The following is a 57,671-nucleotide window of genomic DNA, read 5'->3' on the forward strand; positions in this document are numbered from 1 at the left end:
GAACCCGATAGAACACAAATGGGGCGGAGCAAAAGCGATAAGGAGGCAAAAAAGATGTTCAGTTGATGAGTTGTTTACGGAGCATATTGAATATGTCAGATTATGTTGATTTTGCTATATATTAAAATCAAAGGACAATGGCGTTACCTCTACCGGGCTGTAGACTCAGACGGTAATACGGTTGAATTTTTGCTGACAGCTCATCGGGATAAAAAAGCGGCATTGCGTTTCTTCAAAAAGGCGATGCGTCAACATGGACAACCTGACGTGGTAACTCTTGATAAAAGCGGTGCCAATAAAGCCGCAGTAGATGAAATAAACAAGGAAAAACCGAAAAATAAGCCGATTAATATCAGGCAGAATAAGTACCTTAATAACCTGATTGAACAGGATCACCGCAACATCAAACGGCGAACACGTCCTATGCTGGGATTCAAAAACTTCAGACGAGCCCAGACCGTGTTGGCAGGGATTGAACGGGTCAGTATGTTGCGTAAAGGACAATACCCACAAGAACCGGAATACCCCATTTCACCCGCCGCTTTTTTCTATCAACTGACTGCATAAAAATCACTCAAGATGATTTCGCTCGCGATCTCTCTGTTAATGCGACAGAACCCAATTGAAGATATTCCCAAAAGTCATGCATTGTAAAGAAAGCGAAGATGATAAAAAACAGGTCAAACCGACGCCCCGAAAACCTGTTGAGCTTTTAGGCGATAAAAGCCGTTTAAGCGTTAAGGACGGAGCGTGCGAATGCCTCATCAAGGCCAGAAGTCATGCCACTTCACCAGTAGGATATACGTAAGCTACCTTGTTCTTTTGTCTGGAAAGCTCTCTTGCAATACTGGGGAAGACCATATACGAAGCTCAGGTTAAGTAAGATCATTTTCAGGAGTATCTTTATAAACCTCGGCTACAAGTGAATGATAAACTTCTTGATTAATATCACATGCTAACGAAATCAGATCATGTAATTCGGTTGAACAATTGTTGCTGGTTTTGTCGAGAATTACTTCAAATAAAGAGGTTCCTAAACCTGCTCGATACATCGCCTGATCTAGTGAGATAGGTCGCCTATGCTTTACGTAACTCAGTAATTTTAATGTTAATGGTTGTGGTGAATGTTTCAAAAGGGAATCGTGAACATCCTGATTGATATTACTCACCAGTGCAATCAGGTTATTTAAATCTATTGAGCACTCATTTTTCGCTTTTTCGAAAATGAATTTGAATAGAGACGTTGCCAAACCTGCGCGGTACACGGCTTGTTTTATTGGGATAGGATTACTACACACAACTTACCTCTACAATTGCTGCGCTTGGGTAACAATTTGCTAATTATTCCTGAGAATTGTTGCGAGGGTTTCGCTCAATGAGTTGACCGTTTGCATCAAAATATCGACTAGGCCAAATTTCTGAGGGATGTAGTTTAAGGTAGTTAGCTATAATCCATTCGCCTTTAGGCCAAGGGCGTGTCAGAGCATTTGCTAATGTTGATGAGCTGAGTCCTGCTTCACGGGAGAGAGCTGCTAAGGTTGTACCACGCTTACGCAATGCCGCGATGACATCGGCTTGATGCCAGTCATTTTTGATATTGAACATTCCTGCTACCCCTTCCATTAATGAATATTGATGGTGGTGATTCAAAGCAGGGTTAGCAGACCGGGATCAACTTCCGGCGAGACGTAAGTCTCCCCTACCTGAATCACCATTGAACGGGCGAATGCAGGCACACTGGCAGAAAATTCCTACCAGTGGTTGATCTTCAAGGCTGCTAAACCTTGACCATTAGATTTTGCTAATGGCAGGCTTACTTTAACTGATTGGTTTATCAGATTCAATAAGCGAATCAGTATAATGACATTTCATCCATAAGTTAAGCAAACTCAGGACGTAAGCCAGATATCAACGGGCGATTTCTCAATTTTTAGAAACCATATTTCACCTGATATTCCGTTAATGCGACAGAACCACACTATGCACCAATGCTTCTTAGCTGTACCAGAATTTTTGATCCCACCATATTGACATATAATCCATAACTTATATTATTGTATATAAGTTATGGATTATATGAAGTGTGTTGTGTGGACAGTAATATTGACGGACTGTTTTTATTTTTGGTTAGCAGAACAGGATGGTGATACTCAGGAAAAAGTTTTAGCTTCCCTCGGAAATTTAGAGAGGTATGGTCCGAGATTATCCAGACCCTATGCTGACACAATAAAAGGTTCTAAATATCCAAATATGAAAGAGTTAAGAGTTCAACATACAGGAAAACCGATCCGTGCCCGATCCGTGCATTTTTTGCTTTTGATCCAAAAAGACAAGCTATTGTTTTATGTGCTGGAGATAAAAGTAATGATAAAAAATTCTATCAAAAAATGATTCGTATTGCTGATGATGAGTTCACTACGTACCTTGCATTAATGGAGAATAAATCATGAAAACGTTAAAAGATGCAATTGCTGAACGTTCCCTAGATAGCCAGTTAAGAATTAAAGATCTTACTGATGAGATGACTTTAGAAATAGGCTTACAACTTTTAAGAGAAGAGTTGAATATTTCACAGAAAAATTTGGCGAATAGCCTTGGCATATCTCAGCCTGCTATCACTCAAATAGAGCAAAGAGGAAATGATGTAAAACTTGCCACGCTAAAGCGCTACATCGAAGCTATGGGGGGAAAACTTAGCTTAACAGTACAGTTACCAACAGGTGATGGGCGAGTTTTTCATATCTGATTTTTAGCAAATTCCCTCCGTAAACCTTTGTATCTTGAAATTCGACTACAATAAAAATGATTAAATTTGGCACGGTGTGTGCAGCCCGCTAAACTCCCTGTCTCTTGATCACATCTATAGCTTAAGAGACTGTGCAAGCAAGTAACTCTCAAGGATGGTTTGTAATATGAACCATCCTTCCCATAGTCTTTCCCATCCTACTCGACCATTACGTTTTGAATCGTACCAACCCGCAAGCTTTCCGAGGTTAATATAGGCCCAGTAGAGGCTTGGGGCTTTCTTCGGTGGCTTCGATTTATTTTGCTTTGACCACAGTAAGTTTCACGCTAGCGGACTCAGGATCATTTCACAGCTCTGCTTTTCTGCTTCCTCTTTATTGAACCCCAGGTAACGCAATTGATGCAATGAACGCGAGTCTCACCACCATGCGTTCTAAGTTCTCTTTGCTCTGCATGCGTAAGTCTTCAACTTGGGTTCCGCCGCTTTTCCACGCTTTGTGAAATTCTTCAATCAGCCAACGTTTTTCGTAGTACGGGTTTTGCGCCCATTCCCTCGATAAGTTCACTGAACAAAATCAAACCATCTTTTTCAGTCTAAAGTAGGTTGCTCTGGATATTCCCGTCTTTTCCATGACGTCTTTCATCGATGCTTCCTGAATTATCATATTTTTGGCCTGAGCTGCACCTTTATGCGGTTTTCTGCCAAATCTAACGCCGGATTCCTTCGCAAATTGGCGACCTTCATTAGTACGCTCAAGAATACGTTCGCGCTCTGCTTCAGCCACCGCCGCCAGAATCTGAACCATCATTTTACCCATCGTGCCTTCAGTACTGAGACTGTTGTCCAAAAACCGAATAGCTATGTCTTTTTTGTAGCAGCTATCGACAATTTTGATCATGTCCGAGGTATTGCGGCCTAAACGATCCATTTTGGTACATATAATGGTGTCGTCTCTTTCAGCTCTGGCCAGTAACTTTTTCAACCCTTCTCTGTTGTCAGTTTTTCCTGTCATCTTATCCGTGAAAATTCGATCTTCACGAACCCCCGCCTGTTTCAGAACCGCAATCTGAATATCCAGTTTTTGTTGGGGTTCTAAGCCGGAACCGCCGAAAATTCCGTCAGCCGAAATTCAGCCCTGCGATAAGCGCATCAAGAAGCGCATCAAGGTCAATAATTTTACCTTCGTTTTGGAAGGTATAATGCCCATTCAGCAAAATATGCTGCCAGGCGACAGGGGACATTTGGGTTATCAATGCTCGTGTCTTGATGCTGTCTGATACCTCTGGTTTATTCAGTAACCGGGATAAAATCGCGGAGTTATAGTAGATGATTACGTTAACAACCAATCGCCCACACTGATTACTGATTTCCGTTTCAATGTCGCTTCGTCCGGTGAGTTCCTTTTTGCCGCCAACCTGTGCGATGGCTGAACGGAGTTGATGATAAGATTCAAGCCGGTTCTGTGAGCGGTGTACGTTCCGTTCTAACTGCGGATCACGCAGGTAACGCAATGTGTAGAGGCTGCGTACCAACCGATCATACTCAAAGATAGCGCGTCGCGTTGGATTGGGTGCCGTATAAGTACACAGCTTACGAATAAGCAGACCTTGGGTCATTTCTTTCAACCCTAACGTGGCAACAATCTGGTCAATATTGGCTTTTTCGCGGATAATAAGTTGTCGGTCAATTTGGCCAATGGGTTGAATCAGGCATTTTTTGTACATTCCCGGATCGTCAGCACAATACAACATCTGGAGTTGCGCATTCAGACTGGTGAAACGAGGTTCAAAACGCAGGCCGAACCAGTGAAGGATCGCGAAGTTAGCCTTATTAACACTGTGCATATCACCGGTGATAGCGGTTGGCACGATATTCGAGGTGTTGCGATACCAGATATCAAAGACATGGTAAGCCTCATATTCGTTTGTGCCTATCAGATAGCCGTTGAGAGGGATATGGTTACACAACAGGGTGTAAGCGACCACACCTTTGCCTCGTCCAAAATATTTACGTGAGTGGCGAGCTTTCACAGTCGGATGATCAACCCCGAATTTCTGTCCATCGACCGCACCGTACCGTACAAGACGTCAAGATCAAACGAATAATGCGGAAAGATCGGCAGTGTGGCAATCGCATTACTGATACAGTCATTGGCGGCCTGTATGTCGCCTGACGCAGATACTGCTGATAAGTATTTTCCAGAATGTGGTAGGGAATATCACTGGTTCGTGCCATCACCTGATTACCGTGGTTCATGGCCTGAGCAATGATGACCGCCATCAAACTGTCAGTTTCGGCCTGTTTTTTCGCATAACGTGGCTGTAAAGGTTTCATTACCGACAGAAAATGACACTGTTCATTCACGAAGCTGAGTACATCGGCAATATCGCAGAACGGCAGCCGAGCATAAAATATTTGCTCCTGGGGTTTTCGATTATCCGCCTTGGGTTTGCGCCAATGTAATTTCTGTGTGTCCTTGTCGTATTCCAGATGTTTAAGCTGGCCTTGTTTCAGTTCGCGATTGAAAACCTGCCATTGCTGATGTAATTCAGATGACAGGGTATCCAGCAAAACATCAACAGGTTGCTGTAGGAAAGGGATCTCCATTTGCGCCAGAACATCGCGCTTTTCTTCATTTGCAACCAGCTCGTCGGAAAGATGGCGGTGTTGCAGGCTGTCATCAAGGTAAAATTCGCCTGACTGAAACCGTTTTCTTATCTGACGGTATAGCCAGAATTCATAGCGGTCGCTGTGAAAAACGCTGTTTTTTGTTGAAGATATCTTTAGCCCAGATGAGCGCTTTAAGCCATGGACTGGCAGAATCAATACAGGCAAAATCCAGACCGGTATACAGCGGACGCAAATGGCGGCGAACACGCACAGCCAATTTGTCTACTGATTGCCAGTGCAGTGCCAGTTTTTTCAGTGGCTTATTGCGCATACTCCGTGCCGTAATTTGCTCACGTTGAGTGTAACGTTCATGTTTAGTGATCAGTTCGCTCCCGAAAGATTCATCATGGAAGTAGCGGTTCATCACGAAAGCGTAATCGTCACTGACCTCATGCCACTCAAAACGGAAAAAAGCCTGTTTGGCTTTGAAATAACCAATCTGAAGAATGCAATAGAGTTGAGCATGAAGGCTTGGCCGATTATTGGCGAGAGCCAGTTCGGATTCAGTCAATGCCAGGAATTGCAGCCTCTGCGCATCGTTAAAATCAGGCAAACCATACAAGGCTTCTTGCTCAGCATCAGTTAATACAGACAGCCTTTCACTTTTACCGGTTATTTTGTTTGTATGATGAGCCATCACGTTGACTCCGGGAAATTATGTCCGTAAGAGGATCGCTCTGCGGACAGTTAAAATGAATTTTTTGTATCAGATAAAATCCTGGCTGACGTTGTCTCATATAGCTGGTACGATATCAATCTCTTTCATGGCTCCTTAAACGTACACGTTATGACTGAAATATGGATTGGTTACGCTCGCTGCTCGACTGATAAGCAGGATTTAACCGCCCAACAGGAAGCATTGTTAAAACTCGGCGTTGCCCCGGATCGGATTTATCTTGATAAAGGGCTGACCGGGACAAATAGACAACGGCCCGGGCTAAATCAGGCACTGGCCGCAGTGCGACATGGCGATACATTGGTCGTCCCGAAACTGGATCGGCTGGCACGCTCTGTACCGGATGCACGGGACATTGCCGACTCACTGCAAGCGAGAGGGGTCAAACTGGCACTGGGCCAGAGTATTTATGATCCGACCGACCCGATGGGCAAAATGTTTTTCAACGTGGTGGCCACATTTGCGGAATTCGAAGGCGATTTGATACGGCTGAGAACGAAAGAAGGTATGGCAATTGCCCGTGCTAAAGGAAAACTGCGCGGTAAACAGCCCAAACTCTCCCATAAGCAACAGAAAGAACTGTGCCGGATGCACGGCACAGGTGAGTATTCGATCAGTGATTTGGCTGAACTGTTTTCAGTATCAAGACCGACGGTTTACCGGACGTTGACCCGCCACAGAATAGCAAATGATAACTAACGGACATTGATGATGAAAAATAAACAACTCAAAAAACTCCGACAAGAATTTGATACATTGGGGCTCATTGAAAAAGATCCGGATGTGGTGGGTTATGTATTATTGAATACGCGTAACAGCCGATTTGCGACGATGGATGAAAACGAGTTTGGTATGGCGATATACGCTGATGATATTGAAGCCGCCTATTTAGCCCCGTCACGGCTTGATGCGTTAATGAATATTGATTTTTTACCGGAAACAGACCAGACCGATATTGCCGTCATTCCGGTTATTGAGAACCCATTATTTGGGTTAGTGCTTAAAAAGCAGGATGAATTTTAACGTGACGAAATTTTCGGCGGTTCCGGCTTAGAACCCCAAGCTGGGGTCCGGGAAATATCGGCCATTACGCACAGTAGATACCGAATTGTACAAAAGCGTGGGATAATTAATGAGATGGCCGCCCTCACCCTGTTAGCGATATATTGACAGCGTGTGATTTATTTTTTAAGAGGCTACCATCATGAACACTATCGCACTGATTGGCATCGATCTCGGCAAACATTCCTTTCATGTCCATTGTCAGGATCAATCGGGGAAAGCTTTACTGCGTAAAAAATTCACCCGAACTAAATTGATGGAATTCTTAGCTGACTGCTTTCCAGCAACGGTGGTGATGGAAGCCTGTGCTGGCCTGTCTCTTATACACAACTTTGTATCCTGCTGTTTTTTATATGAATTATTTTAAACTTATCGAGACAACGTTGGGGAATATTTCCTTTAAAATCAGTTGAGTATATTTATCAAATTACAGTCATTTACTCGTGATTTGAGATGTGACTAAAAGACAGGTGCTGGCGCCCATTTCATGGCAAGGCGGATCGCTGATTTGGGGCATGAGGCCAGGCTGATTTCACCGCAGTTTGTTCGTTCCTTCGTCAAAAGTAACAAGAATGATTTTATTGATGCTGAAGCTATCTGTGAAGCCGCTTCACGTCCTTCAATGCGGTTTGTTCAGCCCAGAGCGGAAGCCCAACAAGCCATGCGAGCGTTGCATCGTGTCCGGGAATCACTGTTCCGGGATAAAGTGAAAGCCACCAACCAGATGCAGGCTTTCCTGCTTGAGTTTGGTATCGGTATGCCTAAGGGGATTGCGTGATAAAACAGCTCGCCACTGTGCTGGCTGAACATGAATTTCCCCCATATCTGGTACAGGTATTGCTGCGGTTACAGGCGCATTATCACTATCTGGTTGAACAAATCACCGAGATTGAAACCGCCCCGTCACAGGCGATTGCCCAGGATGATACCGGACAACGGCTGATGACGATCCCCGGCATTGGCCCCATCACGGCGAGTGTGCTTTCCTCACAGCTGGGTGATGGGAAACAATACGCACACAGCCGGGATTTTGCAGCCTCGACGGGATTAGTTCCCCGCCAGTACAGTACTGGGGGCAAGACGACCTTATTGGGGATCAGTAAACGGGGTAACAAGACACTCCGGCAACTGTTGGTGCTATGTGCCCGAACGTTCATAATGCATATTGAGCATAGAAAGGGCAAACTGGCTGACTGGGTTAAACTGCAACTTGAACGAAAGCATTCTAATATTGTGGCCTGTGCGTTAGCGAATAAACTCGCCAGGATAGCGTGGGCTATAACGACACAACACACGATATTTGAAGCCTAAATCAAGCCTGTTGTGAACAAATTTGAAACGAGACTCCACTGGTTTTGCGAAGACTGATAATTGATGACATGAACGGCCTACCGGCCTGATGAGAAATCTAGCATAAAAATAGGCTCCTTGAAGCCGGCACAGTTTTACGGTTCATCAGGCGCGGAACTCATTGAGGCGCAGGCTCCTTGCCTATAGTAACGTCGGATAGATTTAAGCAAGCCCAAAATTCATCAAAATGAGTGTTGCAAAAACGAGGGCGGCCATAGAATTTTTATGGTCTCCTTTGAATCCGGATCAAGCCAAAAATTCATCAAAAATAAATATTGCAAAGAGGAGGGGAACCATAGATTCTTTGATTCCCCTACCATTTTTAAAAACTATTTAGACCTGAAATTAAATAATCACAGCTTAATTCCTTATACTTTTTATCTCCCCCATAAACCAACGGATCAGAGGCGTTGTAATAAACGTACTCAAAATAGCCATAATAACGAGCATGGTAAAAATATTAGGCGGTAAAATTCCCAAATCATAACCAATATTGAGAACAATAAGTTCCATAAGCGCTCTTGTATTCATTGAAACACCAATAGTTGCCGCAATACGACGATTTTCACCTAATAATCTACTTGCAATGTAGGTTCCGCCAAACTTTGTCGCAAATGCCACTAAACAGACCAATAGACATATTATCCACTCATCGGAACCGTTCAGGCTACCAATGTCTGTACGAAGTCCTGTGTACGTAAAAAATATAGGGAGAAAAAATACATGTACCAAGCTACCAATGCTTTCTTTCCAACGTACAACAAACTCTCTATTGTCATGTAATATGATACCAATAACAAAGCTACCGATTAGAGCAAAGATCCCAAGGTAACTTGTTACAGAGGCAGATAAAAACAGAATAATGATCATGTAAGCCATAGCGGGATGACTGAGCCGCTTTTCTTTTTTTAACCTCGAAGAAAGCCAACGACGCAGAAGTGGTCTGACAATGAAAAATATCAGTATGATATAAATAACTATGCCAAACATGTTAAACATAAATTGATCAAACTGATAATTGGAGACAAAGAGCGTCAGTATAGCGCCCAACAATATCCAGCCGATGATATCATCAATTGCGGCGGCTCCGATGATTAAAGCGGCTGTTCGCGTGTGAGCCAATCCCAACTCCATAAAAATCCTTCCCAGCACGGGAATAGCCGTAATCGATAGTGCTAACGCAAAAAATAATTGGAAAGCTGTTTTATCGGGACGAGACGCTGCAATCGAGTTCCATATCCATTCAGCAGAAAAGAAACCCACCGTAAAAGGCAAAACAATACCCGAAATGCTTATTACAGCGACCGAAAATCGACTCTTCTTTAGTTTCTCTCCGAATTCAAATTCAAGCCCTATTTCAAACATCAATAAAATGAGTCCAATCTGGGCAATACCGATAAAAATCGTTGAACTTTCTTTTGGAAAAATACTTCCCATCAGTTCCGGAAAGAATGCGCCCGCCACACTTGGTCCTAAAACCAGACCTGCTAATATTTCTCCTGCAACGGCGGTTTGCCCTAAAAAAGAGCGGCTAATCCAAACAAAGAGTCGTGTAACAATAAAAATAATAATTAACTGATAGAGCAATCTAAATAAAATATCTTCAGCTGAAGAAGGAACAACCGACGCCCCCTCATTGACCAATGTGTCAATGAGCGTATTACTTTTTTCATTCATATCAATAAATTCCATTTAATGTTAAATGGAATGAAAGACCCAAGGCCATTCATTCATAAATAAACCATTATTGAAGACATATAGAAACCCAGCCAGCGCTTGTAACTGTAATTATTCGCCTCTCTTTTTTAATAAACAGAGCCACACCCAATAAATAAAATTAATTTGGCATTAAAAATGCGTACCACATTTAGATCATTTATATCGTCATCACTATTTATCTATACAATTATCTCTGATATTTATTAAAGATTTCTTTCTTCCTAATAAACTTAACTTAGCCATTAAAAAAGTATATTGGGGGAGCACCTTAATATATTTCAATTATGATGACTAAGGATAAATAATAATTGATTATTTTTAAGTTAATTATCTCAGGCAACTTTATTATAGTTGCCTGTGTGCATCTTAGTAAGAGAGATTATCCCTGTAACATACAGAAGACATTCAATTTATTACCGTCGAGATCTCTAAAATAGGCGGCATAAAAACCATGCTCGCCACGAGGTCCCGGTTTTCCTTCATCCGTTGCTCCAAGAGCAATTGCTTTGTTATACACTTTATCGACCTTCTCCTGACTGTCAATATTGAGCGCGATCATTCCCCCATTACTCACCGTTGCCGGATTGCCATCAAAGGGCTTAATAATGCACAAATTCGTCATGTTAAAATTCGGGCCCCAGGCGATAAAAGCCGGTGTTTCCATGACACGCTGGGCACCGAATTCGGCAAGCAGCTCATCGTAGAATGCGGCTGCACGGGAAAAATCATTCGTACCCAATGTGATATAACCAATCATTTTTACTCCCCCATGTTCTATTTTTACAGATATCAAAATTTATTTTATTAGAGGCCAGCAAAAACCGCAATTAATTACTCCACTCTATAAATTGATGATGAAATTAGAACAGGGATAATTTTAATGTAATATCTGATTGATATAATCACTATAAGTTTAAATTACACTATTGTCATTTATGTCATCTTTACCCCATCCAATCTGATTTAAGTCCAACTTTCCGTTTTTATTCATCGGAAATTCCACAACGTTTGCTGTAAAATCAGGCAACATATAATCAGGAAGGTATTTTTTTAATAACTGCCTGATCTCTTTATGCTGAATATTATCAGCGGTGTTAGATTGATATAATACAACAATTTTTAAGTCATTAGAGTCCTGTCGATAGGTTGTAGCAATAGCATCTTTTACAAAACTTAATTTTCGCATTGCAGATTCGATGTCACCCAATTCAACCCGAAAACCTCTAATTTGAATCTGATTATCGATACGCCCCAGATAATATAACTCCCCATTTTCCTTATATCGAGCAAGGTCACCAGTACGATATAAATTTAAAGATGATTTATCAAAGGTATTAGGAATGAATCTCTGGCGACTTAACTTTGGCCGATTTAAATAGCCATTGGCAACACCTAAACCTGCAATATACATTTCTCCAGCTTGATTTTCTTGTACTGGTTGACCGGCTTCATTTAATAAATGGATGATCACACCTGGTAAAGGCAAACCAATCGGACTTATATTACTGACCAAATCTTCGGGTTTAATCTGATGAAAAGTCACATGCACTGTAGTTTCGGTAATACCATACATATTAATTAATGCAGGTTGTTCATACCCATACTTATCTGTCCATTGACGGAGGCTCGATACATTCAACATTTCTCCACCAAAAATAACGTATCGCAAGCTAAGAGGTTCTGTTCTGTTTGACATATAATCATCAGTTTGAATCAGTAACCTAAATGCCGTTGGTGTTTGATTTAATACCGTGACTTTTTCACGTACCAATAACTCATAAAATTTTGGCGGATTCCGACTGATATTATAAGGCACCAATACCAGCGTTCCTCCTTTCAAAAGTGCACCCCAAATTTCCCAAACGGAAAAATCAAATGCTATCGAGTGAAAACAGCTCCAGACATCTTTATCCGAAAAATCAAACCGTTCTTCTGCCGCACGAAATAGATGAATTACATTGTAATGTGCGATTGGCACGCCTTTGGGTTCTCCCGTTGAACCTGAGGTATAAATAACATAAGCCCATTGTGTACTTTTAACTTCTTTCTTTGGATTTACTGCCCATGAAGGTAAAAGTGCCGGATAATCACTATCAAAACAAAAAGTCTCAACTGAAAAGCCGGATAACGTTTTCAGATATAAACATTTTGTGATGACAATATCCGGTTTTGCATCATTAAGAATGGATTTTATTCTTTCACCGGCATTATTAATATCCACTGGCAAATAGGCATAATCCGCTTTTAATATCCCTATAATACTGATCACCATTTCAAAGGAGGGTTCTAAAAAGATACCTATACATTTGCTTTCCGGTGCTTTTTTAATTAAATAATGGGCAACTTGATTTGCTCTCCTATTCAGCTCACCGTAACTCATTCTCTCCTGATTTAATACCAATGCTGTTTTTTCATCATGGTGTTCAACGATTGATTCAAACCATGAAATCAGTGAAATATTATCCAAATCATGCTGGGTTAATCGCTTATCCAGATCCTCAGGATCATTCTGGGAAGAACTTAAACCAAGTAATTGCGATAATACTTTCTGTTGATGTCTTTCAGATATATTCAGAAAATTTTCTTTATCCATTTTTAACCTTTTAATGAATGCTAGATACCAAAGAAATAGATGAATTTCATTCCAATATAACTTTCATTACGGAAGCCATATAACAGCTCTTCGGAATTTAAATTTTCAAAAATAGCGCCATTCAATGACAATTTGAAATTATCTCCCAATCGGCGACTGCCATTAAATATCCATGCCCTGGAACCGTAGCGCATATCCTGAGTTACACCTAAAAACAGAACTGAGTCCTGTTCATCATTGGCAGAAAATTGAACACCGGCAAAAACATCATTTTCAAAAGGAGTATCTGAAAATTTATTACGGGTGTCTTTCATATACTCCAGAAAAAAAGTCAAATTAGCACTGCTTCCAAAAACTCCATAATGGGTACATTCCAAACCACCCGAATAAACTAAAAATGATGTTTTAGGGCTTCTCGAAAAATGAGGATCTTTTTGCCGATAAGCTCCTTCCCATTTAACAATCAAATTATTAATGTTCCATTGGTATTCCAATCCAATCTGCTGAATTTGCCCATAATAGGGAACCAATTGATGATGGTTATTTAAAACAAACTCCGGTGTACGTTCAGTGCCATTAAAGTAGGATAATCCTAAATCAACATTACCGAATGTATGATGGCTGCGTACAGCAAAGTCCAACTTTGATTTTTTATTCGCATACTGATAAACGGTATTGCGCGTGTCAACATCTAATTCGGCACGTAACCTTGCTTTGTGACCGGGAAACGTTCTCTCTCTGAATCCGGTAAGCAGAAACAGATCAAAAATACCCCAGTCATTTACTTTGGTTAAATTAATCATTGGCTGACCAAGTTTTTCATTTCCAAAAGGATCATCGACCAAATCTGACTGATTAATGATATCTACCGGGTGACTAAATTCTGTCACGCCCCAAAATACTTTTCTGAAACCCGCATAAAGTTCCCACGAATTATGGATATACCCCCAATATAAATCTCGTGGCTCAAAAGGTTCTCGGTTATTGCTGCTGGAGTCTTTTCGATACAGTGCATCCATAACGACGTGCTGTTTACCGTCATCCCACTCTGTAAAGTATTTGCCTCCGGCCTGAAAGGAATGGCTTTCCCTTTCCTGCTTATCTGATAAACCCTTCTCAAAGAAAACCCGCTGTTCCCATCCGACAGAGACATCGAGTTTTCCGGCGGATACATTCCAACAAATGAACACGGCCAACGCGCTGCTCAGCTGTGAAATAACGCGCCCCTTTGTCCTTATTATTGACCGCATCAAAATATACCTCCGGGCACTATCTCGTTCTCTTCAAGGCCGCAATATCAAAATCCCGATCGGTTAAGCCAGCCTGAAATTGGATATTTCTCACAGATAATTTCGTTATTTTGTTCGATTGATGATTCTTCATCGTAATGTTTAAAGAACGCCAGTACTTATCCATATAAAGTTGATAGTCGTCGAATGTTCTTGTTTTCAATAGCGCATTACGGCGGTCGTAATAATCAATTCTGATAAACCGGTAGAACTCTTTATCTATCCACACGATTTGCCGGACATAGCCTGATTCTTTATCAACGGGTTTTCTCTCAACAATAAAGCAGGATTGTTGTCCACACGGTTTTTCCCCCAGATAGTTGTACATTTTGTATTTCTCTATCTCTTCAGAAGCCAAATCTTCATAGGCAAATTCGCTTCCCATAAAAGATCCCGATTTATTGCTGGAAGAAATACGTTTTACCCGTCGTGACGCCGGCAAATATATCCATTGCTCATCATCCCGATCTAAATGTGTAAAGGCCAATAAAGCGGTTCCTTTTATATCTCTGGGCTGCTCAAAAAAAGTTAATAATTTGTCACCATCCCCTGTCACTTCCAGCGTATTAATCTTTAAATAACGATAACTTTCCTGGCCTTCTGCATTCAGTAACGTCATTTTAAGATCAGTGATCGTATCACCGAAACCGTTATCTCTGGCGATAGCCTCTTGAAGAATTTTTTCCCCCCGTTCTTCCGAAGCTAATGTAGGTAAACTGAATAAACCTAAAATAAATAGAGAGACCAACGATAATCCTTTTATTCCGACAACGCATTTTTTCATTATATGTTCTCCTAAAAACATTCTAATTATTCGTTTAATACCAACAACGCCATATCGTTATATTTTTATCATCAGGGGTTCATCAGGAACGGAAGGTCTATTTTTCTTACTGTCTATTGCTATTAACAACGTTGGCAATAAAAAGAAATCAAGCAAGAGGGCAAAAATCACCGTCATCACGGTAAAAATCCCCATTTGGGCATTCATCAAGAAATCTGAGTGCACCATCGAGCCGAAACCACAGATAAAAATGATGCTGGTTGATAGCAGAGCAGTACCCACCGTTGAGAAGGCATAGCGTACGGCGTCCTCTGGCGACATATTGTGTTCACGACGTGCGCGAAGGTATTTGTAAACAAAGTAAACCGTGTCATCGACAACAATACCTAACGTCATGGTTGCGATGGTTGCCGCTGCAAGCCCCACCACCCCGTCAATAATGCTCCATAAGCCGAAGGCCATAAAAATGGGCAATATATTCGGCAGCATGCTAATCAATGCATATTTCGCACTACGAAAAACAATGCCTAAACAGAGCGTAATAATCAGAAACGAGATCACGGTACCCACTAATAGCCCTTTAATATTGGTGTTCATCAGGTAGGTGTACATTAAAGATGCGCTGGCAGCATGAGTATGCATGGATGAAGGCGCATTATTGATCAGCCATTTTTCATGAGCCTCTTTTGTCCTTTGCATTTCAAAGGTACTTAAATCAGAGAAAGTTACCGTCATTTTGGTTGCGGAACGTCTGACATCAATCTGGTCGTTAAGATCCAGCCCCAAAGGAAGAGACATTTCATAAAGCAAGAGGTACTGAGCAATGGCCTCTCTGTCTGTCGGTAACTTATAGTAAGCGGCATTATCCCCATTCATACTTCGGTTGATGCGTTTCACGGTGTCAGTGATCACATTGACATTCATAACGCCCGGTTGAGCACGTGACCAATTCGCAAACTCATCCACTTTTGCCATATATTCAGGCTCATTGATTCCACCTTCTTTCCCTGCTCCTAACGAAAACTCCATATTGAAAAGTCCCGTTAAATGATCTTGGGTAAAGTCAGAGTCATCCCTGATTTCAAGTCCTTTGGCAAAGTTTTTAACAAAGTTTTCATCAACCGTCAGTCTAGGTATAAAGGCCAGCATGACAAGCCCGAACGCCACTGTACCAAACTGTAGTTTTCGCCTGTTATCGATAATCCAATTCGCCAGAAATGCAATGGAGAACTGCGTTTTCTGGATACCAGGTTTCACTCTGACAGGTAAAACAGCAATCAGTGAAGGCAGTAAAAATAAGGCATAAAACAGTGCGGCTCCCATACCTATTGCCGTCATATTACCCAAATCATGAAAAGGTGGCGCATCACTCAAGTTCAGACCTAAAAATCCAACAGCAGTGGTCACACTGGTAATCACAACCGGAGAGAGATTAACCCGCAAACTTTCCCTGATTGCGTCATGTTTGCTATCCCCCTGCTTCATACGGTGAATCACAGTCACTAAAATGTGAATACTGTCAACAACCGCCAGCGTCATGACAATGATCGGCACATTGGCGGAAACCTGAGTCAGTTTTATGCCTATGTATCCGGCTGCACCCAATGCCGCAATGATGGAAAAAATAATCACCAAACATACAACAAAAGTTGCACTAAACGATCTCAGCACCATAAAAGTCAGAATAAGTACAATCAGAAATACAATAGGTATTGTTGTTGACATTTCCTTAATGCTGATTTCAGGAAAGGCATTTGACATCATTGCCACACCCGTTAGGTGGATATCAATATCCGGATACATTTGTGTGTACTGGTTTTTCAGTTGACGCACATACCCTGCGACTTCAGCAACAATTTTGTCGTCTCCATCGGGCAAGCGCACTGACACATTTACTGCGGTCACATCACCATTTTCAGAAATGATACGTTTGACTAACAAAGGCTCATCCAACGCTGTCTTTTTGATCTCCACCAAGTCATGTTTTGTTAACTTTGCCGCATCAGGAACCAGTTTCCTGATTTCCAGATTGTCATCATCTGCTTTAGTGACCTGAAAATTAGTTATAGAGTCAACACGATACGCATTTGGAACTTGCCAGGCATCTTCTGTTAACTTTTCAACTATAGAAAGAAACTGTTTACTGAAAACATTGCCATCCTTTGGTGCCAGTACAATCAACGCACTATCACCATTACTATAAGTCTTCTGCATTGACTCATACGCATTCAAAAATGGGTTTTCCCGGCTAAAAAAAACTTTATAACTACTGGTAAATGCCAAGTTTTCCATTCCCTTGAAGGTAAAAAACACAGCAATACAGACCAAAATAAGATTGAGATAACGCCTTCTTACCACCCAACGTGCATAACCTGATGCAACGTTATCTACCCAGTTAGAAGATTTCATGCGCTGTCCTTATATAAACGCAAAGGTTAATAAATCGCCACACAAAAATATCTTGCTTTCCCTGTAAGCCAATCTGCCCACAGTGATAGCAATCACCTAATAACACCAACCTAAAGTGTAATTTCGTATCTTTCCTGAGATGTCGGGGTTGGAATGGCAGCCGCAGCCTTCTGTTTTTTCGATTCGGCAGATTGCCCCTTTTCTGGCGGCCGTGAGTTGTGGATCCAAACCTCAGCCAAAATGAGATGGATCGTGAATCCAATCCACAGCGACAACGACAGCGCTTCACCAATGCCTTTTCCACCGATCTGTATAAACAGCGGAATAAGGGCATGCATTGTGGCGGGGCCTAGTGAAATCATATAACTGCGGATCATCCACTGGCGATGAAGCTCGACCCTCCTCTTTAAAATCATTGCGATAGATCTTAAGACACAGAAGATCATAACCAGAGAAAATAAAATCGATGAAGACGTTTCTGATGTCCCACCGACGGGAAACAGAATTCCCATTAAAATCCCGGTTATTCCCACCACCATAATGGTGGTGAAGAAGCAATATCCTGACCATTTATGGACTTTTGGCCATTTTCGTCTGATGTGATCAACAAACTGAAGAGGCCCTAAGATATAGAGCACAATGCCGGTAACCAGATGCATATAGGACATAAGGTGATGTTTTATATACCCCATATCATTCGTCTGATTCGGATTTAACAGGTTGGGCTGTAGATTGCCGCTTACCCCTTCTGCAATCCACCAGGTTCGATAGATGCCATGGATGATCGTTCCCACACACACCAGCACGATCCATGACCAGCAAAATCGAACCAGTATTTTGTTCTGTAATTTCATATCGATTCCTTCTTACGTTTTGCCAATGATCCGCAGCTACAAGACGTTGGCGTTGAGTGTGAGCTGCTCAATCACATCGGCTACCCGTTCTGGATAGGTAGTAATGAAATAGTGATGACCCTCGTCTAATGTGATCAAACTGACGTCATGAGCACACTGTTTCCATTTCAGATACTGAGAAGCGTATTTTTTAGTTAAAGGATCTTGTTTACTCACTAAATTCACCAACGGCGTTGTTATCCGCCAATTGCCCCGTTGTTTCTCGTATTGATAGGCCAACTTTGCATCTTTCCTGAAACGAAAAACTAAAAAGCGGGCAACAGAATCCTCCAACTTCCCATCAGCGGGAATGCCCCATTTTTTGAGTAGCTGTAATAAGGATCCATCGCTTTTATGTTTCCATCGGTCATTGAAAGGCAGATAGCGAACAATTCGGGGTAACGGGAATGCCGCCGCCGCCACTAAAAATTCGGCAGGTTTTCCCTTTAATTCCAGTCTTCGGGTAATTTCCAGTGCCAGATAACTGCCAACACAATGACCATAAATGGCGACTTTCCCTGAAACGTGTTCCACTATCTCTCTGGCACATAATTCAGCGAGCATGTTGTAGTCCATGCCAGTTTCTTCATACCTGCTGCCAAATGCATTACCGGGGACAGTGACGCCATAGACTGAATAGCTGGCGTTCTTTTTCGCTAATGCCTGTGCCAATGGCTGATAGACCGTAGCGGCAGCGCCCGCATAAGGCACACAAACCAGCGTTATCTGATTCTCTTCCTGACTGCGATGCAGCAACGACAGAAACCCCTTTTCGGCGTTTTCAGCTTCTGCGCTTCCCGTACCGGATAAATAGGGGATCATGCCTGTGATCGTGGGTGCCTGATAAAACGGGATTAAAGACAGTTTATTTTCAGGAAAGAGATCCTGAATGCGGGACAAGAGTGTGATTGCGGTTAACGAGTGCCCTCCTATTTCAAAGAAATTGTCGTTAATACCAATTTGTTTCCGATTGAGCACCTCTTTCCAGATATCCGCCAGTTGTTGCTCAATGGCAGAAGAGGGTTCCACAAACGCTTTATCGGATAGTGGGGTTGTCTCTAATGCAGACAGTGCTTTTCTGTCGAGTTTTCCATTAGTTGTGACTGGCAATTCATCCAATATATTCATTTGCGCGGGAACCATAAAATCAGGTACGCGCTGTTTCAGAAAAGCATTCAGTTCCTTGATAGAGAGCGTCATGTTTTGGTGCAACACCACATAAGCGCTAATGAAATTACCGACGTACGCATCTTCCTTTAAAAGAACGGCGCAAGCTTTAACACCATCACAGCTTTTCAGGCATTCTTCAATCTCACCTAATTCAATACGGAATCCTCTGACCTTGACCTGAGTGTCAATCCTGCCCAAAAATTCAATATTGCCATCCACTGACCATCTGGCAAGGTCGCCTGTGCGGTAGACTTTCTCTGTCGGATCACAGGAGAACGGGTGAGGAATGAAACACTTCTCCGTCAGTTCCGGTAAATTTAAATACCCTTTTGCCAGACCAGCACCGCCAATTAATAACTCTCCCGGCGCGCCAATCGGTAAAAGATTCATGCGATCATCGACGATATAAAGTTGCGTATTGGCAATGGGTTTGCCTATCAGCGTTTTTTTATCTTCCCGTTTTTCGGCTTCCCAATAACTGACATCAATGGCGGCTTCGGTTGGTCCATAGAGATTATGGAGTTTGACCTGCAATTTTTGGTTGACGCGCTCCAGGACGCTATACGGCAATGCTTCTCCACTGGTAAAAATACGCGCTAATGAAACACATTTCTCGCTGCCACGCGTGTTGATGAAAACATTCAGCATGGAAGGAACAAAATGGCAGGTGGTGATCTGCTGTTCACCAATCAACCGGATAAGATAATCAGGATCTTTATGGCCTTCCGGAATGGCAAAGACTAATGTTGCTCCTGCCATCAATGGCCAGAAAAACTCCCATACCGAGACATCAAAGCTATAGGGTGTTTTTTGCAGGACGTTATCCGTGACATTCAGCCGATATTTATCCTGCATCCAGCGAAGCCGATTGACGATAGCGGAATGCGGTAACATGCATCCTTTAGGCGTGCCTGTCGAACCTGATGTATACAAGACATAACAAAGGTTATCCGGCGTGTTCCCCACAGGATTCGGCAAAACATGGTGAGAATGCAACTCGGTGCGCTGGGCATTTAAAAACAACAGCTTCCCGTCGAAATGGGTAAAAATCGATTGGTGATGCTTCTGCGTTAATACAACGGGAACTCCCGAATCTTTCAGGATATAAGCCAGCCGCTGGGCAGGATAGTTAGGTTCAAGGGGCACATAAGCCCCACCGGCTTTTAAGATGCCCAATAAACCCACAATCATTTCCACAGAACGCTCCAGGCAGATACCGACCCGTGTTCCCGCTTGAACGCCAAGTTCCTGCAAGCAGTACGCCAGTTGGTTTGCTTTCGCATTAAGTGCCTGATAGGTTAGGGTGATATCTTCAAATACCACGGCCACGGCTTCCGGCGTTTTTGCAGCCTGTTGTTCAAACAGTTCATGAACGCAGCAAACCTCCCCAAGATTGACAGCGGTACGGTTCCATTCCTCAAGGATTTGAACAGACTCTCTTTGATCCACCAGTGGAAAATCAATCAGCTTCCGTTCAGGCTGTTCAACGACTTCCTGCAATAACCGTGTTAAGTGTTCAATCACACTCAGCGCGGTGGATTGGTGATATAAAGAAGGGTTGTATTTGATGTTTAATGTGAAGGTTTCTGCCGCTTCAACGATTTCCAACATAAACTCATATTCCCCGGTCTGAGAATATTGGGTTAAATGTTCTGCCGATATCAGCTTGCCTAAAGCCTGATATTCCTCTTGCAGCATGGCCTGTTGATAGGCAAAAGCCATCTGAAACAGAGGGGAATCATCCATGCTCTGAGACAGATTTAAGGTTCTTACCACGACAGGAAAAGGTAAAGCATGGGCTAAACCATCTAATACTGTCTGTTGTAACGTTCTCAGATATTCCGGATAGCCGATATCCTGCGAGAGCTGGCTGCGAACAGGGATAGGATAAACATAGTAGCCCACCTTTTCCCGCTGATGTTCTTCCGTTCTGGCATCCGTCGGCATACCAATGACGATATCATCCTGTCGGGTAAAACGATGGATCACTAACTGAAACAGGCTTAAAAAAACGGATGACAGGTAAACAGAATGCGTGTCGGCGAAGACTTTTAATTTTGCGGAGAAATGGGTGGATAACGTCCGTGTCAGTGTTTCACCTTTATATTTCTCAACATTCAGGTATGAGCTGTCCGCCAGTAATTTGGTGGAAACAGGCGCGCCCGCCAGTGTCTTCTTCCAATAATCTAACCGACGTTTTCCTTCGTCACTTTGCAAAAGCACCTGCTCGTGCATCACAAAGTCATACCAATTGTCTTTTCCTGCTTCCACAACAGGTGGCTGATTCACTGATAATTGGTGATAAAAGCTGAATAATACAGAAACCATTGGATTAACAGACATGGCATCCACAACAATATGGTGTGCACACAATAAAATGATGATTTCTTTTTCAGACAGATACAGCAAATTGACCCGTAATAAGGCATCGTTATCAAAATCAAAAGGCTGGTTTATCTTTTCCAACAGATAGGCTTCAAGTTCCTTCTCCGTCAATGACCATGCTGTTTCAACATTCACCCTTAATGCACTTTGGGGGTTATTGAATAAATAGGGAAGCCCTTCCTCTTCGAACACAGTGGTTGCCAGTATGGGATAGCGTTTAACCAGTAAATTCAACGCCTGTTGAAATAATTGCGGATCTATCCGGCCATTGACCCGGAAACAGACCGGACAGTTGTAGGCACTATTTTGAGGCGCGTGTTTATGGAGAACCCATAATCCTTTCTGACCTTCGGATAGCGGATAGGTTTCCGGTTTTCTTGCCTGTTTGGTAGAAGTAAAAGTATTTATCGCCTGAGCCTGTACGGTCTGAATAATTTCCTGAAGTTCGGATGTCGCGCTGTCATTCCCCTTTATTTCGGCATACTGTTTTTCACCATATTGTTCTGTCAGATAATCCGATAGTTCAATCACTGAATTTTTCTCCAGCAGGATCGCAATCGGAAGATTCATGCCCGTATGTGATTCCACCATCCGCACGAATTTGACCGCCTGAGATGATGACATTCCCAATGCAAACAGGCTCATGCTGCTATCAATTTGATCTAAAGGCTGTTGCAGGATGCGAGCAATCAGAGAAAGCAAAAGTTCTTTTATACTGAGCGAACGCTTATCGGCGGCCTGTGCGGGTGAAAGACTGTCCACTGGCAGGCGATGGCTAATCGCAGACTCACGCGGTTGCGTATTCATAGGGAATAAATCCTGCTGCGATTGATAAAGCGGATAAACAGGCAGTGGCATTTTGGGAAGCGATTCATCCCTGTGAAAATGCTGCCAGTTCTGCCATTGGCCTTTTACCCAGGCTTCCGCAATCTCGTGATTCTGCTCGGCATTGAAGATTAAACTCTCTTGCCCTGCGGTGTCATAATCCGCCGCAACGCGCCCCTGATAAATACCGGCTCCGGCACCGTCTGCAAGCCATTGTTTCAGCTTTGTGAGCAGAGCGGGTACTGAGCTGGCGGGAATGGCTAAACGCTGATTAAAGTGCTCCCGTCCTGACTGGGCCACAGCAAATAGGTGTTGCAGTGGTATTTCCCTGTTATCTTTCAATGCCGATTCAAAAAAATGCACCCAGCGTTCCGCATAGTGTTGCAGTCCGTCCGGTGATTTCGCTGACAGAACAAACAATTCCGGCAGGCTGATATTCGCGCTCTTTTGCAAACATTGCACTGACGGATGATAGCTTTGCAGCAGGAGATTGGCATATGAGCCAGTACTACCAAAGCTATTTACCATCGCCAGTTTGGGCTGTTGTCGGGTTCCCTGCCATTGACGTGGTTCAGCCACAATACTGACCGGGCTGTCATCCAATTTTATCAACGGACTCAGGGTGTTATAAGGCATAACGGGCAATAAATACCCGTGCTTCATTTGCAGCAGTACTTTTGTTACTTGTGATATTCCAGAGGCGGATTCAAGATGCCCGATATTCGGCTTTAGCGTACCGACAAACAGCGGAGAATGGCGCTCTGCAAAGGCGGTCTGTATCGCGCGAATTTCTGAAGCATCACCGAATACTGTGCCGGCCGCCGCGGCTTCGATATAATCGACAGCGTCTGCATCATAGCCTGTTTTCTGTAGTGTACTTTTGAGCAGTTCACTCTGCTGTTTTGTTGAAGGAACACCATAGCCCGATACTCTGCCGCTATGGGCAATGCCGCCGCCTTTGATTACTCCCCAAATATGATCGTTGTCGGCTTCCGCCTGAGAAAGCGGTTTTAACAGCACAACGCCAACCCCCTCTCCCGGAATAATTCCAGCCGCATCCTCGCCAAATACCTGAGCATCGCAACGTTCGGAAATCATGTTAAATCGTTTGAGATCCGTAAAATGGGTAGCGTGGGCAAAAAGATTGATACCACCTGCCACCGCCACATCGCAGTCACCCTGCGCAATCGCCTGACAGGCAAGATAGATCGACGTTAATGAAGACGAACAACTCGTATCTACGGCCAGACTTGGCCCTGTCCAATTGAAAAACCAGGATACCCGGTTCACGATGGATGAGAAGGTAGAGCGACTGACTGACTCCGCAAGTATCCCAGTTTCCTCGGCTGAACCGACAGGTTCATTCCACATCACGCCGGTGAAGACGCCTACACACGGCCCCAGACGCTGCAAATTTTCGCCGTTGTATCCGGCACTGTCCAACAGCTCGTAAACACTCGTTAAAAAACAGGCTTCCTGAGCTGAAATCCGTTCCCGTTCTGTCGCTGAAATACCAAAAAAATCAGCATCAAAATTCGTAATCGAATGCGCGAATCCTCCCCAATGTTCAAAACGTTCCTGTGTTCCCCAACGGTCATCAGGTACTCGGGAGAAACAATTTTTCTGATCGTTGAGGTTTTGCCAGAATGTTTCGATATCCGGCGCATCAGGGTATTTCCCCTGTACGCCAATAATGGCAATATCCTGCCCCTGCGCCTCAGAACTGTTGATCTCAGGTTCCTGAAACTGCGTTTTCTCCACCAGCCCAAAAGCCATGCCTAACAGTGTTCGCTGGCTCTCCTTAAGCTTCAGTACGCCAGCTAACGCGTTCTCATCGACGCCGGATAACGGGCAGGAACCAATCGGGTAATACGCCTGTTTTTGTGAAAGTAGCTGAACAATGGCACCGATTTCAATCGCCGCAAAAAAATCACTTTTCTCTTTATACAAAGGGCGAATACCGTCGTACTCCACCACAAAATATAAGCAGCAGTGCGCATTGTCATAATAGGGGCGGTTATAGTAAAAATGGCTGTTATGAGGCAATTCATCCGATGAAATTTTATCCAACTTGTGTTCAATCGGATTATAGTAATAAAAGCCGGTTGAAAATCCACCGACTCTGCCGGGTTTTATCTCGACATAAATCTGAACACTGTAGGTTCCGCCTGCCGATGGATAGAGATATCGATCTCTGCCATCAATCAGCATGGCGTTGAGTGCGCTCAACCAGCCCAAGACACTGTCTTTTGGCATGGGCGCATCATCAAATACCCTGAAAGTGCGGCGAACGTTATAGTGCTGCTGGAACTGCTCAGGTGAGAGTGTTTTGGCACGAACCGTGTCAAAATTGCTGTCCAAGTGACGGATGTTGAATTGTTTTTCTTTGAATGCCTGTTTTTCTGATAACGATGACAGTACAGACAGTTCTTTTTCTTCAGCCGCCACCGGCAAAACAGGTTGTTGATCGCACTGTTGATCAATCAACACTGCCAGCGTCTCTAACGTGGGCTTTGACAGTAACGTCTCCAGTTCAATATCAACACCAAACTGTTTCTTCACGGCCACAACCAGCTCCATGACATTCAGCGAATTAAAGCCATGTTCAAACAAATCCTGATTGGGTTTGAGTACCTTGCCTTTCATCAGTTGCTCAAGCCGCTGTAGAGTGCCGCCTGCTCTGACAAGCTCCCCGATATCCTGCTGCTTGTTTTCAATCTGCCTGCTAATTAAATGGCGCAGGCGCGCCATTGTGGGGGTACGCAAAAACTCATCAAGGTCAAGATCAACGTCAAAACGTTCCCGAATACGAATCAGCACCTGCATGATTGATTTCGATGTCATTCCTTGATCAAACAAGTCATTACTGAAATCAACCGAATGCTCAACCATTAATATCTCAATGAATTCATTGAGATCGTTAACATTACATTTTCCGCCCATAGAAGTTCCCCTGTTTCTCCTCATCATGATGGCATTCCGTCCACGGTTACAGAGTTCTGCACATCATAGTCAGCAAGGTCTTTCCTCTGATGCCCAAAATTGAGCATTTCATCCGTAAAAAACCATTTTTTGAGACAGGAACAATATTGTTGAAAGACAGCGGAAAATTCATTCCGGCCACATTCCAGTATGTCCCACTGGAGGCGGAGGGAGGAGGTATTGAGTACGGTGGGAATATTGTCCAAGACAACCCCCGGTGTTTGGGAAACGCTGTATGCGGGTTCAGGGAAATCCTTGCCGTAAGCCAGCAGGCAGGTGTAAATAATCGGGAAATGTAAATCAGGATAATGCGCGGCCATTTCCAACTCATCAACAGAATCATGATGCCGATCACTATCCAGTTGCGCCTGAACCCGGTGAATAAGCGGTTCTGGAGTTGGATCGGTCTCAGAAAAACTGACCCAGCTAAGACGGGTAAATACTCCGGTGGTGGTTTCAGGCACGCCAGCATATCTGTCCCAGGAAACCACCGCGATGGTAATAGGTTCATGCTTACCGGTTTTTAATCGATTCCAGTTTAAAAGCGTTAAACCGAAAGCCGCCAGCAGGATACTGTCAACAGAAACACCCAGCTTTTCAGCCAGCGCCTGTATCCTGCGGTAATAAGGCAAGACCTGCGTCAATGGTGCGGGAAGTGATGCCTGATGAGCGAATGGCGTTAATCCATGAAGCCCCTGCTGCATCCGGGAGAATTTATCATGCCAGTAATCCCTCGCCGTTACATAGCCTGAGATCTTCTGCTGATGCTTATAATGCAGGACGACATCCTGAAAGGTGATGTTCTGTGTCGGCAATCGATAGATTTCTGATTTATAGGCATTAAACCATTGATTAAGTACCAGAAAAACACTTTTTCCATCAATCAGAACAAAATTAAAATTGACAAACAGGCGATTTTTCTGCCCTTCAAGCGTACACACCCGAATGCGATATCCGGGATATTCCCCCGCAGGATAACGCGTCAGCAACATTTCATTACGTATTGCATGACATCGCTGATGAAATGCTTCTTCTGTCCCGATTACATTGTCGGTCAGGATAGGATAATCCGGTACGTTATCCCGCACGTCCTGATGCAATGAAGCGAGATAACGCGTTCTCAGCACCGGATGATAAGCAACAATCTCATGCCAGGAGCGGGTTAACCGAGAGATATCGAGCACATCAATATCAAACTCAAGATGGCAGCAACAGGTTTTCCCGCCCAGTTTTACGGGCATCATTTGCCCCGCATATAAAGCTTTTTGAATACCAAGCAGGGGAAAAGAGGCGTTCTGCGCTTTCTCTTTTTCTCTCTCTAAACTGTGCCCTTGCTGCCCGTCTGAAACAGCGGGTTCTGAACTCGCTTGTTCTGAAATAGACTGCGCCCGGGCAATCAGTTTTTGACGATAAGCATCAAACAAAGCAACGACCGAACCTTGTTCCAGTACCGCATGGGCGACATACCAACGGTAGACCAACCGTCCGTTAACTTCGAAGACATGATGATCCAGCGCCACTTGAGGCGTTGTATTCATCATGTGTTGAACAGACCACCCCCCCTCGGGATTGGGTTGTTGAAATGCAGCAGAGATTAAATTCGTAAAAACCACCGGCAAGCGTATGTCTGCACGTTTAGCCGGATTCTGTCGCAACTTTCTGAGTACATTAACCGCCCCGACAAAGCTATGACTGGCATCCCTATCCAGCTGTTGCTGACAGGCAATGACCCGGGACTGAAACGTGTTTTCCGATTCCCATTCCGAAACAAAAATATTGCTATTGGCGAGTAATCCCACCAGCCCGCTGATCTGCGGATTGATGGCTAACCGATTGAAGTTTGTCAGATTGAGACTAAAACGTGCCTGTTCCGTCACCTGATGAAGCACTTCACAAAAAATAGTCAGCAACACCGCGCCGGTTGAACAGGACAACATATTGGCCTGAGTTTTTATGGCTGCCCACCATTCGGGAGTCAGTTCCGCACTTAAACAATGCACCGTCTGTGGTACAGGGTATTGCGCCGGAAGATGTTTCAGATCCGGTCCGGGCGGAATATTCCCTAATTTATCAATCCAATACTGCATGCTCTGTTGAAAATACTCACCGATGCGGATCTGCTCAACTAAGGTGAGGTATTTCTTCAAAGAATAGGTTGTCGGCAATGGATAATCAGGATCTTCTGACAGATGACGTAACTGTTCGACCAACAAAAAGACACTGGCGGCATCGGCGATCACTTCATCCAGTGCAATTTGCACAACGATATGTTCCGCATCCAATATCAATGCGTTGATGTCGAAATACGGCCAACACGCTAAGTCAAACACCTTACAATTCAACGTTGCTCGGCTGTTTGTCAGATAATCGGCTTTTTCTGAATCTGAATATTCCGATAAATCAGTGACTGAGAAGGAATAATAGGCATAATCTTCCAGCACCTGTTGCTGAAAATCATTGTTAACAACCGTATGCAGTGCCTCATGGTGATCAACTAAATGATTCCAGGCTGATTCGATGTGTTGAAGGGGGATGGCTTGTGCGATATGCAGTTCAAAATAGAGTGTGCTGCCAACACGTTGACCGTACGTAGAGAGTGCCCGTCCAATCACAAATGACTCTTGCAGTTCAGAAAGTGGGAAGATTTGCGCTGCATGTTCTTTTGCTGAAGGGAGCAAAAGCGCTGCTGCGGCGAACAGTTGTTCTTCTGTCAGTCGCTCACAGGTCATCAAATCACCAACCAGTGCTCTTACGTTTCGTTGTTCATAAAAAATCGTAAATGGGAGAGATACCCCGAAAACAACCTGCCAAAAATCCAGAAAACGGACGATATGCAGTGATGTCAGATGCAGGGCTGAAAAGGGCGTATTCGCCGACGGGACTTCATGACCGATAATATTTTCCAGTGTCCTGATAACAGATCTCTCAGCTTTTTCCCGAAACGCCATCGTCCGATTGGAAAGAAAAGCAAATCCATCCTCACCGGATAAATGGGCTGCCTGTACGCTGGTCGGCATAGTCGACAATAACGGTACGGTTTCAATCGCCTTTAATTCGATTTTATAACGTTCAAATGGGTAAGTTGGCAGGCTTATACGTTCAGGCAGTCGATTCCGATACAGTTGATGCCATTTGACATTTGCGCCTTTGTGCCAGATATTGAGTAACTCGCGATGGTTATTTTCCGCCAACCAGCCATTAATCTTCTCTTGCCACACGCTTTCTTCAAACTGATCGGTATTGCTGAGCGTGATGATGTTTTCATTATTGCACTCACACTGTTTAAGCTGCTGGCATAAATCTTCCAGACTTTGAACCAGAAAGCCTGCACGTACTGGCATATTTTCCCTACCAACCTGTAAGGTAAACGCCAAACGCGCCAGTACAAGCTCTGTTTCTTTACCGCTGTTCTCAGATTGATAGCGCGATAAAAAGTCATACAGCTGTTTCACGCGTTCTTGCAATGCATTAACGGTTTTCGCCGAAAGAAGAATAGCGCAGGGGAGATTTATCTCGATTTCTGGCCGCTTAGACTGTTTGCTCTCTTCCAGGATAAGATGTGCATTGGTTCCGCCAGCGCCAAAACAAGAGATGCCGGCGATTCTTGGCATGTTCACCCCTTCCCTGTGGGGCTGTTTCCATTCCATTAACGTTGAATTTACGCAGAAAGGTGTCTGTTCGAAAATAATATCGGAATTAAGCCTTTCACCATAAAGTGTTGGAGCAATCGCCTTATGTTGCATTTGGAGCAGAACTTTAATCACACTGCCCACCCCTGCCGCCGCTTCACAATGACCGAAATTCGGCTTTCCCGAACCCATCAGACATACAGAGTGACGATTATCTGCGCGTTTTTGAAAGACTTTTGTTAATGCGCCAACTTCAATCAGATCGCCATATCGCGTGCCTGTACTGTGTGCTTCGACGTAACTGATTTCATCTGCATTAACCTTTGCTTCAGTCATGGCCTGCTCAATCACCCTCTGCTGGGCTTTCGGATCTGGAGCACCAAATCCATTCGATCGGCCATTTTGATTCACCGCGCAGCCCTGAATCACACCATAAATGTGCGCACCTTCATTCAATGCATCCTCTAACCGTTTTAATACCAGAACACCAATCCCTTCTCCTGGGATATAACCACTACTGCCTTCACCAAAACTGTTAAGTTCAGGCGATGAAGACAGCATTTTCCGGCGGCTAAGGGTTAAATATTTATTGGGATGAAGCGTCAGATTAACGCCGCCGACGATAGCGGCGTGGGTACGCCTTTGTTTCAGATCTTGACACGCAAGTTGCATCGCAACCATAGAAGAGGTACACATGGCATCCAGCGCCATGCTGGGTCCGTGAAAATTCATGAAGTAAGAAAGCCGATTAGCAATACTGGCCTGACTGCCGACTAATCCAACCGGTTGCTTCAGTTCATCGGATGTCACGTCATGTAGTTGATACTCGCTGTACATTGAACCGGCATAAACCCCGACCGCGTTTATGCCATTTTTTTCGCTCTTCCCGTCATCAGATAGTGTCTCAGGAGTGTAGCCGGCATCTTCAATCGCTTTCCACGCTTCCTGCAAGAATAATCGTTCCTGTGGATCCATTGTCGCGGCTTCACTTTCAGAGATATCGAAAAACGCAAAATCAAATTCATCAACGCCGTCCAGAAAACCGCCCCATTTGCTGAGGTGCGTATGTTGACTGTCTCCATGATAATAACGCTGCCAATCCCAGCGATTCTGAGGAACCTCGCTAATACAGCGCTTACCCTGTTTCAGGTTGTCCCAAATTTGGGCGATATTCTCTGATTGCGGGTATTTTGCACTTATCCCGATGATAGCAATGTTCAGCCGATGATCAGCGATATTCTGCCCTTGATTGGTAGCGTGAGATTCTTTTTTCTGATCCAAAAATTCTTTTTTCTGATCTAAAGAAAGAAGGGATTGATCTGCATGATGTGTGACCGTTTGAGCCAGATACCGAGCGAGATCGGCAATACATTTGTACTCATAAAATAAGGTCTTAGGCAGCGAACCAAATGTTTTTTCCAATACCGCAACCAGTTGTATGGCAATCGCTGAATCAATGCCATATTTATCCAAAGGTTCAGTAGCCCGCAACTGTGTGGGGGCTATGCCTAATTCTTTACCTATTATCGCTTTTATCTGTCCGATTAGGGTTTCGAGTACTGGCTGATTTTGCGCATGCTCTATTTGCAAAACGTCAACCTGTGCCACGGCAGGAGGTGTTACAGATGCTCGCTCCCGGGTTGAAAATCCTTTAATCTCAACACAAACATCCCCCTTGTTGTCACAAATGACGATATCTCTCTTCCTGATAGACGAAGCAGCGCCTGTTACCCATGCCCAGGCTTCACCTTTAACCGGCCGAATAACCCGGATTTCATCAATGGCAAAAGGAATTGGTGTGACAGCCCTCTGTTTGAGATCTTCTGGTGTCAGTAATCCCAAATAAGCCGCCTGTAGCGCGCCATCCATCATAGCAGGACAGAGCGTGAACAGTGTTGGTTTGAACGGTATCGATTGATGGGCGAACTCGTAAACCGGGGCGTTATCGGCTATAAATACCAGCTTTGCGAGTGCAACAGTGTTTCCGTGACTGTTTTTCCCTATTGCGATTTCCTGAATAGCCCGATGTTTCTTGCCGATCTGAATGCCAAGCAGCTCAAGCACGCTGTAACATTGTTCGGCGGTTAACCGACGTTCCTGACAGGATCGCTGACACTGTTCTATATCCAGAGAAGGGCTTTGTTGTAATGACGAGAAACCGATACTGCCGATGGTCAATGAATCCAGATAACTGTTATCGGCTTCTTCACGCGTTTCTGTTCCTAAAGCGCTATCAAAAGCGATATCGAAACAAAAAGCATTTTCTTCTGCCGGTGACGTCTCAGGTTTAATATTCACCGTCAGCGTCAATGCGGTTTCTGCTTCCGCCTTGATAACCGGTTTCACCCAACCTACGTTGCGTAGACTCAACGGTTTTGTTGCGGCGCGGTCTGACAGCAATAACATGGCTGCATGCCGTACAAATTCAAGATGAACCACCCCCGGAAGCATCATTTGCCCATTGACCACATGTTCACGCAAATAAGGCTCAGCCGCACTAACCCGGAATTGATAGGATTTCAGTGCGTCATTTGATGGCGGAGCCGATTTATCAATGGAAAATGGTGGGTGATGGATAGCGCCTAAAAATGCACGAACCGGCAAACCGGATAGGCGAACCGGATATTTATTTTCCCATAAACATGACCAGTCGGGTTCCTCACCCCTTAACCAACGCAGCATCAATTCCGTGGTCATTCCATCCATCAGGAAGGAGGGTGAGGAAGATAATGCCGATCTTAATGTCTCCGCCTGCTGAGGTTCCTCGACATTCTGAATACCAATATCGCCATTAAGTATGCTGTCCAGCTGTGATATCAGCTCAGATAAATGGGAAGCCCCCAAAATGACCCGATATTGCCGTGCCTCACGGGACTGCAACGTGAATGCCAAACGCGCTAAATCAACAGGTTGTTTCTGTAAATCCTGTTCCTGTAAATAGCATTTTATCTGCACGATATGGTCACGTAATGAGGCTTCCGAGTGCGATGACAGCGGGATTAACACCGATATTTCTGTTTTCGGCATTATTGTTTGATTCATATCGGTGTTTTTTTGCCCGAGAAACTCCTTAACCACAATATGGGTGTTATACCCACCACCGGCAAATGAATTAATGCCGGCAATTCTGGGTAACGTGCCCCCTTCCCGCGTGGTGGATTCCCATTTTTTATGGTGATGATTGAAATAAAGCCCCGACCCATCGATGCCTAAACTGTCATCAATCTCGCTGAGTCCCTGAGTGCCGATAATGGTCTGATAACGCAATTGCAGCAGAACCTTCACCAGTGCCACCAGACCGGAAACCGCCTCGGTATGTCCGATAGCACCTTTTACCGTGGATAAATGAATATGCTGATCGGGCAGGAAAACTTTTTTCAGGGCAGTGATTTCTGTGAAATCGCCTGCTCTGACACCTGATGCGTTACATTCAATAACGGAGAAATCATCTGCCGATACTCCCGCATTTTTCCAGGCCTTGCTGATGGTTTTAGCCTGTTGTTCAACATTGGCTGAGATGAGGGAAAATGTCCTTCCGCTATTATTTGCCGCGCCGCCGGCAATAATGGCATAGATATCATCCCCATCTTGTTGCGCTTTCGACAACGATTTAACGACCACCGAGACAACCGCTTCTCCCCTGAGTTGCCCCTTGCTTCGCTTGCTGAACAATTCAGGTGCCGCCGCTGGCGACAGAATGCCATCCTCACGCGCAATAAAACCGTAAGGATGCAGGAAAAGACTGCTTGCACTGACAATGGCCTGATCCACATGCCCTGAGCGAATCAAATCACAGGCGCCAAGCAATGCCGTTGCGCCTCCCGTGCATTCGGTATTAATAAATTGGGTCGGGCCTTGAATATCAAGAAATCGGGCTATCCTGCCCGATGACATGGCCGGTTCATTACCGGCCCAATAATAGAAGTTTGTTTCTACATCCTTGTCTCTCAACAGTTTTTCATAATCATTCGCTAAGGCCGCAACAAACAGCGCGGTACGATCGCCGCTCATGTCCTGATTCGCATGACCGCTGTCTTCAATACTTTGAATAATGACTTCCAGCAGCAAACGATGCTGAGGGTCCATGTACTGAGCGACGGCGGGCGGTATCTGGAAGTACTGTTCATCAAACCGGAAAATATCATTAATAAATCCGGCGGAACGAATGAAAGTTCCCGCCGATAACCACGGGCGATCCTCCGGAAAAGCGGAAAAAACCGACTTTCCTTCCAGCAGGTTTTTCCAGAATTGCCCCACAGAATCCGCCTGCGGAAAACGCCCTGCAATCCCAACAATAACCACTTGCTCATCCTGAACAGATTTGGGGGACGACGGAATTTTTATCTCTGCGTCGTGTTTCAGCTGAGGTTTTGTCTCTAATGGCAGCCGATTTCCGCGAAAAAGCTGCTTAAGACGCGTTTCATGCTGAGGAAAATCAATGCCTAAGAAAAACAGATAATTTTCAGGATACGTTTGAATTTTCGTAATGCGGTGTTCATCCATCTCCAGCTTTAATACACAAAACATGCCATTCAGGCGGGATAAAACAAAGGGAGACGCTTGAGTTAATTCCATTCGGACAAATAACGTTAAGGTGTTTTTGTCGCGAATAAATAACTCATCAAATAGCGTGACTCCCTCCTTTCCTATCGCCGTCCGTAATGCGTAAATAAAACTTTTCCATTCAGCAATTCCATGACCAGTGATATCGCCATTATGAAATACCATCTCCGGGTGAAGCAGGCTGTTAATTTGGCGTAACGAATCCTGACTAAAGACACAATCAACAAGCTGTTTAGCCCGTTCACTCATTTGTACAGACTGTTCATCACAGACGGTATGCAGCCTCCCATTTTCGTTAATCAGCACACGCTGTTGCCAGGCCGGGTAAGACAGACATTCTTCAGAAAGCGGCGTACCAAGCAGAAAAAGAAAGTCCTGTGCCTGTTGCCATAATTCAACGATTTTGCCGTCACTGATACGTATTGCGATCTGACAAAAGTTCGAATATTCGCCACCGTAAATCACCTCATCATGCCAGCGATCCGCTTTCCAACGGTGAAAGAGATGCAGAATATCATCCTGAACAATCACGCTTTCCGGGATCAGTTTTAAATTGGCAATGTTCAGCCTGACAGACTGAATAAATGCCTGAAACTCCTGAGCGCTATTTAACTCATTACCCTGCATATGGCACACACAGGTTTGAGCAAACAGATTATTAAAAGCGTAAGAAGAAAAATCATCTTCCCATACCGCTTTCAATCCCAGAACAAACTCCGCGCACGGATGTTGCAATAGCCAAGTCGTTTTATCGGTCATAGAAATGCCATCCATCACATAATCATATGAATAATTGAGGTTTTTCCTGTCTTACTTTGCTGTCTTTTAAGTAAGGCAGCCGTACCTGATGTTCCATTGACTTCAACTGCATGAGCTTCTGGAATATCAAATCCGTTTGTTGCTGGCGATCTTCGGGACGGGCATGAGTGGCTATCTGTCTCAGAAAATCAAAGTATTCCTTATCAATAGCGGTATTCTCCTGCCAAAGCTCACGTGCCACTGTTCCGCTGGTTTTTCCCTCTATCTCATCAAGCAGGAAGAAAGACGTGATGCGACTTCTTGCCTGTTCAACCACACCGCTTAAAAACTTAAGCGCATCTACGGCACCAATATTCGACTCCATGAAAGTGTCATAAATCGTCTGTGTTTTCGTAAAGCCACGGACATGCGTGGTGTAATAGTCACCATAGAGTTCTGGTGATTGAATGATTTTTGACGCAATAGAGGACATCAGGGTCGCGATACTTAAATTTGAGCCGGAGGTAAACCACGTACTGATCCCACTTCCACCAACCAGCGCCCAGTTCTTGCCGGTAAATCGTTCATACATGAAATGTTGAGTCGGGAGGCTAACGATTTCTCGGCGGCAGGTGAAATGGGTTGAGTAATCTAATCCCCGTCTCTGGTAGGCTTTTGTCAGCAAAGCAATAATTTCTTCTGCCGTACGATCTCTCACATTTTCAGGCAGCATACTGATACCAACGGAAACATAATCGCCCAGCGGTATCAGCCAGGAAACGCCTTTCAGTTGATCAAACTCTTCATCTGCACTCAGCAATGAGGTTGCGTGCATCCAGGGAAGTTCATTGGAGTCACAAAGCTTGCTACCCGCTTTTTGGTAATAGTGGGTAAAAATCACTTGCCGACGGCTATCTAGCTCGGTATAGGGAAGCCCAATTTTGCGTCCTAATAAACGGATGTGGTTGGTACAATCCCATACATAAGACGGTTGAATAATCTGTCCATTGGACAGATGAAGTAATGACACTTTGTCACTATTCTCAGAATATTCAACATGTTCGACTAAAGCTTCAACCCAGGTACATTCAGAGGCCGCAATAATTTCCTCATACAGCGCCTTATCAAATCCGAGCCTGTCGATATGAATAAAATGCTCAGGAATATCTTCTTCCATGAAAAGCGAAGCCAGCGATTCGAAAAAATGGAACCGCAGCCCGGCAACTAATTCCCCCATAAAAAATGGCGTGAACTCTTTGGGGTAAAAATGGCGGGACAGATTTTTAAAACGGCGGGTAAATTCAATGCTCACGACCTCCGTCATCGATTCACCCAGTTTTGGCATATCACCGATTTCCGGCTTACCGACGATGATATGCGGGATCTTCTCCTGAATAAGTTGATAGCTGATGAGCATACCGGCAATGCCACCCCCAACAATTACCGGGAGGTTTTGTTCTATGCCCCGGATCATTCCCGCCATATAGGCGGGATCATCTGTGTTTTTGGCGCGGCAGGTGTTCTCATTCCTTTGAGAAACACACGCCTTTCCCACGGTTAATGTTTCCTCTGCTAATGTAGGTGAGGATAAAGCGGTCAGAAACCGCTTCACTGCTGATGCCTGATAGGTCATGAGATAATCAGCAAATTTATCCAGCGTGGTGAATTCAAATAACACACCGGGATGTATCTCTTCATCCAAAACACCGGAAATCTTATCCGTAAAGATAACCAGCGATTTAGAATCAAATCCCAGATCCTGAATATGTGCCTCAGTGTTAATATCATCGCTCTGCTGCGCTATTTCTTTCGCTATGGTTTTCAGTGATTCCAATAACTTATTTTTTTCATTGACTTCATTCATCTTTTTACTTCCTTTTTCAATGCCGTACGTTGTGCCGTTATCCAAGATAACGGCGTCAATTTGCGTGTTTATGGTGCTAAAAATGGGTTCATCAAAGGAACCAATATCGCTGTTCATCAAACGGGTAACTGGGAATATCAACGTAGACTCCGTGCCCCTGAGCAAAAGCCAGCCAGTCTATACAGGCGCCTGCAACCCAATCGTCTGCCAGTTGTTTCAACACAGGTAATGTGGTGGAAAATGCAACCTGTTTTTTGGCAGAGCGGCTTTTGGGCGGGACGACACCCATCGCAACCGCACCCTCTGGCGGTGTTCCGTTTTCCCCTGCAATCATCCATTCCAGCGTCGCGATAAGTTTTTCTAAATCGTTGACAATGATCGCCGTGCGGAATGGCATATCCGCGCGCCCCGTCTGGGCGCTGTACGCCAGATTCCTTAACGTCATGGCGTTATCATGACGGGCTGACTTTTCCTGACGCACAAAATCCAGCCACTGACTCAGATAAGCTTTTAAGGTTTTCTCGGATTTCGCCGAGATGGGAATAAGAACGTGCTCTTTCCTTTGGGCGTGTTCTCTCCTTTGGGAAAGCACTGGCATCGCAGGCTGATCAGGGGCTTCCAAAATGACATGCGCATTGACTCCCGTGATCCCAATCGAGTTCAAGCCAGCTCGTCTTGGCTGTGTTTTGTCTGAACTAGCCTGTTGCCACAGAACTGGCTCACACGGGAAGAACAAGGGTGTGTTCTCAATAAAAATTGAGGGGGGTAATTGAGAAAAAGAAGCAATCGGTGGAATGACCTCATGCTTCATGGCCAGAATCACTTTAATCAGGGAGGCTATGCCAGAAGCGGCTTCCAGATGACCAATGTTGCCTTTCACTGCACTGACGACACAACGATGTGAAACGGCCTGATTTGCTGAAAAAACCTTTTTAAAAGCTGCAACTTCACTGACATCATTAAATTGCGTCGCAGATCCGTGAGCTTCAATGTAGTCAACAGAGTAAGGATCGATCCCCGCGGATTGGTAGGCCTTTCTGATATTCTCTTCCTGTTTCTCAACACTCGGTGCCATCGACGAGAAAGCGCTCCGGCCATTATGAGAAACCCCGACACCCCGGATGATGGCGCGGACAGGATCATGTTCCAGACACGCTTGTTCCAGCGGCTTAATCATGACGGCGCCTACGCCTTCCCCCCGGATATAACCATCTGCCGTGTAGTCAAAAGGCGCCATTTTTCCTGACTGGCTGAGAATGCCGCCCTGATCCCGGATATAAAACTCCATAAAATCAAGGATGACTTTAACGCCTGCGACAATCGCCACGTCGCAATCACCCTGTAGAATCGCCTGTCGGGCTTTTTGCAGCGCGACAAACACACTGGCACAGGCGTTATCCACCACTTCACTCGGGCCGGTAAAATTGAAGAAATAGGAGATCTGATTCACCATCATGCCCAAACTCAGACCCGCCTGTAATCCGCCACTTTTTCCGGTGTTGTTGATCAGAGAATGGTTTTTAATCAGTGACTTGTAGTCAGTGGAATCAACAGCAACAAATAACCCGACTTTACGCTGTGTGAGGTCTTCCAGATCATAACCCGCGTGTTCAACACATCTCCAGATACACTGCATAAGCAGACGTTGCTGCGGATCTATCTGTTTTGCCGTTTCTGCATCAATCCCCCAAAATTCAGCATCAAATTGATCGATATCTTGTAAAAAACCGGATGACTGCATGCGTTTTACCGCATCTTCCTTATCGGAAGGGATGAGAATGTGGCGTTGTTGCCACGCTTCCTGCGTGATCCCCAGAATAGAAACGGTTTTTTGGATCATGTTCTGCCAGTACGCTTGCGCATTTTTAGCCCCCGGAAACATACAGTCATAGCCCACAATGGCAAAAGAGGGTACGCTGACAGAGGCAGGTATTACCGGTGATGACATATCGGAAGATGACGTGTCAGAAGGTGCTGAAAGGGTCGGCTCTGGCAACAGTTTGATTAGGTGTTCTGCCACACGGTGTAATGTGTTGAATTCTAAAAAATTCGCGTGTGACAGCGTTACCTCAAAGCGGGAATTAATATACTCAGCCAGCTCAATAAGCCCGACAGAGTCCATGCCATAAGCGCCAAACTGTCGGTGAATATCGATGGCCTCGCTACGCATACCCAATAATTCGGATAATTTGCCGGCAGTAATATCCGCAACAATATCCGCAACGGTGTCTGCCGAGTTATCTGATTCATTCTGGCTGACAAAATCCAAATCTTCGTTATCTGATGCGGACAGCGGTGTAACCGGTGAAGGAGCGTCAGAGAGTCTCAGGTAATCCCCAATCTTTTGAGCATCTCCCTTCATCACGCCAAACTGAGGGAACGGTGAACGAAGCGCGATTTCCAGTGTTTCCAGCGCGGTTTTTGTCTCCAGAGGAACAATACCAAAGGTATCAAACATGTGTTTTTCTACCCTCGGCGTTACGTTCATGCCGCCTTCCTGCCAAAGAGGCCAGTTAATTGACAAACTTTTCCCGCTTCTTTGTTTCTGCTGAACTAAATTTTCACGATACTCAGCAAATGTATCCAGAAAGGCGTTTGCCGCCGCATAGTCTATCTGTCCGATATTCCCCAAAGAGGCAAGTGAAGAGAACATAACAAAAAATGCCAGCGGTTCGTGTTGGGTCACTTCATCCAGCAAACAGGCCGCCGAGGCTTTAGTGGCGATCACTCGGTCAATCTCTTCCTCTGTTTTATTGACCGTCAGCGCATCATGGATAACACCGGCACAATGGATAACACCATGCAGAGCACCAAAGCGTTGGCGAATAAGCCGCAGGGTTTTTTCCAATGCTGCGCGGTTATTCACATCGCATGGCACATATTCGGCTTTTATTCCGCATTTTCTTAGCGCATTCAGTTGCGCTGCTTTACCGGCATCGAGGACGAAACGCCCCGATAACACCAGCTGTGCGCCCGTTTTTGTACCGATATATTGCGCAATCTGGTATCCCAATCCACCCAGACCACCCGTAATCCAAATCGTCCGGCATGCATGATTAAACAAAGATGGGAGATGCATTAAGGCGGTCGGTTCTACCGCTTTTTGACACCAGACAAAGCGCTGCCCTGTTTTCTGATAGCACACCGCTGAAGAAAGTTGATTTGACGAAAAGTGATCTGAAGAAAGAAGTTCTTTTTCCGCATGTCGACAGAAGGTTTCACCGTCTGCATTGTCCAGTGCAGCATCCAAAATAAGTTTCGTCTGTACCGCCGGAAATTCCATGCTAAGGGTTCTGAGTGCCCCCAATAAAGCGCGATAAGGTAATCCGTTCTCTTTCCACGGGGCGAAAACCGCGATGCATTCCGGTAATGCCTGACCAGCGCGAATGTGCTGCTGGCAATAATCCACTAATCGTAAAACAAGGTCAGATAAAGAGACTGAATACTGGCTATTGGGATGCAGATCAGGCTCTGCGCGAAGATAATGGATATTTTCCACACCCGCTAACGAAGTCAGCCCTGTCAGTGAGGTTTCATTGACGTTCCCAATCACAAATAACTCGGTGCGCTTGGGCTTCATTGCATACGCCGTATTCTGACGGATATCGCATCGTTCCCAACCCGATGTATAAAACACCATCGAGCTAGTCTCTTCCGTTGAGATAATGTCTTCCACAACTGCGGCAGGCAAAACGGCTGTCTGCGCTTCCGATTCCGGTATCCAGTATCTTTCCCGGGCAAACGGATAAGTCGGTAAGCATAAGCGGGTTGGCTGTACGGGAAGGGATTGGTAATACCCCTGCCAATCAATGTCATGCCCTTGAGTCCAGGCGCTGGCGATCTGTTTTAACTGCTCATATTCTTTTTCATGCTGATCTTTCCCGACATAAACAGACGTCATTAACTGTTTTGTGGATTTAGATTTTTCTACTCGTCCCATCCAAAAATGCGTTGAGGGTAAACAGGATAGAGAAAATGCCTTTAAACTATCAATCAGGGTAGAAAGGGAATCGACCATAAAGGAGGCTCTCTCTTCCATTTCTTCCCGCCCTGTCTGCAAGGTATAGGCAAGTCTATGCAGGTATTCTACTTTGGACGTTTCTGAGCACCATTTCGCCTGCTCTCTAAGATACTGTGATAAGGTTTGCGCCAATTCACGATGCTGTTCGTGGTTTTTTGCCGATAGAGGGATAATAGCCCATTTTGGCCAATCGGTATTCTTGATGGAATGTAAGTCGTTAGCCGGAATGTATTCCTGCACAACCAAGTGAGCATTGGTTCCTCCGGCACCGAATGATGAAATCCCTGCCGTTCTGGGATGCTCCGATGGCTCCTGTTTGTCACCCAACAGCGGCCTTTTCCAATCTGCAAGTTCACGCTGCACATAAAACGGTGAGGCGTCAAAATCGATATTGGGGTTTAATTCACGGCTGTGTAAAGAAGGCACTAACTGACTGTGCTTGATTTGCATGAGTACTTTGGCGACGCCCGCAATACCCGCCGCACTTTCACAATGACCAATATTGGATTTTACTGAGCCGATGGCGCAGAATGCACTCTCCTGTATATCGTTCCCTTGTAAACATTGTTGGAATGCCCGGTTGAGACCGGCTATTTCAATAGGATCGCCCAGTGAAGTTCCTGTTCCATGCGCTTCAATATAGCTAATGGCCCGCGGATGCACCCCGGAAGACTGGATGGCCTGAACAATCACGTCGGCTTGCGCGATAGGATTCGGAACAGTGTAACCGTTGGTTTTCCCTCCGTGATTAACGGCGATGCCCTTGATAACGCCATAAATGTGGTCACCATCTTCAATCGCCTTCGTCAACGGTTTCAGTAAAACCGCCCCCACCCCTTCTGACGGAACATACCCGGTTCCTCCCTCGCCAAAACTCTGGCATCGTCCTTCGTCAGACAAAAATTTAGACTGCCCCAGAATTAAGTATTTATTCGGGTGAATAGAAACATTGACGCCCCCCGCCAAAGCCATCTCAATATCCCCCTGTCTGAGTGCCTGACAGGCAAGGTAGATTGACGTCAGTGAGGAAGAACACATGGTATCGACCGCAAGGCTGGGACCATTGATATTAAAGAAATGCGATACCCGATTGGCGATTGAGCCAAAACTGCCGGTCACGATAGACTGCTCAAGAACATTCCCTTTTGCCAATTCCTCTATGCTATAAAACTCATATTCTCCATACATGACCCCCACATACACTCCCATCTTTTTCGGTAGCCGTGTCCAGTCACGGGAGCCTAATGTTCTGTGGCTGTATCCCGCATCCTCAATGGTTTCGTAGGCGCATTGTAAAAAGAGCCGTTCCTGCGGGCTCATCACACGCGCATCGCGGGGTGATAGGTTAAAAAACAGCGGATCAAATTCATCAACACCCTCAATAAAACCGCCCCATTTGCCGTAGGTTTTGCCGCGTTTGGTTTTATCCATGTCGAAATAGCGTGAATTATCCCAGCGTTGAGAAGGGATCTCGGTAATGCAATCCTGCCCTTCTCTCAGGAGCTGCCAGAAATCACGCATGTTTCTTGCCTGAGGAAAACGTCCAGCCAAACCTACAATAGCGATGTCATCTGACTCGGTTATGGTATACTTCGCCTTGCCTGTCTGAGAAACAGCAAGGCTTTCTGTTCTGCCGGAAATCGGTTGCACTGGCAGGCGAGAGCTAGCCATCGTTGATGCTGGCTGAATGTTTTGTGGATTATTTTGCGACTGTCCCAGTAAAACAAGGTGATGATGCTTAACAAAATAAGCCGCCAGTTGCCGAATGGTGAGATATTCAAAAAACAGGGTCTTTGGCAGGACACCGAAATTCTGCTCCAGTGCTTCCGTCATCTTGATGGATAAAATGGAATCTATTCCATACTTCTCCATACCAGCGTCTTCATCAATTTCGGCTAAGGGAAGGCTTACCGCCTTGCTCACAACCCGCTTAATCAAATCTACCGCGGTGGATCTGAGGTCGGAAGATGCCTGAGACTGACTGACCTGAGTGACGAATGAGTTGACGTTATTTTCTGAATTCGACGGAAAGGTGGGTTCATAATAGGGACGAACACCCAACATTTCTGCTCTGAAACGCTCTATCGCGCCTCCTTCCATTAGCATCAATTCACCACTGAATTTCTCATGCAGTGCCTGATACAAAGATTGAAGCGCCCTATGGCGAATAAATTCTTCCTCATTTGTTCCGCTAGATTGAGGCAGTATCAATGACAGTGTTTGTCTTTGAGACTGTGCTGATTCAGGACGCTGTTGATGGTGACGAACAAAGTTGTTAGCCGCGGCGCAATAGGCAGAAAACAGGGGATGCTCAGCACAACCTAATACGCCATCCCGGTAAGTCAGTACTGTAAAGAAATCAAGCAACATACCCTGAGTTGCTTTCTCCAGCAGCGACAGTCCCTGATAACGTTCAAGTATTGAACTTAGGGTTTCGTTCTCCACGTGTAGCGAACGTTTACCCACACAGAAAAATACCCCCCGCAGTGCGCCAAAATTTTGCTCAATTTGGCTAACAAGCGCCGCTAATGTGGTGGCGTCAAGACAAATAACGCCGTCATTAATCGTGGTCGTCTTTGAGGCTATTGTGATTTGGTATTGGTTCTTTTCACTTTCATTCAAACTTGTTTCATTCAAAACAATAGCAATGGCTGAATCAGTATGCGTTGTAATATCTCTGGCAATCACGCGCCCCATACTGCCGTCTTCATCAATAATTAAGTAAACCGACTTTTCTTTCCACGGCGGTGTTAAATTTTCAGCAGAGCCGTTTTCAGGCGTCCAGACAGTCCAATGAGGAACCCAACGTTCCTCCGATTGCCACAGGACTGTGTCATATTTTATCTGTGAAGTTTCCCCTGACAGTTTCTCAGCCAGTCTCTCTTTATCATCACAATAAATCGTCTGGCTAAGCAGATTGGCATTATCCTGATAGGCTGTTTTTAATAGCGCGGTCACGATGGCATATTCAGGAAGGGCTTCCGGCAAGACCAACTGAATAAACATGGGTTCTGCGGGAGGATGGTTAACAATCTCATCAATTTTTTTGCAGAGTGTGATTACGTTCTGTTGCCTTTTTAACGGTACTTCATCACGACTCAGTTTTGGTAACACAATATATTCACATGTATCGGGATCTGACATAAACGACTCAGATTGAAGACGCTCTAATTCACACAGGAACACGATACGTTTTGTGAAAACACGTAACACAGTATCCGAAGGCAATGCCTGACTTTTCCACTGAGGCTGTAATAAATAAGGTTCAATCTCTGCCGATGGCGCAAACTGCGCCCCCAATCCCCGACAACTGAAACCTTTAAACCGGATACACACCTTTCCGTTAATATCACAACAATCGACATCCACTTTCGGGAAAGGATCTGCGGCGCTGCTGTCCACGCTATAACTGATCCACGCCCAATGTAATTGGGATTCTTCATCATGAAATTCGATTTCATCAAGCGCAAAAGGGATTAAACATTTAGATGGAATGGGACGATTAAGATCACCAAAACGCATTAAAAGCCCGACGGATGAAAGAAGCGCGCCATCCATTAAACAAGGATGCAAAACAAACTGCTCTCTGGTTGGCACCAGAGATTCAGGCAGCGACAGTTTAGCCAGGACGTGGTCCATTCCCACATAAAGTTCTTCAATGCCCTGATAGTCTGGTGCCATGTATAAGCCCAGTGCGTAATACATGTCATAGTATTGCTTAGGAGAGTACGCGTTTTGCAGATAGCGCGATTTCAAGCTGTCGATATCATAGACCGGTGCCGGTGTGAGTGCTTTTCGTGTCGCGACGCCGGAGTTATGGATCGTCTCTTTTTCTGCATGACTGTATAGCTGATAGCCTGCTTCGCCATTGCCATAATTGATAAAACGAATATGTATCCGCTGAGGTTCATCAATAACACCGATAATCTGCGCCCAGACGACATTTTTCAGCGTCAGCCCGGTTTTTTCCTGCTCTGCTAACGAGGAATTCGGTGTTGTGCCGAAAGAGTGATGTGCAGCCACACGGGCCAGTTCTAAATGCCCGACCCCCGGCAGCACGCGAATACCGTGAATTACATGCCCCTTAAGACAAAATTCCTCACCGGAAAATGTGGTACTAAAACGTTGTTCTGCAAAATCAGAGGTATTTTGGTGAACAAACGGATGGATAAATTGGCTGGTCCCTTCCTGAGATGATACTTCCTGTGGCGATAGCCTGCTGACTTCACCTTCAGGCACCCAATAACGCGCTTTGGCAAGCGGATAGGCAGGTAAAGGAATACGCCGCCATTCCGCACCGCCCCAATACTGCATCCAATCAATATCAACACCGGCAACCCAACATTTCGCGACGGTTTCTAATGACTCTGTCGGGAACCCATTGTTTGCAGCCACGTCAAGTTCAGCCTGTTGAGCCGTTAATGCCGTTAATGCCGTTACCCGTACATTTTGTCCCAGATAGATTGTTGCTTTTTGTTTTTCCAGATACTGTTTTTCCGGGGATTCAACAAACACTTCTAATGCGCATCTGAGTTGTTCTATTGATGAAACCAACGTTGCCCAACGATGCGTAAACACTTCTCGCCCTGTACTGAGTGTCCAGGCAAGTTCATGCAGATTGAAATTCTCGGCAAAATCCGGCTCTCTGACCGTCTTACACAGATTGACTGCCTGTTGGTAAAGCTGCTCATCACTTTTTGCAGACAGACAAATCAGTACCGGCTTTTCTGTTACCGTTTCCGCCAGAGGGCTTATTTTGGCGGCAGGAGGGTTATCGGGTTCCCGCAAGACGATGGCCGCATTGACGTTACTGAACCCATAACTGCTGAAAAATATATGCCGGGGTGCCCCTTCCTGAGATTGCGGCCAGTCAACCGTCTCTGTCAGAAACTGAATTCCCTGAGTATCGAATGGAATGTCGGCATTCAACTCCATTTTATCCAGCCCACGAATCAGGGGGATTTGATTATATCTGAACGCCATAATCCCCTTGATGATGGCGTAAAACCCGGAGCTGGCATGGTTATGGCCAATATTGGGTTTGACCGTACTCACATAGCAGGGTGAAGTATTCTGTGAACGGGCGAAAACATCCACCAACGCATTCGCTTCAATCGCATCTCCCATTTGAGAAGCAACGCCGTGGGCTTCCACATAGTGAATCTGCTCAGGTAAAAGGTTCGCCCGTTTTAATACGGTCTGAAACAGGTTGATTTGTTGTTCTTTATTGGGTTGGGCAAAGGAATTGGTTTTACCGCCCGAATTATGGCCACTGGCCTGCACTACACCATAAACATAGTGGCGTTGATTGACTTCATCGCTGTTTCTTTGCAAAAGTAAAGCCGCGCACCCTTCTGAGGTTCTGTATCCTGAAGCCTTTTCAGAAAAACTGTGGATATCCTCTCCGCCAGTTTCAAACGGTGTCGCCGTGGTTTCTCCCGCTTTCCAGGGATTTAAAAACAGCGAAACACCCCCCACGATAGCGTAGTCACAATCGCCGCATTCCAGTGCCTGACAGGCCATATCCAAAGCGACAAAAGCACTTGAACAGGTTGTATCAACAACAATGGATGGGCCATTGAAGTTGAAAAAGAAAGAAACCCGATTTGCCAGAAAACAGGGATCATTTCCCGGAACAATGAACTCCTGACTTTCCTTATGCTCATCTGGAATTCTGTCGACATAAGAATTTAAATACCAGCCATCCTGAGCAACAAATACCCCGATTTTCTTGCCTGATAGCGTTGATGCGGCTAGCCCAGCATCCTCAAGAAGTTGCCAGCAAGTTTGTAAAAATAATTTCTGCCTTGGGTCTGCAAACATAATGGCAGAACCCGAAAGAGGAAAAATATGCCTGTCGAATCTATCAATATCTTCAAGAAACATACCGCGTATCTTTTCCCTAAGCCCCCATTTAACCGACGTTTGGCGATTATTAAGTTGATAGCGTTCTTCGTTTATAACCCTCATCAAAGAGCCGCCTTCAACCAACGTCTGCCAATAATGAGACAATGACAAACCTCCACAGAATTGTGCAGCTACGCCGATGATAGAATATTCCATCAATAACTCTCCTATTTGTATTCTGGCAAACAATAAAAAATAATTTCTTTTAAAAGAAATATCTTTTAATGAACAAAGCCAACTCATTTGCACAGAGTAAAAATATAATTCCCCGTGCAAATAAGAGATTTAAGAATAGCGGTTACCGTGATAACAAATTAATTCGTTATCACAGATAAAATTAAATTAAGTTAATTTTATTTAATTAAAAAATGCATTAATTCATCAATGTAATATGTTCACCTAATATTTTCTTGGCTAATGGCCCTACCACCGGTTTTGGGCCATATTCAAAACCAATAATAGGCTCATCGGAAATAGGTTTATCGGAATAGAGCTTTTCCATACATTGTTGCCAACGCACAGGGTACGATAATTGTTTCACTAATAAATCGATGAATTGCTCCCGATTATTCACTGGATAATAATCCGCTGTCACATTCGATAACACCGGAGCTTTCAGTGAATAAATCTCAACACGTTCAAGAAAATCTTTAAATTTTCTGGCAATACTTGCCATTCTTTTCGAATGAAATGCACCATTAACCGGTAAAGGATGAAAAATACCTTTCGCTTTTAATACCTTTTCTTGAAATTGAGATAATTCAGATTGATCACCTGAAATAATAAATTGAGTGGGTGAATTAAAATTGGCTATGGTTAAATCATGCAATTCAGAATCCGCTAATAAAGATTCTACCTGCGCCAATTTAAGGCCAATAACGGCAGCCATCGCTCCCTCAGAGCACAGGGCCATACACCGGCCTCGTTCCTGAACAATCGATAACGCCGTTTCAAAACTAAACGCCCCCGCGGCAAACAAAGCACAATATTCACCCAAACTATGACCCACAAAGATTTCAACGTCTGTCCCGTGTTTTTCTAGGTTGTCTAAGTAATGCAGAATGTTAATGACAAACAGAGCAGGCTGGGTGAATTCAGTTCTGTTAAGCACGTGGGATTCACCTTCACATACCTGAACGAGTGAATATCCCAATACCTGTTGTGCAAGCCTCATGTGATATTCATATTTATCAAACAGATTGCGTCCCATGCCTTGAAACTGGGCTCCCTGTCCGGGAAACATTGCGACAGTATATGTTTTCATCGTTCACATCCTGTTTTCTAAATGCAGTGGTTATTTTTTTTCCTCAGCTTATAAGTGAGTGACATTTCAATACATATCCTCAACTCATTTGTTGGTAAATCGTCTTCCGGGTCTAAAACAATGGCCCGATTCTTTGAATAAGTCAGTTCAGGAAAAAGGGTTCTGAATGTATCAACCAGTGTGGTTTGGCAGTGAAAAAAGATAGCCACATGCGAATGACCGAAACGATCTAACCGGACGGTGGTTCCCGATCCCGTTTCAAGAGTCAGGTAGCTGGGTTGCCCCCATTTCAGAGTCTCAGTAATTGAACCAACGCCTTCCGTTTTTGTTGCGACATCAAATATTAATTCTCTTATCGTCAATAATAATTTTTGATATCGTTCAGGATAATTATCAAATACTGAGTGAACGTCTTGATTCTGAAATTCTTTCATAAGATTGCTACCTTATTCGTTAATTTGTACGTTGTGGCTATCTCACACAACACGGTCTTTAGATTAAAAATAAACCTTATGGTATTACGATTTATGAATTTTATCCAAAAGACAGATCAATTTTAGCAATCAATTTCCAACCCATCCCATCTCTTTATAAGAGACATATTTTTTACGTAATTCACTGTCAGGGACAACAACATCACTATCAGCCATTTTTTTTCCTTCCAGCGTCAGTCTTTCCATTCTTTGAGATTGAACAAATTCATAGAGCGGATTCTGATGTTGGTAAGGCATTTCAATCTTCCAGCGGGAAGCAATAGCAATGGATACAGGTGGTTGATTATTAATTGCATGCCACCACCACGGCGGATTAATTAACATATCCCCCGGCTCTAACGTAATTCTCAGTTTAGGAATTCGATTATAAAGCGGCTGATGTTCTTCTAAATATTTTACTGGTGCATTGTGTTTGACAAATGAACCCACAAAAATCCCTTTATTAAACATGGAGCTATACATAGCCGCAGAATATTTAGGGTGAACAAATATCCATTCTTTACGGCCATAAATATTCAGGAAGCAATTCAGCTCATTAGCACAATGGTAAACCGCACCAGTACCCGGACCACCGATAAAAAGCTGGGCAATTTTGTGATATGAGGCAAAATCACCTAAGAAGTTATCAATACGGTCAATACCAATTTGTTGATGCAGGATCGGGTATTTATTAAAGATATCACTTAAGTTTTCAAGATAGGCTCGGCTGATGTCTCCCTTTAATACACCATTGATATAATCACGTAGCGAGGTTCCATCTTCTTCAAACAGTTTTTCTGTTGTCGAATACCACAGTTGAAAATCGCCGAAGTTATCCCGGAAATACTCTGGTGTCCAAAACTGACCGCAAGGGAAAGAGGAGGCAAACCCTTTAATGACTACAGGACGAATATCTTCCGCATAGATCTGCGCCAGTTTCTGCCAGGTCAGTTCTCCTGGTTCATAGGTTTCTATTTCTGAATAGCCGGATTCTAAAACCGGTAATGCAAATACCATATTTTGTTCAGCTTGCTTTAACTCGTTCTGAAACAAATCCGGCTGTAAAAAAAAGTTTCTTAAGAAAAAGATGCGTTCATATTCCAGACGTTCTTTCTCAGGAAGATCTACATAATCATAATTTGAATATGATGTTGTCATGATACTTTCTCCTCAAGTATGGAGTGAATAAAGTTAGCTGCCTTATTAACGCTCTGATAAGGTAAAATATCCTGTACAGAGAGGTTGGTCAGAAATTGTTTATTTATATTCACCACTATTTTTGCCAACGTAATTGACTCCAAACCATAGCTTGAAAATAAAGCATCCTGATCTAACTCATCGGCTGCCATATACATCGCAGTCATCACTTCACTGCTGAGAAAATCTTTAATTTCTTCTAACTTCGTCATATCAGAGTCTCGCTTCCGGAAGTTGAGATATGATTTCTTTATACAACGGGAGTATTTCATCGACTGATTTATCTATTCCCGAGACGGCCAGAAAGTGATTTGTCGATTCATATAACGACATTAATTTCGATACAATATCGACATTCTGATCATCCAAGATGCTGATCTGCATTTTATTTTCAGAGCATGACAAACCGAACATCACAGCTTTTGCCATCATCTCTTTTAGTACATTTATGACTGAGTCTTCGACTTTATCCATAACTTACGTTCTCCACACAGTTATTTATTGCTAATTATGCTCTTCTGAATCATTTTATTTTTCATTCAGTCCGGCATTTTCCCTCGTTGACACAATATAAAGCGGTGATGAGTGATCAAACGGATATTTCGGCCAGAAACTCCGTTTATTCATGGGGAGGGTGATCGCTTCATCACCGCTTTTTTTCGCTAACCACCTATGTAATGTTTCAGGCAACTCTGTCTGCATGACATCATCCTGACCGTTCACAGAGGTCTGTAATTCATCCACTCTCTGCCCCGCCAAAAATGCCGCCAATTTATCAAGCAGTTCCTCATAACTGCCGACTTTCACCACCAATCGCACATCTAAATGTTTACGATAAAACCGTAATGTCGATATGAGCTGAGGCAATGGTGTGATATGACGATACTGGTGGATCTGTTCTATGACTGAATTCACATACCGTTTTAATGACTCAATATTATTGGCCGACAGACAGAACCAATACTCTTGTTCTTTATCTTCAATCATTCGATTTTCAGCGTGAGCGGTAACCGGTTCTAAAAGGACAAATGCTGAAACGCCACCTAATCCATAGGAGAGTAAACCCACTAATCCTTCAGGCTGATTAAAGGGCTGACTGGTATTTTTGATGTGTAGCCGGTTGCTATCAATATTTTCACTCAACTCATGTAATTCAGAAATACCCGGTATTTGTTGATGTTTCATCGCTAGTATTGTCCGTACAAATCCTGCAATACCGGAACAGACCTCAAGATGCCCCACGTTCGACTTCATTGAACTGACCACACAGGATGCACGTGCTGACTGTGATAAAAACGCGGCAATGGCATCGGCTTCACTGAGATCACCGACATGAGATGCAATACCATGGGCTTCAATATATTGCAGTTTTTCGATATCCGCCTGTGCCGTTCTAAACGCGCTTTCCATGACATTCATGTGTGTAGCGGCGTTTGGTGCAGTAAAAGAATCTCCCTGCCCTCCGTGCCAGCTTGCTGCACTTTTTACGTTGACTAAAACCTCGTCGCCATCCGTCACCGCTAATTTCAGATTTTTTAGCAAGATACAGCCAACCCCTTCACTACGAACAAACCCGTGTGCATCTTCATCAAAAGGCTTAACCATACCGTCTACACTCAGCAGGTTTCTTTTCCGCAATGCGGTAAAACGAGAAGGTAATAAGTTGATTTGCGCAGCAGCAACAACCGCTTGATCCACGACACCTGAATTGATTAATGCTTTCGCTTTTTCGACAGCGGAATAAACACTCGCACAAGCAACGTTCAGCGTTTCACTTGGCCCTTTGAAATCAAACAAATGGGATAATCGATTGGCAGACAAATAAGGTGTTGATGCGCCGACTGAGAACTCATCGATTGATGAATTAAATTCAGCGATTACTGCGTAATCATTCGCATCAATACAAACAAAAACAGCCGTCTTTCGTTGGTTAAATTGTTCAGGTGAATAACCCGCATCAGTGATGGCAGACCAGACACTTTCTATCAGTGTTCTATGCTGAGGATCCATCAACATGGCTTCCCGGCGGGATAGGCCAAAAAATTTATAGTCGAAGGCCAGACTGTCCTTCATGAAATATCCTTGTATCTTTTCTCTTTCGATGTTTCTGGTTAATTCATCCGGTAACATCTGCCAGCGTGATTCAGGGTAAATTTCAGGCATCAGGATTTTCTGACTGAACAATGGCCACACATCACGCCAGTGTTCAGCGCCACACAGACGTAAATCAATGCCAATGACGCCCACATCCTTTTTATCAACATCTATTTGTGACGATGTATGAAGTTCAGGCTTCTTCTTTAGAAGATTGTCGTCATTATGCGGTTTTTCAGCGTATTGACTCAGATATTCTGCCAAAGCATGTATGCTAGGGTTTTGCGCTAAAACTACGCTGTTTATCGTCAATCCCGTTAACTGACTGAGTTCCCGAGAAATCCCCTGCATCGCAATAGAATCAATCCCCATATCAGAAAAACGCGTTTTGAAATCCTTATTTTCTGGCTGTAAACCGGTTATCTCCGTAATAACCGACAAAATGGCGGGAACACGCTCTTGCCTGTCTTTTAATTTTGATTGATGTACAGGTCGACGATTAAGCACTTCATCGATTTTCTTCCCCGTCCCCGCCACAACGCAGAGTTCTGCGGGCTGATGAATAAGCGCGTGATTAAAAATTCGGATGCCATCATTGGTTAACAAAGGATCTGTACCCGTTGTTTCCTGTAACATGGACAAGGCTGATTGATTGATTCTCATTCCGCCATCCAACCAGTAAGGCCAGTAAATCACCGTCGTTCGTCCGGCTCGCAGTCCTACCGATTGTTTCTTATTGCGGTTATGCGCAAACGCAGTGAGGTAATGATTTGCAGAAGCATAATCCGTTTGCCCGGGGTTTCCGAACAGCGCCGTTATTGAGGAAAACACAATAAATTGTTTAACAGAAAGTGAAGCGGTAAGTTCATCCAACAATTGACACCCAATGACCTTACTTTCAACAATGTTTCTGACATGTTGTTCCGTCTTTAAAAACATACTGCGATCATCAATACTTCCTGCACTGTGTATAATGAGATCGATGTTTTTATATTGTGTGACGATATGTTCAATGGCTGCGGTGAGTGCCTGACGATCACAACAATCCGCCTGAATATATTCAATCGTGCCTTTTTCTGATGTCTTATAATCCGCAGGCAGTTCAGCACACTTTCGACGACCCATGATCACAACATTTGCATCAAACGTATTGGCTAAATATTTGGCAAATACTTGCCCGAGACCGCCAGCGCCTCCGCTGATTAATACAGTCGGTTTAAAACCCAATAGCGTTTCACGGTGTTGTGCTGATTCTGCCGGAAATGCACTGACGTGATAGTGTAAAGCTTCTAATCGAAGAGCCGATGATCCCTTTTCATCACGGTTCAAACGTCGGCAGAAAGACCTCGATACCGGCATTTGTAACAGTTTTAAACATTGTTCTATATGTTGTGAAACAGTGACATTGTGTAATTGATACCAGCCACAAGGCAAACCGAATTCTTTTTCCAATGATAGAGCGTGTGCATAGAGTGTATTTGTCCAGATGTTTTCTTGGTCAGATAATAGTATCCATGAGCCAGGTCTGGTTAATTCGATGGCTCTGATCAGTTGCCCCAGAAAATGTAAATACCAGTTAACCCAATCTCTTCCTGACGCATCATTGGATAATTTGGGGAGTTCAAAATATCGTTCAGGTGAAACATGTTTTCTCAATACTGAAGATTGTTTTTCATCCAGCATGGAAAAAATAATTGGCACCCTGTTTTTCTCATGATTTAGCGCATCATAAGATAATGTCATGGAAGAAAATAACGGTTCAATCTGGTACAACTTATTGACGTTATTCTGTTTTTCATCCTTGATGATTTTATTTTCAACTATTTCATTTTGTTTCGTTGCAAGCTCAGCAGGAAAATACGTGTTGTGCTGAAAAGGATAAGGCGGAACATAAGTCATACGGTCATTACCTGCTGAAAATACATCTCTCAGGCTATCCTGTTCTCCGTTCAGCCAAGCAGTCACTTTTCCATATTCCGGATCTTCTCTGACAGAGCGTGTTTCAGCTGCTAGTCCATTGGCAAAAGAGATAATTTTCCCCAATAGCTCTTGCCGGGTGTGATAGATAAAAGCGACACGGTATGGCAGATTTGTTCTTCTGGCTAAGGTGTAAGCACAATCACTCACTGAAGCGGTAGGTGTGTTTTGAAGAAACGTTGAAATCAACAAAGCATAGACTCTTAATGCCTTATCTGAGGCTGCTGAAAATGCAAACACATGTGTAGTCGGTTCAGGCTTAAAGACTCTCTGATCCTGATATTCAGAAACAATGGCATGAGCGTTGACACCACCAAACCCAAAACTACTGACACCAAAGCGCCGTACTCCTCCTTCTGCTGGTTGCCAATCACACTCTTCCGTAAGGATACGGAAGGGACTTTCCTCCAAAGCGATTTTTGGGTTTAATTCAGTGAAATTAAGTATCGGTAACAGGCGTTTCTTCTGAATAGAAAGCAAGCCCTTAATCAAACCTACCATGCCCGAAGCCGACTCAAGATGTCCAACATTCGCCTTAGAACCCGACAAAACACAATAAGCTGTACCTAATGTTTCTCCACATTCTTTGGCATGGGCACGGAATGCACGTTTTAATCCGTTAACCTCAATAGGATCGCCTTTTGGTGTTCCCGTACCATGAGATTCAATGTAGGAAATTGAATTGGCAGAAATATTGGCTTTCTGAAGCGCTTTTTTTATGACATTCGCCTGAGCATAAGCATTGGGGGAAGTGATCGTCGCAACACTTCCACCGTGATTGACGGCCACTGCATCAATCACACCATAGATCCGATCGTTATCCGCTAACGCCTTTTCGAGCGGTTTTATCAGGAGCATGCCTGCGCCTTCTCCGCGAACATAACCATTCGCTTGTTTATCAAACGTTTTTAAACTTCCGGTTCTGGACAACATCCCGGCTTGGGAAAAGGCGACAAAGTAAGTGTGGCTAAATAGATAACTCACGCCCCCGACAAAAGCCGCTTCACAATCACCCGTCTGAATAGATTGCACGGCGTAAGAAAGTGCCACCAAAGAACTTGAACATGCGGTATCAATAGGAACACTGGGACCTTTTAGATCCAAATAAAAGGAGATTCTATTGGGAATGAGCGTAGTATACGTTCCGGTTGAAAGATGCCCTTGAATATTCGTAATGGATTTTTCCAGGCGTTCTTTATAATCAAAATTACACACCCCCAGAAAAACACCAATATCAGCGGATTTCACATCATAAACGCCATATCCTGCGTCTTCTAAACATTCAACCGCTAATTCCAAAGAAATGCGCTGCTGAGGGTCCATTAACTCCGCTTCACGAGGCGTGATATTAAAATAAGGTGCGTCAAAACGGTCAAAATTTTCTACCAAGCCAGCCCAACAGCTTGCAGATTTATTTTTTTCAAAATGGGGCGAGTAATATTGACTAACAGGCCATCTGGATTCAGGTATTTCAACAATCGCTGATTTTTTTTCTTGATATAATTTCCAAAATTCCTCTTGGTTATAACACCCAGGGAAACGGCAAGATATCCCCACAATAGCAATTTTTTCTCTGTCATGCATGCACGCATCCCTCTTTCTTTAACTTTTTCTCTCTCAAATATAAAAAACCATCTATCTATAAGAGACTATAAGCTCTATTTAAAATAAAAACGCTCAAAAGTGAGCGTATTATAAAATTATTTATATTCACCTGACAAATTCAAATTTTGGTTGCAATTCATGAGTCAAGTGATTGTATTTTTTATGGATACTTGCTTTTTATTATTGGTTAATATATTTTTCCGTTATTATCATAAAATAGAAGATATGAAATAGCATAGAAAAGAAAGTTTCAGGCATTCAAGATATTTATAATACTTTTATTATAAATTTCTTTTTATGATTCCCGCATTATACCAACGTATAAAAATAATCCAATCTGACATTTCATACTGTTTTAAAAAGGCTAAACCGAAAAATGTTATAGCATTCCAAATCAGAAAAATGCACGACAAGTGATAGAAACTTTCATTCAAAAGGAATGTTATTTTTAATAATCAATCTAACCAGTTAAATAATATACTTTCTTGGATTCGCCTAATAAGTGCAATTTCTGAAAAAGGCGGTCAGTTGCTATAGTAGGCATCTTTCTCGCCAAAGGAAAATGCACTATGGCCTATACACAACTGACCGAAATAGAAAGATATCAGATTTTCAGCTTAAAAGAAGCCGGTTTTACACAACGTTTTATTGCAACGGCTCTCAGTCGAGATCCATCAACAATTAGTCGGGAAGTGAGACGAAATTGTGCGGCACCGAAATATTGCCCTAAACAGGCTCAGCTTAAGGCATTAGAGCGCCGTCATTCTTCGGAAAAAGCAGTCAAAGTCACGCCAGAAATAACACGGTGGATTAAGCAGTTAATTTGGCAAGATTTAAGTCCTGAACAAGCCGTCGGTTATCTCAAAAGGGAAAAGAAAATATCTTTACATCATGAAACGGTTTATAGATTAATTTATAAAGATAAAATTAATGGTGGTGATTTATGGCAGCATCTCAGAATTGCTAGAAAATCGTATCGAAAACGCTATGGAAGTAATGAACGCCGAGGAAAAATAAAAAATAGAATCAGTATTGACAATCGTCCTCAAATTGTTGATAAAAAACAGCGTATTGGTGATTGGGAAGGTGATACTATCGTTGGCAAAGATCATAAAAGTGCTTTATTAACATTAGTTGAACGAAAATCGCTATTTACGATCATCATTAAACTGGAAGATAAAACCGCGGCGGGGGTTGCAAAAGCGGCGACAAGGAATTTATCGCATATAAAACAAAAGATTAAAACCATCATGGTGGATAACGGATTGGAATTTGCCGAACACGAACTTATCAGTAAGAATTTAGAGGCAAAGATTTATTTTGCCCACCCTTATTCCCCTTGGGAAAGAGGAATAAATGAGAACACCAATGAATTAATCAGAGATTACTTCCCAAAAGGAACCGATTTTAATCAGGTATCAGAGCGGGAGATAAATCTTGTCGCCAATAGATTAAATAAACGCCCTCGAAAGACACGAGATGACAAAACACCGAATGAGTTATTTAAAGGAATACCCACTCGTTTACTTCGTTCATAACGGTGTTGCACTTGTTATGTGAATGCAAGTTTATTATTCCATTAAGTATTCTTCAATCCTTTTTTTATCAACAATTAGAAAACGTTCCTTGGACTCCTTGATAATCCCTAGCTTAATTAATTTGCTCATAAAATATCCAATTCGAGAGCGGGTTGTACCTATCATATAAGATAAATCTTGATAAGAAACTTTGTTTTTAATTGAAGATATATTCTCACTATTAACTTCTGAAGACATTCTCATTAATGTATAGGCTAATCTTTTCTCACTATTAAAAATAACAAAGCTAGAAATGGTCCTTTGATGTTCCATAATTTTATTTGCCATATAAATTATAAATTCATACAAAATATCCTTTTCTTTCATTTCTTCTAAAAACGAAGTAAAATTAATTTTTTTTATAATACAGCCCACTAAAGCTGTTGCTGTTTCTGGAATAATATCTCCAGAGAATCCACTTTCACCAAAAAAATCACCTTCTTTATAAAAACCAATATTACATATCCTGCCATCTTTTGTTTGAGTAGAAATTCTCACACATCCTTTTTCTATAAAATAGAAACTTCCCCCCCCCCCACTAACATATATATACTCTCCCTTATTGAACCTTATATTCTTAACATACACTCTATTTCTATAAATAAAGTCAATAATGCTATCATTGAAACTTTTAGCACTGCTACACATTAGTATCACCCCATTATTTTTATAAGGAAAACATGAGTAATTGAAATTATTTCAATATGTTATTGTAATCAATAAAACAAACCCAGTGGATTAGTTTAGTAAAAAAATAATTTCACATTTAATCCTTTGACAATAATTAAAAACTCATGCCTTCCCTACTGTTATTTTAATTAATTCGTTATTTTTGAAAAAATAGCTATAAATACAAAAACCCTTAACTTTTACTTAACTTTCTTATAAAGATAATTTGTATGATCAGGATAAGATGCTCAATATTGAGCATCTTATCCTGATCATGAGTTAGTTTTTTTATTCAGCATGTTACTAAAAATAAATGCCGTCTCGAAGTAACCCTTCACCAGCTCCCTATTGACACAAAAGTGTGACGCTTATTTCTTGATCCACTTTTGCCTGTTACTTGATCCTGCCAGTCCGGTAATTTCCCCGTTCATGAAAAAAAACAGTTTACCGTTAAGCCACCTGAACTTGTAGTGATGTGATGGACGGCCCCTTTTTCAGCGGCAAATAGTGCCATCTTTCTTTCCGATGCACTGAATTTTT

At 43.7% G+C, this 57,671-nt stretch carries 26 protein-coding genes and 5 pseudogenes; 8 read left to right on the forward strand and 23 right to left on the reverse strand.

The window, feature by feature from the left end:
* Nucleotides 1-117: 117 nt before the first annotated feature.
* Nucleotides 118-567 (forward strand): annotated as a pseudogene (locus Xets_RS13005) (IS6 family transposase); the annotation flags it as partial.
* A 308-nt stretch (nucleotides 568-875) separates the two neighbouring features.
* On the opposite strand, the gene Xets_RS13010 reads toward Xets_RS13005, so the two are convergent.
* On the reverse strand, nucleotides 876-1,298 hold the full coding sequence (locus Xets_RS13010; protein ID WP_187651843.1) for a hypothetical protein: 423 nt from the start codon (nucleotides 1,296-1,298) through the stop codon (nucleotides 876-878).
* 43 nt (nucleotides 1,299-1,341) lie between these two features.
* Nucleotides 1,342-1,605 (reverse strand): helix-turn-helix transcriptional regulator, encoded by a 264-nt coding sequence (locus Xets_RS13015; protein ID WP_187651819.1) that lies wholly within the window; start codon nucleotides 1,603-1,605, stop codon nucleotides 1,342-1,344.
* A gap of 471 nt (nucleotides 1,606-2,076) precedes the next feature.
* Here Xets_RS13015 and Xets_RS13020 point away from each other — a divergent pair.
* Both Xets_RS13020 and Xets_RS13025 read left to right on the forward strand, forming a co-directional pair.
* Nucleotides 2,077-2,450, forward strand: a pseudogene (locus tag Xets_RS13020) (type II toxin-antitoxin system RelE/ParE family toxin).
* Nucleotides 2,447-2,746 carry a helix-turn-helix domain-containing protein gene (locus Xets_RS13025; RefSeq protein ID WP_187651820.1) on the forward strand — a complete coding sequence of 100 codons (300 nt, stop codon included), beginning with the start codon at nucleotides 2,447-2,449 and terminating at the stop codon, nucleotides 2,744-2,746. The pseudogene Xets_RS13020 and the gene Xets_RS13025 overlap by 4 nt, the downstream one beginning before the upstream one ends.
* Before the next feature lie 114 nt (nucleotides 2,747-2,860).
* Here the strand turns inward: Xets_RS13025 and Xets_RS13030 are convergent.
* The 3 genes and pseudogenes from Xets_RS13030 to Xets_RS13040 all read right to left on the reverse strand — a co-directional run.
* Nucleotides 2,861-3,278, reverse strand: a pseudogene (locus tag Xets_RS13030) (IS4 family transposase); the annotation flags it as partial.
* A gap of 42 nt (nucleotides 3,279-3,320) precedes the next feature.
* Nucleotides 3,321-3,875 (reverse strand): recombinase family protein, encoded by a 555-nt coding sequence (locus Xets_RS13035; RefSeq protein WP_370588239.1) that lies wholly within the window; start codon nucleotides 3,873-3,875, stop codon nucleotides 3,321-3,323.
* A pseudogene (locus tag Xets_RS13040) lies at nucleotides 3,865-6,053 on the reverse strand (Tn3 family transposase). Before Xets_RS13040 ends, Xets_RS13035 begins: the two are co-directional and overlap by 11 nt.
* Nucleotides 6,054-6,203: 150 nt before the next feature.
* Here Xets_RS13040 and Xets_RS13045 point away from each other — a divergent pair.
* From Xets_RS13045 to Xets_RS13060, 4 genes and pseudogenes are all read left to right on the forward strand, one after another.
* Entirely contained in the window at nucleotides 6,204-6,791 is a 588-nt protein-coding gene (locus Xets_RS13045; protein ID WP_187651821.1) for a recombinase family protein, read from the forward strand.
* Between the two features lie 9 nt (nucleotides 6,792-6,800).
* On the forward strand, nucleotides 6,801-7,115 hold the full coding sequence (locus Xets_RS13050; protein ID WP_187651822.1) for a hypothetical protein: 315 nt from the start codon (nucleotides 6,801-6,803) through the stop codon (nucleotides 7,113-7,115).
* A gap of 181 nt (nucleotides 7,116-7,296) precedes the next feature.
* Nucleotides 7,297-7,521 carry a hypothetical protein gene (locus Xets_RS13055; protein ID WP_370588237.1) on the forward strand — a complete coding sequence of 75 codons (225 nt, stop codon included), beginning with the start codon at nucleotides 7,297-7,299 and terminating at the stop codon, nucleotides 7,519-7,521.
* A 105-nt stretch (nucleotides 7,522-7,626) separates the two neighbouring features.
* Nucleotides 7,627-8,465: pseudogene (locus Xets_RS13060) on the forward strand (IS110 family transposase); the annotation flags it as partial.
* Between the two features lie 399 nt (nucleotides 8,466-8,864).
* Here the strand turns inward: Xets_RS13060 and Xets_RS13065 are convergent.
* From Xets_RS13065 to Xets_RS13145, 17 genes are all read right to left on the reverse strand, one after another.
* Entirely contained in the window at nucleotides 8,865-10,181 is a 1,317-nt protein-coding gene (locus tag Xets_RS13065; RefSeq protein WP_187651823.1) for a cation:proton antiporter, read from the reverse strand.
* Between the two features lie 421 nt (nucleotides 10,182-10,602).
* Nucleotides 10,603-10,980, reverse strand: a complete 378-nt coding sequence (locus Xets_RS13070) for a VOC family protein (RefSeq protein ID WP_187651824.1) — start codon at nucleotides 10,978-10,980, stop codon at nucleotides 10,603-10,605.
* A gap of 156 nt (nucleotides 10,981-11,136) precedes the next feature.
* Complete coding sequence (locus Xets_RS13075; RefSeq protein WP_187651825.1) at nucleotides 11,137-12,816, reverse strand: amino acid adenylation domain-containing protein; 1,680 nt, start codon at nucleotides 12,814-12,816, stop codon at nucleotides 11,137-11,139.
* 20 nt (nucleotides 12,817-12,836) lie between these two features.
* Nucleotides 12,837-14,066, reverse strand: coding sequence for a hypothetical protein (locus tag Xets_RS13080; RefSeq protein ID WP_187651826.1), 1,230 nt, complete (start codon nucleotides 14,064-14,066; stop codon nucleotides 12,837-12,839).
* Between the two features lie 19 nt (nucleotides 14,067-14,085).
* Nucleotides 14,086-14,889 (reverse strand): outer membrane lipoprotein-sorting protein, encoded by an 804-nt coding sequence (locus tag Xets_RS13085; RefSeq protein WP_187651827.1) that lies wholly within the window; start codon nucleotides 14,887-14,889, stop codon nucleotides 14,086-14,088.
* Nucleotides 14,890-14,946: 57 nt separating this feature from the next.
* Complete coding sequence (locus Xets_RS13090; protein ID WP_187651828.1) at nucleotides 14,947-17,298, reverse strand: RND family transporter; 2,352 nt, start codon at nucleotides 17,296-17,298, stop codon at nucleotides 14,947-14,949.
* Between the two features lie 110 nt (nucleotides 17,299-17,408).
* The gene (locus tag Xets_RS13095; RefSeq protein WP_187651829.1) at nucleotides 17,409-18,152 is read right to left on the reverse strand and encodes a DUF2306 domain-containing protein; all 744 of its coding nucleotides are present in this window, start codon (nucleotides 18,150-18,152) and stop codon (nucleotides 17,409-17,411) included.
* 36 nt (nucleotides 18,153-18,188) lie between these two features.
* Entirely contained in the window at nucleotides 18,189-25,514 is a 7,326-nt protein-coding gene (locus Xets_RS13100; protein WP_187651830.1) for a non-ribosomal peptide synthetase, read from the reverse strand.
* 23 nt (nucleotides 25,515-25,537) lie between these two features.
* Nucleotides 25,538-34,504 (reverse strand): beta-ketoacyl synthase N-terminal-like domain-containing protein, encoded by an 8,967-nt coding sequence (locus Xets_RS13105; protein ID WP_187651831.1) that lies wholly within the window; start codon nucleotides 34,502-34,504, stop codon nucleotides 25,538-25,540.
* Between the two features lie 22 nt (nucleotides 34,505-34,526).
* On the reverse strand, nucleotides 34,527-36,488 hold the full coding sequence (locus tag Xets_RS13110; protein ID WP_187651832.1) for a phosphopantetheine-binding protein: 1,962 nt from the start codon (nucleotides 36,486-36,488) through the stop codon (nucleotides 34,527-34,529).
* A complete protein-coding gene (locus Xets_RS13115) occupies nucleotides 36,439-46,431 on the reverse strand; it encodes an SDR family NAD(P)-dependent oxidoreductase (RefSeq protein WP_187651833.1) in 9,993 nt (3,330 codons plus the stop codon). Before Xets_RS13115 ends, Xets_RS13110 begins: the two co-directional genes overlap by 50 nt.
* A gap of 217 nt (nucleotides 46,432-46,648) precedes the next feature.
* A complete protein-coding gene (locus Xets_RS13120; protein ID WP_187651834.1) occupies nucleotides 46,649-47,539 on the reverse strand; it encodes an ACP S-malonyltransferase in 891 nt (296 codons plus the stop codon).
* A gap of 17 nt (nucleotides 47,540-47,556) precedes the next feature.
* Entirely contained in the window at nucleotides 47,557-47,973 is a 417-nt protein-coding gene (locus Xets_RS13125; protein ID WP_187651835.1) for a DUF1801 domain-containing protein, read from the reverse strand.
* Nucleotides 47,974-48,102: 129 nt separating this feature from the next.
* Nucleotides 48,103-49,170: a cupin-like domain-containing protein gene (locus Xets_RS13130; RefSeq protein WP_187651836.1), complete on the reverse strand. Its 1,068-nt coding sequence runs from the start codon at nucleotides 49,168-49,170 to the stop codon at nucleotides 48,103-48,105.
* Nucleotides 49,167-49,421, reverse strand: a complete 255-nt coding sequence (locus Xets_RS13135) for an acyl carrier protein (protein WP_187651837.1) — start codon at nucleotides 49,419-49,421, stop codon at nucleotides 49,167-49,169. Before Xets_RS13135 ends, Xets_RS13130 begins: the two co-directional genes overlap by 4 nt.
* A 1-nt stretch (nucleotide 49,422) precedes the next feature.
* Nucleotides 49,423-49,683, reverse strand: coding sequence for a hypothetical protein (locus Xets_RS13140; protein WP_187651838.1), 261 nt, complete (start codon nucleotides 49,681-49,683; stop codon nucleotides 49,423-49,425).
* Between the two features lie 54 nt (nucleotides 49,684-49,737).
* A complete protein-coding gene (locus Xets_RS13145) occupies nucleotides 49,738-54,864 on the reverse strand; it encodes a type I polyketide synthase (protein WP_187651839.1) in 5,127 nt (1,708 codons plus the stop codon).
* Nucleotides 54,865-55,454: 590 nt separating this feature from the next.
* On the opposite strand from Xets_RS13145, the gene Xets_RS13150 reads away from it, so the two are divergent.
* Nucleotides 55,455-56,423 (forward strand): IS30 family transposase, encoded by a 969-nt coding sequence (locus Xets_RS13150; RefSeq protein ID WP_187651840.1) that lies wholly within the window; start codon nucleotides 55,455-55,457, stop codon nucleotides 56,421-56,423.
* 33 nt (nucleotides 56,424-56,456) lie between these two features.
* Here the strand turns inward: Xets_RS13150 and Xets_RS13155 are convergent, their stop codons facing one another.
* Entirely contained in the window at nucleotides 56,457-57,110 is a 654-nt protein-coding gene (locus Xets_RS13155; protein WP_187651841.1) for a Crp/Fnr family transcriptional regulator, read from the reverse strand.
* Nucleotides 57,111-57,671: the final 561 nt, after the last annotated feature.

It is taken from the genome of Xenorhabdus sp. TS4 (assembly GCF_014467265.1).
Classification (GTDB): Bacteria; Pseudomonadota; Gammaproteobacteria; order Enterobacterales; family Enterobacteriaceae; genus Xenorhabdus; species Xenorhabdus ehlersii.

Bases quoted from the DNA above. Each gene is read 5' to 3' on its own strand.
- Xets_RS13015 (WP_187651819.1), bottom strand. From the start codon at position 1,605: ATGTTCAATATCAAAAATGACTGGCATCAAGCCGATGTCATCGCGGCA.
- Xets_RS13025 (WP_187651820.1), top strand. From the start codon at position 2,447: ATGAAAACGTTAAAAGATGCAATTGCTGAACGTTCCCTAGATAGCCAG.
- Xets_RS13045 (WP_187651821.1), top strand. From the start codon at position 6,204: ATGACTGAAATATGGATTGGTTACGCTCGCTGCTCGACTGATAAGCAG.
- Xets_RS13050 (WP_187651822.1), top strand. From the start codon at position 6,801: ATGATGAAAAATAAACAACTCAAAAAACTCCGACAAGAATTTGATACA.
- Xets_RS13055 (WP_370588237.1), top strand. From the start codon at position 7,297: ATGAACACTATCGCACTGATTGGCATCGATCTCGGCAAACATTCCTTT.
- Xets_RS13065 (WP_187651823.1), bottom strand. From the start codon at position 10,181: ATGAATGAAAAAAGTAATACGCTCATTGACACATTGGTCAATGAGGGG.
- Xets_RS13070 (WP_187651824.1), bottom strand. From the start codon at position 10,980: ATGATTGGTTATATCACATTGGGTACGAATGATTTTTCCCGTGCAGCC.
- Xets_RS13075 (WP_187651825.1), bottom strand. From the start codon at position 12,816: ATGGATAAAGAAAATTTTCTGAATATATCTGAAAGACATCAACAGAAA.
- Xets_RS13080 (WP_187651826.1), bottom strand. From the start codon at position 14,066: ATGCGGTCAATAATAAGGACAAAGGGGCGCGTTATTTCACAGCTGAGC.
- Xets_RS13085 (WP_187651827.1), bottom strand. From the start codon at position 14,889: ATGAAAAAATGCGTTGTCGGAATAAAAGGATTATCGTTGGTCTCTCTA.
- Xets_RS13090 (WP_187651828.1), bottom strand. From the start codon at position 17,298: ATGAAATCTTCTAACTGGGTAGATAACGTTGCATCAGGTTATGCACGT.
- Xets_RS13095 (WP_187651829.1), bottom strand. From the start codon at position 18,152: ATGAAATTACAGAACAAAATACTGGTTCGATTTTGCTGGTCATGGATC.
- Xets_RS13100 (WP_187651830.1), bottom strand. From the start codon at position 25,514: ATGGGCGGAAAATGTAATGTTAACGATCTCAATGAATTCATTGAGATA.
- Xets_RS13105 (WP_187651831.1), bottom strand. From the start codon at position 34,504: ATGACCGATAAAACGACTTGGCTATTGCAACATCCGTGCGCGGAGTTT.
- Xets_RS13115 (WP_187651833.1), bottom strand. From the start codon at position 46,431: ATGGAATATTCTATCATCGGCGTAGCTGCACAATTCTGTGGAGGTTTG.
- Xets_RS13120 (WP_187651834.1), bottom strand. From the start codon at position 47,539: ATGAAAACATATACTGTCGCAATGTTTCCCGGACAGGGAGCCCAGTTT.
- Xets_RS13125 (WP_187651835.1), bottom strand. From the start codon at position 47,973: ATGAAAGAATTTCAGAATCAAGACGTTCACTCAGTATTTGATAATTAT.
- Xets_RS13130 (WP_187651836.1), bottom strand. From the start codon at position 49,170: ATGACAACATCATATTCAAATTATGATTATGTAGATCTTCCTGAGAAA.
- Xets_RS13135 (WP_187651837.1), bottom strand. From the start codon at position 49,421: ATGACGAAGTTAGAAGAAATTAAAGATTTTCTCAGCAGTGAAGTGATG.
- Xets_RS13140 (WP_187651838.1), bottom strand. From the start codon at position 49,683: ATGGATAAAGTCGAAGACTCAGTCATAAATGTACTAAAAGAGATGATG.
- Xets_RS13145 (WP_187651839.1), bottom strand. From the start codon at position 54,864: ATGCATGACAGAGAAAAAATTGCTATTGTGGGGATATCTTGCCGTTTC.
- Xets_RS13150 (WP_187651840.1), top strand. From the start codon at position 55,455: ATGGCCTATACACAACTGACCGAAATAGAAAGATATCAGATTTTCAGC.
- Xets_RS13155 (WP_187651841.1), bottom strand. From the start codon at position 57,110: ATGTGTAGCAGTGCTAAAAGTTTCAATGATAGCATTATTGACTTTATT.